This window comes from Duganella levis, from assembly GCF_009857605.1.
Classification (GTDB): domain Bacteria; phylum Pseudomonadota; class Gammaproteobacteria; order Burkholderiales; family Burkholderiaceae_D; genus Rugamonas; species Rugamonas levis.
On sequence record NZ_WWCT01000008.1, the window covers coordinates 1 to 56069 of the forward strand.

Consider the following 56069-nt stretch of genomic DNA (forward strand, 5'->3'; position numbering starts at 1 on the left):
TGGCTGCGGTCCTCGTCTGCCGAGGCGGTCGCACCCGGCAGGCTGATGGCAAACACCTCGGCCGGCGGCGGGGTCGGCTCCGGCGGCGGCTTGGGCAGCGGCGCCGGCTTCACCACCACTGGCGGCGGCGGGCTTGTTTTTGCGGGCTGGGGCGCGCACAATCCACCCGGCGCGTCGCAAAACGGCGTGCTGCACGCACTCAGCACTGCGGCCGCCATGCACAGCAGCGTCAACCTCACACTATTCATCCTACCTACCCCCAATGAGCGACCTCGTATCCAGTTCCATCGCCAACCTGCCCGTCATGGGCGAAATGGCGCACCAGACCTATCCTAGCGCAACCTTGTACGTTGTGGCGACCCCCATAGGCAATGTGACGGATATTAGCCTGCGCGCGCTGCACGTTTTGAGCCTGGTCAATGCTGTGGCATGCGAGGACACGCGCAACACCGCCCAGCTGATGGGCCGCTTCGGCCTGCACAAGCCGTTGATTGCCGCGCATCAGCACAACGAGCGCGAGGCAGCCGAGGTGCTGATCGCCCGTTTGCAGGCCGGCGAGCGCATCGCGCTGGTGTCGGATGCCGGTACGCCGGCCGTGTCCGATCCGGGTGCGCGCATCGTCGATGCGGTGCGGGCGGCGGGCTTGCGCGTGCTGCCGCTGCCGGGGGCGTCGGCGGCGGTGACGGCGTTGTCGGCCAGCGGGCTGGTGAATGACCAGTTTTACTTTGTCGGTTTTCTGCCGGCCAAGGCCAAGCAGCGCGAAAATTTCCTCGGCACGCTGCGGGCGGTAACGGCGACCATGGTGTTTTATGAGGCGCCGCACCGCATCCTGGACTGCGCCAGCGCGCTGGCCTCGGTGTTCGAGCCGACCCGGCAAGTGGTGTTCGCGCGCGAGCTGACCAAGATGTTTGAAGAAATCCACCGCTGCCCGCTGTCCGAGGCGGAAGCATGGATCAAGGCCGATGGCCATCGGGAAAAGGGCGAATTCGTGGTGCTGCTGGAAGGCGCGCCGCCGGCGGATGATGAAAACGACGCCGATGCCGACCGCATCCTGCAAATCCTGCTGGCGGAACTGCCTGTCAAACAAGCAGCTGGGCTGGCTGCGCAAATTACCGGCCGCAAGAAAAATGCCTTGTACGACCGCGCTCTGCAATTAAAGAACGACGACTAGAATTTGCACTTCTTGTCGAAGGCCCACACCAGCGGGGCCAGCAGGCCGAGGCCGGCGCCTTTTTGCAGGCAATCGCCCTTCTTGGCGCTGGCCACGCCTTTTTGCAGCTGGGTCTCATGGTTTTCCGGATACAGCGGATGGTCATCCAACTGCGCCACCGGTAAGCCGGCGCGGGCCGGATCTTTTTCGTTGGCCACTTTGCGGGCGGTTTTCAGCGCCGCGTTCATATCAAACTGTTTTGGCTGCTGCTCAGGATGCAGCGGATCGGGCGCGGGTGGCAGCGTGATGGCTTGCGACTCGGCCGGCGGCGTCTGTGCGGCCACGGCGGGCTGCGGCTCAGCGGTTGTCTGCGTTGGCGTCGGCGCATGGCGAACGCGCGGCGCGGCCTTGGCCACATCCGGCTTGTTGCGCTTTGGTTGCGGCGGCGGTGGCGGTTCGATCCTGGCGACCATCTGCGGCGGCTTGAGCGGTTGCAGCCATACCGTCATGGTCCGCTCCGGCTGTTCGCGCGCCGGCGGATGGGATACACGATAGCCGAACAGCAGCACCAAATGCAGCGCCAGCGACACGGCAATGCCGGCCACCAGGCCGGGACGGCGGCGCAAGCTGGGCTGATCGAATGAAAAAGTGGCACGCATGATTTTTCGATCATAGCATCAAATTTAGTAGGCACTTGACGACCTTCCTGCCAGGCTGTATTATCTTGCTTCTTCGGAGTGTAGCGCAGCCCGGTAGCGCACCTGGTTTGGGACCAGGGGGTCCAAGGTTCGAATCCTTGTACTCCGACCAAAATCTAAAAACCCTGTTTGACGGTAACGTCAGACAGGGTTTTTTCCTATTCGCTCCCGATTTTGGCCCCTTCGTCGCATGCGCCGTTGCGGCGCCGCGCCGCCGGTAGAATGGGCCTTATGAATACGACACCTTTCTACCTCAAACCGGCCGCCATCGAGCACGATCCCACACTGGTGCGCCGCTACTACTGGCAATCGCTGCTGCGCTTGTGGAGCGGCATGGCGATCCTGATTGCCTGCTTCTACGGGCTGCTGATGCTGTGGGTGTTCCCGGCAGCCGTCCATGCCGGCATGCACTTCGGCTGGAACTGGCGCGTTCTGGCGCCCTTGCTGATCCCGTCGCTGATTCCGTCGGCCGGCGTGGCCAGCAGTGTCGGCCGACGCCTGAAGGAGCTGGCCGAAGCCGGCACACCGCTGACCGCCGAGATGTTCAGTTCGCGTCCTCGGCGCGTGCTGCAATCGCCGCTCGATCCGCTCAGCACCTACGACCTGTGCGCCGAGACCGCGTCCGGCCTGGCGCTGGGGATGGCACTGGGTTATCACGGGCCGGCGGTGTTCCGCCATTCGCCGTTCGCCGGCAAGATCGTGCTGGGGCCGTGGCGGCCGCTGTGGCTGGGCCGCAGCACCGAGGTGGTGGTGGCCGGCGATCCGGGCCAGCCGGTCGAGGTGCGCATCCGCCGCCGTTTCGGCATCAACTTCTTCTGCGTGCAGCGTGGCGAGGCACTGCACGCCGTGCAAACCATCGCCACCCACTTGCAGGATCAGCTGGCTCAACGCGACCGCGCGCTGCGCGCCGTCAAGCGCGAGCAGGAACTGGAGCGCGCAGCGCTGCAAGCGCGGCTGACGGCATTGCAGGCGCAGGTCGAACCGCACTTCCTGTTCAACACCCTGGCCAACCTCAAATACCTGATCCGCACCGATGCCGATACCGCGCAGCAGATGCTGGACCACCTGGTCGGCTACCTGCAAAACGCGCTGCCCGACATGCGTTCGGCGTCGTCGACGCTGGAGCGCGAACTGGCGCTGGCGCGCAACTACCTGTCCATCATGCAGATCCGCATGGGCCAGCGGCTGCGCTTCCGCATCGACGCCGAGGAGGCCGCACTGTCCCGCGCCCTGCCGCCGGCGATGCTGATCTCGCTGGTGGAAAACGCCGTCAAGCACGGACTGGAACGCGCCAGCCGGCCGGGCGAAATCATCATCAGCGCCACGCTGCGCGGCAGCGAACTGCGGGTGCAGGTATGCGATGATGGCGTCGGCCTCACCGAGCAGATGGGCCAGGGATTTGGACTGGCCAACATCCACGAACGTTTGCAGCTGCTGTATGGCGAGCGCGCGTCGCTGTCGGTGGCGGCGTCGGAACAAGGCGGCGTGCGGGCCACGCTGATCATCAAGGAGTAAGCATGCCGGTAGCACTGATAGTGGAAGACGAACCGTTGCTGATGGCCGAACTGCGCGACCAGCTGGCGGCGCTATGGCCGGAGCTGACCGTCGTCGGCCACGCGGAAAATGGCGTCGAAGCGGTATCGATGCTGGAAGCGCTGAAGCCGGACGTAGTCTTCCTGGATATCCAGATCCCCGGCCTGACCGGCATTGAAGTGGCGCGGCATGTGGGCGAGCATGCGCAGATCGTCTTCGTCACCGCCTATGCCGAACATGCGGTGCAGGCGTTTGAAGCCGGCGCGGTCGACTACATCGTCAAACCGGTGATGGCGGCGCGGCTGCTGCAAACAGTGAAACGCTTGAAGACGCGCAGCACGGCGCCGGTGCCGGCGGGCGTGTGGCAGCAGCTGGCGCCGGCGCCGGTGCAGCATCTCAAGTGGATCAAAGCGTCGGCCGGCAACACGGTGCGGCTGGTGATGGTGCGCGACGTGCAGTTCTTCCAGTCGGACGGCAAATACACGCGCGTGGTGACATCAGAGGGCGAAGCGCTGATACGCCTGCCGCTGAAAAGCCTGATCGAACAGCTGGACCCGGCGCAGTTCACACAAATTCATCGTGGCGCCATCGTCAACCTGGAAGCGATCGACCGCATCGAGCGCGATGGCACCTCAATGGAAATCCGCCTCAAAGGCCGCACCGACAAGCTGGCCGTCAGCGACGCCTACACGCGCCAGTTCCGGCAGATGTAAACTCCGGGGTCAGGTCCGGCACTTGGACACGAGCTCATGTCCAAGTGCCGGACCTGACCCCGGAGTTTAGCTTGCGCGCTTGGCGGCGATGGCGTTGCCGGCGCGGCTGGCGCCTTTGCGGTTGAGGAATTGCGAGATGAACTGGCCGGCATCCACCACGATATCGAGGTCGATGCCGGTGTCGATGCCCAGCCCCTGCATCATGTACAGCACGTCTTCGGTGGCGACGTTGCCGGTCGCGCCTTTGGCATACGGGCAACCGCCCAGGCCCGAGACCGACGAGTGGTAGATGGCGATGCCCAGTTCCAGGCTGGCGTAGATGTTGGCCAGTGCCTGTCCATAGGTATCGTGGAAGTGGCCCGACAAGCCGTCCACGCGGAATTCGCCGATGGCGCGTTCCATCACCGCCTGCGTCTTGCGCGGCGTGGCCACGCCGATGGTGTCGGCGATGTCGATTTCATCGCAGCCCAGATCGCGCATGCGGCCCACCACGTCGGCCACCGCATCCAGCGGCACATCGCCCTGGTATGGACAGCCGAAGGCGCAGCTGATGCTGCCGCGCAGGCGGATGCCCTGCTCTTTCGCCGCCTTGGCCACACCTTCAAAGCGCGCAATCGATTCGGCGATCGAGCAGTTGATGTTCTTTTGCGAGAAGGCTTCCGACGCCGAACCGAAGATCACCACTTCGTCCGCGCGCGCGGCCAGCGCCGCCTCAAAGCCCACCATGTTGGGCGTCAGCGCGGAGTAGATCACGCCCGGCTTGCGCGTGATGGCGGCCATCACGTCGGCGCTGGTGGCCATCTGCGGCACCCATTTCGGCGATACGAAGGCCGCCGCTTCGATGTTCTGGAACCCGGCGCTGGTGAGACGGTTCACCAGCTCGATCTTGATCTCGGCCGGGACGTTTTCCTTTTCATTTTGCAGGCCGTCACGCGGGCCGACTTCAACGATTTTGACTTGCTTCGGTAAGCTGCTCATTTCAATACCCCAGTGTGCGGTCAACCACGCCGGCGACTGGCTGGCCGGCTTCGGTCTTGCGGATGTTGTCGGCGATCTGCTGCACGCTCTCGCGGCGCAAGGTCAGCGCGGAGATGTGCGGCGTGATGGTGATGCGCGGCTCCTGCCAGAACGGATGCTGCGCCGGCAAGGGCTCGTTGCGGAACACGTCGAGCGTGGCGGCGGCGATGTGGCCGGACTTGATCAGCGTGATCAGGTCCGGTTCCGCAATATGCGCGCCGCGCGCGACGTTGATGATGTACGCGCCTTGCGGCAGCTTGCCCATATTGGTGCGGTCCATGATGTTGCTGGTCTCCGGCGTCAACGGCAGCATGCAGACCAGCACGCGGGTGCCGCGCAGGAAGGTGTCCAGCCCATCGGCGCCGTGGAAGGTCTGCACGCCGGGCACACTCTTTTCAGTGCGGCTCCAGCCGCGCAGCGGGAAGCCGAACGGCGCCAGCGCCTCCAGCACGCGCGCACCCAGCACGCCCATGCCCAATACGCCGATGGAGAAGTCTTCCTTGCGATGCTGCGGCAGCGGCGCCCACTGGCCGGCGCGCGCCTGCGTTTCGTATTCGTCGAAGCGGCGGAAGTAGCGCAGCGCGGCGTGCGTGACGTATTCGGCCATCTGGATCGCCATGCCGGCATCTTCCAGGCGGATGATGGGAATGTGCTGCGGCAGCGCGTCGCCAAACTTCAGCAGCGCGTCGACGCCGGCGCCGGTGACAAAGATGGCTTTGACGGTGGCCAGTTCGGCCAGCATCGCTTCCGGCGGCGACCACACCACGGCGTAGTCGCAGGCCTGGCATTTTTCGCCGGCGTGCCAGATTTCGATTTCTGCATCCGGCAGGTATTTGGCGAAGTCCTTGATCCACGGTTCGGTCTTGCCGTCGGCACGGTGTAGCAGGATGCGCATGGTGGTTCTCCTTTATGCCGCCTTGAAGGCCAGCAGCGGTGCGCCGTCTGCGACCTGGTCGCCGACGTTGTAGAGGATGTCGTCAATCACGCCATCGTGCGGTGCGGCGATGGTGTGTTCCATTTTCATGGCTTCCATGATGACCAGGGCCGTGCCTTTTTTCACTTCCTGTCCCTTGGCGGCGAGGACGGCGACGACTTTGCCGGGCATCGGCGCGGTCAGGCGGCCGCCTTCGGCTTCGGTCTCGCCGGCGTGGGCCATCGGGTCGTTCCAGGTCAGCTGGTAGTGAGCACCGTTGCTGAAGACGTGGAAGGTGTCGCCCTCTCGCAGAACGGCGCCACGCGCGGCTTGATCGCCGGTGCTGAACTGACGGCCGTCAGGTCCGTAGGTGACGCTGATGTCGTAGCTCGCATGCTCGTCGGCGAAGGACAGCTTGCGGGTGTAGGTCTGGTTCATGCGCCAGCCATTGGCCTGGGCCCATGGCTCGGTGCTGTGCGCCTGTTCGGCGTCGAGCAGCGCTTCCGCCGCCAGCGTGAGGGCGCTGTCCGGCGCCGGTTGCGCGGCCGGGAACAGCGTGTCGTGATTGCGTTCAATCAGGCCGGTATCCAGATCGGCGCTGGAGAAGGCTTGCCCTTCCACCAGCCGCTTGAGGAAGGCGATATTGCTGGCCAGGCCGACGATCTGGTACTGCGCCAGCGCTTGCGCCATGCGGGCCAGCGCCTGCTTGCGGTCCGCGCCCCAGACGATCAGCTTTGCGATCATCGGGTCGTAGAACGGCGAGATGGCGTCGCCCTCGCGCACGCCGGAGTCGATGCGCACTGCGGCGGGTGCTGCTGTCACGCCGCCAAGCTCGAACGAGACCGATTCCGGCGTGCCCAGATGGCGCAGCGTGCCGATCGACGGCAGGAAGCCCTTCTCCGGATTTTCGGCGTAGATGCGCGCTTCGATGGCGTGGCCGTTGATGACCAGTTCATGCTGCTGCTTCGGCAGCGGCTCGCCGGCGGCGACGCGCAGCTGCCATTCCACCAGATCGGTCCCGGTAATCATCTCGGTCACCGGATGTTCGACTTGCAGGCGGGTGTTCATCTCCATGAAGTAGAAGGTGCCGTCCTGGTTGGCGATGAACTCCACCGTTCCGGCGCCGACGTAGCCCACGGCGCGTGCCGCAGCTACCGCCGCTTCGCCCATCGCTGCGCGGCGTTCGGCCGGCATGCCGGGCGCCGGCGCTTCTTCCAGCACTTTCTGGTGACGGCGCTGCACCGAGCAATCGCGCTCGAACAAATAGATGCAATTGCCGAGCGTATCGGCAAACACCTGGATTTCAATGTGACGCGGGCGCTGGAGGTATTTCTCCGCCAGTACCTTGTCGTCACCAAAAGAACTGATCGCCTCGCGCTTGCAGGATGCCAGTGCATCCTTGAACTGCGTGGAGTTCTCTACCACGCGCATGCCCTTGCCGCCGCCGCCGGCCGACGCCTTCAACAGCACCGGGTAGCCGATGCTGTCGGCCTGCGTGTGCAGGAAGTCGGCGTCCTGCTGCTCGCCGTGATAGCCGGGCACCAGTGGCACCTTGGCTTTTTCCATCAGCTGCTTGGCGGCGGACTTGGAGCCCATCGCGCGCATGGCCGATGCCGGCGGGCCAATGAACACCAGGCCCGCTTCGGCGCAGGCGTCCGCAAACTCGGCGTTCTCGGACAGGAAGCCGTAGCCAGGGTGGATGGCTTGCGCGCCGGTGGCCTTGGCGGCGGCGATGATCTTGTCGCCGCGCAGATAGCTTTCCTTGGCGGCGGCAGGGCCGATCAGCACTGCTTCGTCGCACACGGCGACGTGCTTGGCGTTGGCGTCCGCTTCCGAATACACGGCCACGGTCTGGATGCCCATGCGGCGCGCGGTAGCGGCCACACGGCAGGCAATTTCACCACGATTGGCGATCAGAATTTTTGTAAACATCGTCTCTCTCTTTGCAGCTTATTTTGTAAATTCGCTGGAAGTTTTTTTATGGTGATGCTGAGTGAAGCTTGCTTTTAGCAGCCGCAGCTCTCTTTTTGTACCGAATCCAGTACGGCGCCACGGGTTTTCAGGCCCAGTTTTTCCAGCAGCGCGCGGTCATCGTTGGCTTCCGGGTTATCGGTGGTCAGCAGCTTGTCGCCGTAGAAGATCGAATTGGCGCCGGCCATGAAGCACATGGCTTGCACGGCTTCGCCCAGTTCGCGGCGGCCGGCCGACAGGCGCACGCGCGCTTTCGGCATGGTGATGCGCGCCACGGCGATGGTGCGGACGAATTCCAGCGGGTCCAGCTTGTCCTGGCCGAACAGCGGCGTGCCTTCCACCTGCACCAGGTGGTTGATCGGCACCGATTCCGGATACGGATTCAGATTCGCCAGTTGGGCGATCAGGCCAGCGCGCTGGTCGCGCGATTCGCCCATGCCGACGATGCCGCCGCAGCAGACCTTCAGGCCCGCTTCGCGCACGTGGCCCAGCGTATCCAGGCGGTCCTGGTATTCGCGGGTGGAGATCACGTTGTCGTAGAACTCAGGCGCGGTGTCCAGATTGTGGTTGTAGTAATCGAGGCCGGCGTCTTTCAGGCGCTGCGCCTGGTGTTCTTCCAGCATGCCCAGCGTGGCGCAGGTTTCCAGGCCCAGGGCTTTCACCGAGCGCACCATCTCTTCGACCTTGTCCATGTCGCGGTCTTTCGGGCTGCGCCAGGCGGCGCCCATGCAGAAGCGGGTGGCGCCGTTGTCCTTGGCCTGTTGGGCCGCATCCAGCACGGTGTCGATGTCGAGGATCTTCTTGGCTTCGACGCCGGTGTCGTAGCGCGCCGCCTGCGGGCAGTAGCCGCAGTCTTCTTCGCAGCCGCCGGTTTTGATCGACAGCAGCGTGGCCAGTTCGACGTCGCCGTCCGGGAAGTTGGCGCGCTGCGTTTGCTGCGCGCGGAACATCAGTTCATTGAACGGCAGTTCGTACAGCGCCAGTACTTCTTCGCGCGGCCAGGTGGTGGCAGCAGGCACGATCGGCGCCGTCGGGCGGTGCAGGGAAACGACTTTCGGTTCCTGGAGGGTAGTTTCAGACATCGGTTTTCCTTCTTCGTTCAAATTGCGGTTTGCAGCGGCCAGTGCGGCAGCTGCGTAAAATCGATATGACCGGCGGCCGCTTCGGCGGTCGGCTGGTCCAGGCGCGGCACGCGGCCCAGCAGCGGCGCAGGAATGCGCTGCGCCAGTGCGGTCACGTTTTCGTCGGCGAAGGCCATGTCGGCCTGGGTTTCATTGGCGACCCAGCCGGCCAGCTTCAGGCCGCGCGACAGGATGGCTTCCACCGTCAGCAGCGCGTGGCTGATGCAGCCGAGGCGCAGGCCCACCACCAGCACCACCGGCAGTTCCAGCTGCTCGGCCAGATCGGCGGTGTCGAATTCGTCGTTCAGCGGCACGATGAAGCCGCCCACGCCTTCCACCACCACTGCGTCCGAGGCGGCGTTGATTTCCACGTAGGCCGCCAGGATCGGCACCGGCGAAATTGTCACGCCTTCCAGCGCGGCGGCGATATGCGGCGCGGCTGGTTCCTTCAGCAGGAAGGGCGTGGTGATCGACTGCGGCAGATGGACATTGCCGGCGGCGGCCAACTGGTCGCAATCGTCGTTATGCCATTTGCCGTCCGCACCGAGTTCCGTGCCGGCAGCCACCGGCTTCATGCCGCAGGCGCGCACGCCGGCTTGCACCAGCGCGTGCAGCATGGCGGAGGAAATCAGCGTCTTGCCGATTTCAGTATCGGTGCCGGTGACGAAGCAGTTGAAGCGCGGCGGCAGGCCGCTGGCTGCCGCTGCCGGTTGCGTTTGAGGAGCGACTGCCAACACGGGATCGTCCAAGCTCATCTCAGGTCCTTTCCAATGCCAATGCATTAAGCGCGGTGATTAAGGTTGCCACTTCCTGGCGGGTATGCCCGGCCGAGAGGGTGACGCGCAAGCGCGCGGTGCCCGGCGCCACGGTCGGCGGACGGATCGCGCCCACCCACAGTCCTTGTTCGTACAGGGCCGCGCCGGCGCGCATGGTTTCAGCATTATCGCCGATCAGGATAGGCTGGATCGCAGTCTTCGAGGGCAGGCGCTGCCAGCGCTCCAGGCGCAGGCCCTCGTCCAATTGTGCCACCAATGCCTGCAGGCTGGCGCGCCGTGCGATGCCTTCGTCGCCTTCCAGCAGATCGAGGCTGGTCAGCAGCGCGTGCGCCAGCGCCGGCGGCGTGGCGGTGGTGAAGATATACGGGCGGGCTTTCTGGATCAGCGTTTCGATCACCGTTTCATGCGCGGCGACGAAGGCGCCACCGACGCCGGCGGCCTTGCCCAGGGTGCCCATGTAGACCAGGTTGGGCGACCGCAGGTTGAAGTGTTCCAGCACGCCGTGGCCTTGCGCGCCGAGCGCGCCGAAGCCGTGGGCGTCGTCCACCACCAGCCAGGCGTCATGCTGTTCGCACAGGGCCAGTAGCTGCGGCAGCGGCGCCAGGTTGCCGTCCATGCTGAACACACTGTCCGTCACTACGACCTTGGTAGCGGCCTTGCTGGCCTTGAGCAGCGCTTCCAGCGCCGGCAGGTCGGCGTGTGGGTAAACCTGCGTTTTGGCGCGGGACAGCCGGGCGCCGTCGATCAGCGAGGCGTGATTCAGTTCTTCCGAAAAGATCTCGGCTTGCTTGTCGCCGGCGGTGAGGCCGGTGATGACGGCCAGGTTGGCCATGTAGCCGGTGCAGAAGCTGATGGTGCGCGGCGCTTCCAGATGGTCGCCGACGAATTGCACCAGGCGTTCTTCCAGCATGGCGTGGGCGCGGATATGGCCGCTGATCAGGTGCGAGGCGCCGCTGCCAACGCCGTAGATCGCCGCGCCTTCCTGCAGCGCGAGCTTGATCTTGCGGTGGTTGGCCAGGCCAAGGTAGTCGTTGCTGCAGAAGGCCAGCAGTTCGCGGCCTTCCACGCGCACGCGCGGGCCGCATGGCGAGTCGACCGTACGGCGCTTGCGGATCAGCTGCTGGTCGTCCAGCGTTTGCAGCTGCTGCTTGAGTTGATTCAGCAGTTCCATCGTCAGCCCGCCATGACCTGGTTGAACACGGCCAGCGTGTTGGCGGCCAGGCCGTCGATTTCCTCGTCGCTGAGGATATACGGCGGCATCATGTAGACGGTGGAGCCGATGGGACGCATCAGCAGTTCGTGTTCGGTGGCGCTGGCGAAGAAGCGGCGCGAGAAGTCCTTCGGCGCGTCGATGGCGTCGAAGGCCCAGATCATGCCGCGCTGGCGGAAGTTGCGTACCTGTTCGTGCTGCGCCAGCGGTTGCAGTGCGGCGGTCAGGCGTGCGGCCTTGATCTTGTTGGTGTTCAGTACATCGTCTTCTTCGAAGATTTGCAGCGTCGCCAATGCGGCGCGGCAGGCCAGCGGGTTGCCGGTGTACGAGTGCGAGTGCAGGAAACCGCGCGTGACGTCGTTGCTGTAGAACGCCTGGTAGATTTCATCGCGCGTCATCACCAGCGACAACGGCAGGTAGCCGCCGCTGATGCCTTTCGACAGGCACAGGAAGTCCGGCCACACATTCGCCTGTTCGCAGGCGAAGAAGGTGCCGGTGCGGCCGCAGCCGACGGCGATTTCGTCGAGGATCAGGTGGACGTTGTGCTTGTCGCACAGCGCGCGCACCAGTTGGAGATACAGCGGATCGTGCATCGCCATGCCGGTGGCGCATTGCACCAGCGGCTCGATGATGATGGCGGCGATCTTGTCGGCGCGTTCGGTGAACAGGCGTTCGACATCGGCGGCGGCGCGGCGGGCGACGTCCTGCGCCGTCTCGCCGTCGGCGGCCTGGCGCGCATCCGGCGACATCACGGTTTGCGAAGCGCGCAGCAGCGGGCCATAGGCGTCCTTGAACAGCGCAACGTCGGTGACGGCCAGTGCGCCGATGGTCTCGCCGTGGTAGCTGCCCTTGAGGCAGACGAATTCCTGCTTGTCCGCGTGGCCGTTGTTGCGCCACGAGTGGAAGCTCATCTTGAGCGCGATTTCAACTGCGGAAGCGCCGTCGCTGGCGTAGAAGCTGTGGCCCAGCACATGGCCGGTCAGCGCCGACAGTTTTTCCGACAGCTCGATCACCGGTTCGTGCGTGAAGCCGGCCAGCATGGCGTGTTCCAGCGTATCCAGCTGGTCCTTCAGCGCGGCGTTGATGCGCGGGTTGGCGTGGCCGAACAGGTTCACCCACCAGGAGCTGATGGCGTCCAGGTAGCGGCGGCCTTCATGGTCGTACAGCCACGCGCCCTTGCCGCGGCTGACCGGGATCAAGGGAATGGTTTCGTGATGCTGCATCTGGGTGCAAGGATGCCATACGCTGCGCAAGCTGCGTGCTACCCAGTCGCTTTGTTTATTCAATTCCAAAACTGCTCCTATCGCGTCATTCCCGCGCAGGCGGGAATCCATGCTGAGGACGCGCTCACACTCAGCATGGATCCCCGCCTGCGCGGGGACGACGAAGTTAACTAATCAACCAGGCGGGCTTGCGCTTCTCCAGAAACGACGCCACGCCTTCGCGCCCCTGGTCGGAGGCGCGGATTTGCGCGATGCGTTCGGCGGTATCGGCCAGCAGCGCATCGTTGACGGGTTGCCCGGCCACGTCGCGCACCAGCACTTTGGCTTGCTGCACGGCGTTCGGGCTGTTATTGATCAACGCCTTGACGATCTCCGTCACCTTGGCGTCGAGCGTCTCCGTACTCACTACTTCGTGGGCGAAGCCGATGCGCAGCGCTTCCTGCGCGCCGAAACGTTCGGCGGTCAGGAAGTAGCGGCGCGAGGCATTCTCGCCCATGGCCTTGATCACATACGGCGAAATCGTCGCCGGGATCAGGCCCAGTTTCACTTCGCTCAGGCAGAAATTCGCTTCTTCCACCGCGACGATGATGTCACATGCGGCCACCAGGCCCATGCCGCCGGCGTAGCAGTCACCCTGCACCTTGGCCACCACCGGTTTCGGACACAGGTAAATGGTGCGCAGCATTTCCGCCAGTTGCAGCGCGTCGGCGTGGTTTTCGGCGTGCGTGTAGCCCGCCATTTTTTTCATCCAGTTCAGGTCCGCGCCGGCGCAGAAGGCCGGACCGTTCGCCGCCAGCACGATCGCGCGCAGGTCGGCATCTTCACCGAGTTCGCTGAAAGCCTGCTTAATTTCGGCGATGGTGGTTTCGTTGAAGGCGTTGCGCACGTCCGGCCGGTTCAGCGTTACCGTGGCGACGCGGTCTTCGCGCGTGATGGTCAAGGTTTCAAAGGCCATGCTCAATCCTTGGTTTTAACTTCGGTCGGCATGCCGACGGATTTCAGGAAGCGTTCCGTGTCCGGCCACCAGACCGATACGCCGTCCGGGCTGGCGCTCATGCCATGCGCGTCTTTTTTGAACGGGCCATACGCCACCAGCTGCGCCTTGCCGCCGGAGCTGGTGTAGGCCTGGTACATCTCGGACGCCAGCTGCGGGCCGAAGTGGGTGTCGTTGGCGCCGTAGAACCAGATGCTCGGCACCTTGGTGGTCGCACCCCATTGCTTGAAGGCGTCCACCAGTGCGCCTTGCCAGTCGCAGTGCGAGCGGCTGTTGACGCCACCGGCAAAGTTGATGATGCCGCGCACGCCGTGGATCTCATGGCTGCCGGCGGCGATGGCGGTCAGGCCACCGTGCGACTGGCCGGCGAGGATGACGTGATCCTGATCCGCCCATGGCTGCTTCATCACATACTGCATGGCGAAGAACAGCGAGTTGGCTTGCTGCTCGCCGTTGTCCTTGGCCTCGCAGTGCGAGTTGACGTAAGTGCCGCCCGATCCCGCAAAACCCATGCGCATCGGGATCACCACCGCGTAGCCGCGCTTGACGAATTCCTGGCTGATGACCGGGAAGGTGGCCCGCTTCTGCAAATGCGCGTCGCCGCCGTCTTTGCCGTGATTCATGAACAGCACCGGGAACGGACCGGCTCCCGGCGGCTTGTAGATGGTGGTTTGCAGCGTGATCTGCGCGCCGCCGATGTTGGCGGGAACCGCCACTACCTGTTCAGGCAATATCATCATGGTCACATCCGGAAGACACCGAATTTGGTGTCTTCAATTTCCGCGTTCATCGCGGCGGACAGGCCGAGGCCCAGCACCATGCGCGTATCGGCGGGATCGATCACGCCATCGTCCCACAGGCGCGCGGTGGCGTAGTAAGGGTGGCCCTGATGCTCGTATTGTTCCTTGATCGGCTGCTTGAAGGCGGCTTCCTCTTCCGCCGACCACGCGCCGCCTTTGCCTTCGATGCCGTCGCGCTTCACGGTGGCCAGCACAGATGCCGCCTGGTCGCCGCCCATCACCGAGATGCGGGCGTTAGGCCACATCCACATGAAGCGCGGCGAGAAGGCGCGGCCGCACATGCCGTAGTTGCCGGCGCCGAAGCTGCCGCCGATGATGACGGTGAACTTGGGTACCGCCGCTGTCGCCACTGCCGTCACCATCTTGGCGCCGTTGCGGGCGATGCCTTCGTTTTCGTATTTGCGACCGACCATGAAGCCGGTGATATTTTGCAGGAACACCAGCGGGATCTTGCGCTGTGCGCACAGCTCGATGAAGTGTGCGCCTTTCAGCGCCGATTCGGAGAACAGGATGCCGTTGTTGGCGATGATGCCGACCTTCATGCCGAAGATGTGGGCGAAGCCGCACACCAGCGTGGTGCCGTAGCGCGCCTTGAATTCATCGAACTCGCTGCCGTCGACGATGCGGGCGATGACTTCGCGCACGTCGAACGGCTTGCGGGTGTCGACCGGGATCACGCCATACAGCTCCGATGCGGCGTAGGAAGGCTCTACGGCCTCACGTAACGCGCCCTGCTGCGGCTTGGTGCGGTTCAGATTCGAGACAATGGTGCGCGCCAGCGACAGCGCATGCAAATCGTTCTGCGCCAGATGGTCGGCCACGCCGGACAGGCGCGTGTGCACATCGCCGCCGCCCAGGTCTTCCGCCGTCACTACTTCGCCGGTGGCGGCCTTCACCAGCGGCGGGCCGCCGAGGAAGATGGTGCCCTGTTCCTTGACGATGATCGATTCGTCGCTCATCGCCGGCACGTAGGCGCCGCCAGCGGTGCAGGAACCCATCACCACCGCGATCTGCGGAATGCCCTTGGCCGACAGGTTGGCCTGGTTGTAGAAGATGCGGCCGAAGTGATCGCGGTCAGGGAAGACGTCATCCTGGTTCGGCAGGTTGGCGCCGCCGGAGTCCACCAGGTAGATGCACGGCAGGTTGTTCTGGTCGGCGATTTCCTGCGCGCGCAGGTGCTTCTTGACCGTCATCGGGTAATAGGTGCCGCCCTTGACGGTGGCGTCGTTACAGACGATCACGCATTCCTGGCCGGCCACGCGGCCGATGCCGGTGATGATGCCGGCCGATGGCGCGGCGTTGTCGTACATGGCGTAGGCGGCCATCTGCGACAGTTCGAGGAAAGGCGTGCCGGGATCGAGCAGCATCTGCACGCGGTCGCGCGGCAGCAGTTTGCCTCGCGCCACATGCTTGGCCGACGCCGCTTCGCCGCCGCCGAGCGCGATGTTGGCGACCTTGTCGCGCAAATCGTCGACGACGGCCTGCATGGCGGCGGCGTTGGCCTTGAAATCCTCGCTACGAGGGTTGAGCTTGCTTTCGATGTGCGGCATGGCTTTTCCTTTGTCTGTCTATTCTGGAAAACTACCGTCAACGTAAAACCAGCGCAGGTCTCCTCCTTCTGCCGGTTCGCGTACAAAGTTGCTGATCTCGTGCAGGCGCTGGGCCCGGCCATTGATCTTGAACCGGGCGACGAATTCCACCGTATCCCGGGTGAGGTCGGCTTCATTTGCTTTACGTTGACGTAAACGTAAAGCAGATTTTACCTCAAGTCCCAGCCATTGCACCTTTTCCTCGTCGCTCATGATGGGCTCGGTTGGACGGGTGCTGGCGTGCCACGTGGCCAGCAGGTAGGGCTCGTTGCGCTGGCCGTAGGCGGTATAGCGCGAGCGCATCAGGGCCTCGGCGCTGGGCGCGATGGCGGTCCCGGCGATGTACGGGCCGCAGCAGGTGGCGAGCGACGGGCCGCCGCAGGGGCAGCTGGCAGGCGCGGTGGACTTCTTGGACATGGTCGGAAACAGTCTCGGCTGGTGGTGCAAACCCCGCATTATCCGCCAAATATGCGCATTCCGCCGGGTCCGGAGTTACGCTACTTGTAGAAATATTGTTGCTTCACACCGCACGCGGCGCACACCGTTTTCCGCATCGCTATTACACTAGCGGAGTGAGGAGAATTGAATGAGCCAGACCAGTTTTGAATTCAAGGCGGATGCCAACGACAGTTCGCCGTTGTACATGCAAATTGCCCGCAAATTGAGCGACGATGTGCTCAATGGCCGCTACCAGGTGGATCAGGCGCTGCCGTCGGAACGCACTTTGTCGGAACTGTTAAACGTTTCGCGGGTCACCGCGCGCAAGGCAATCGACCAGCTGGTGGACCAGGGACTGGTGGTGCGCCGTCGCGGCTCCGGCAACTATATTGCGCCGCGCATCGAACAGCCGCTGTCCAACCTCACCAGTTTTTCGGAACAGTTGCAGCAGCGCGGCCACATTCCCGGTTCGCGCTGGCTCAAGCGCGCCATCGTCGCGCCGACGCCGGAAGAGCAGCTGAGCCTGGGGCTGTCGCCGTATTCCAAGGTGGCGCGGCTGGAACGGTTGCGGCTGGCCGATGACGTGGTGATGGCGTACGAGGTGTCGGTGTTGCCGCAAACGGTGCTGAACGACCCGAATGCGGTCGGCAACTCGCTTTACCAGTATCTGGACAGCATCAACAAATCGCCGGCTCGGGCCTTGCAGCACATCCGCGCGATGAATGCGTCGGCCGACCTGGCGGCGCAGCTGGGCGTGCCGGAGGGCCAGGCGCTGCTGTACATCACCCGGATTGCCTATCTGGAAACCGGCGAGGCGATGGAGCTGACCCATTCGTATTGCCATAGCGATCACTACGATTTCGTCGCGGAGATGCGCCGCGCTACTTAAATCCCATGCTCAAGACCGAGACGCCGAGTACGCAGCATCCCCAGTTGGACCTCTACCCGGTGGAGGCCCTGGTCGATGCCTTGGTCGACGACCAGGCGCTGGCGGCGCAGGCGGTGAAGGCGGCTGCGGCCAGCATCAGCGCGGCGGTGACGGCGATGACGCCGCGCGTGGCGGCCGGTGGACGGCTGGTATATGTCGGCGCGGGCACCTCGGGGCGGCTGGGGATTCTGGACAGCGTGGAACTGTCGCCGACCTTTTCCTGGTCGCCGGAGCGGGCCATGGCGCTGCTGGCCGGCGGCCTGGGTGCGATGTTCCAGGCGGTCGAAGGGGCGGAAGATGACCGCAACAAGGGTGCGTCCGACCTGCGCCTGCTCTATCCCAACTACAACGATGTGATTTTGCTGGTGGCGGCGTCCGGTACCACGCCGTACGTGCTGGGCGCGTTGCAGGCGGCGCGCACGGTGGGCGCGCTGACGGTCGGCATCGCCAACAATCCTGGCACGCCGCTGCTGGGTGGGGCCGACATCGGCATCTGCCTCGATACCGGCCCGGAAGTGATCTCCGGCAGCACCCGGCTCAAGGCCGGCACGGCGCAAAAGATCGCGCTGAACACATTGTCGAGCGCGCTGATGGTGCGCTTGCATAAAGTCTACGGCAATCTGATGGTCGACCTGCATCCGACCAACGTCAAGCTGGTGGAGCGCGCCATCCACCTGACCATGCACGCCACCGGCGCCACCGAAGCCGCCGCGCGCGCAGCGCTGGAGCAAAGCCACTTCCACGTCAAAACCGCCATCGTCGTACTACTGAAACACCTCCCTGCCGACCAGGCACAAGCCCTGCTGGACGCCACCGACGGCAACCTCCGCACCGCACTAGACTAAAACCCGGGGTCAGGTCCGGCACTTGGACACGAGCACAGCCTTAGCGAAGACTAGGGCTGTGCTCGTGTCCAAGTGCCGGACCTGACCCCGGATTACGGATTAGACGCGATACTGGGTGTTGATGATGTAGATCTCGAAAATCATCGAGGCGGTGGCGATCAGCATGGCGTTTGCCGCCAAGAGTTTGCCGAGGCCGCTGATGCCGGGCTGCTTTCGTAGCTTGTTGCGCCAGGCGCGGAAGCCAAGGTAGATCGTCACGGGACCCAGGATGAACGGCGTGATCATCAGAAATAGCAGCGGGTAGGACAGCAGGATCAGCAAATACGTCAGCAGGTACATGATTTGGTTGCGTTCTGTGGAAGGTAACCGTATCGTACCTGCGATGAAAATAACCAGTCGCAACGCAAATCCCTGGGCCTGGGTGCCCAGCGTGTCCTTCAGCCAGGGCGTGCCCTACGTCGCGGTCATGCTGCTGTCGACCGTCATGTACAAAAACCTCGGCATCTCGAATGCCGATCTGGCGTTTTATACCGCCTGGCTGTACCTGCCGTGGGTGGTCAAGCCGCTGTGGTCGCCGATTGTGGAGATGTTCGGCACCAAGCGCCGCTGGACGGTGCTGATGCAGCTGGTCGGCGGCGCCGGGCTGGCGGCGGTGGCGCTCACGCTGCACGCGCCCGATTTCTTCCGCTGGACGCTGCTGATCTTCTGGCTGATGGCGTTCTCGTCCGCCACGCACGATATCGCTTCCGATGGTTTCTACATGCTCGGCTTGCCGACCCAGCGTCAGCAGGCCGCTTTCGTTGGCGTGCGCAGCGCGTTCTACAAGCTGGCGATGATCAGCGGGCAAGGCGGTCTGGTGTATCTCGCCGGCCAGCTGATGAAAGCCACCGGCGATCCGGTGCACGCCTGGTCGGTGGTGTTTGCGTTGATGGCGGTGCTGTTTCTGGCCTTGTGCGGCTATCACCAGCTGATGTTGCCGCGTCCAAGTGACGATCGCCGCCACACGGCCGGCGGCGCGCTGTGGCAGGATTTTGTCCACACGTTCCGCAGCTTTTTCCAGAAGCAGGAGATCGGCGTTACGCTTGGCTTCCTGCTGCTGTATCGCCTCGGCGAAGCGCAGTTGCTGAAGATGGCCGCGCCGTTCCTGCTCGATCCGCGCGCCAAGGGCGGTCTCGGCCTCAGCACGTCGGATTTCGGCCTGGTCTACGGCACCATCGGCGTGTGCGCGCTGGTGCTGGGCGGGCTGGCCGGCGGGGTGGTGGTGTCGCGTTTCGGCCTCAAGCGCGCACTGATGCCGATGGTGGTCGTCATGCACGTGCCGGACCTGGTGTTTGTGTATCTGGCCACGGCCTTGCCGGGTAATCTGGCGCTGGTGTCGCTGTGCCTGGCGGTGGAGCAGTTCGGCTACGGTTTCGGCTTTGCCGCCTTCATGCTGTACATGGTGCTGGTGGCCGATGGCGAACATAAAACCGCCCACTATGCGCTGTGCACCGGCTTCATGGCCCTCGGCATGATGTTGCCGGGCATGGTCAGCGGCTGGATCCAGCAGCAGCTGGGTTATCAACAGTTCTTCATCTGGGCGTGTATTTCGACTTTGCCGGCGTTTGTGCTGGCCGCACGGGTGCGCATCCCGGCCGAATTTGGCCGGCAATAGCCATTACAATACGGTCTCAACTGATGCGGAGAGTGGTTTTGGTTTTTAATGCGAAGAAGCGGCTGACTTTGTCGGCTGGCGTGGCGGCTGGTCTGGCGGCGCTGCTTGATGGATGTTCCAGTACGCCGACTGCGCCCGTGCCAGAAGCTGGCGTGACGACGTCTGCCCGTCCCGCAGTACCGGCCCCAGCCGGATCGTTGCCGGCACCGGGACCGGCGGTGGCTTTCGATCCCACTATGCCGCCGGCGGCGCCGCGTGAGTTCCGCGCGGCCTGGGTGTCCACCGTCGCCAATATCGACTGGCCAAGCCGCAGCAACCTGACCATGGCCAAGCAGCAAACCGAAGCCCTCGCCATTCTGGACCGCGCGCGGGCGCTGAATCTGAACGCCATCGTGCTGCAAGTGCGGCCGAGCGCCGATGCGATTTATCCGTCCGAGCTGGAACCGTGGTCGGAATTCCTCACCGGCCAGCAGGGACGCGCGCCGGCGCAGCCGTGGGATCCGCTGCAATTCTGGATCGAACAGGCGCACGCGCGCGGGCTGGAACTGCATGCGTGGTTCAATCCCTACCGCGCGCGTCACGCCACTGCCAAGTCGCCGCTGGCCGCCAACCATATCGGCCGCAGGCTGCCGGAGGTGATCAAGCCTTACGGCCGCTATCTGTGGATGGACCCGGGCGAAGCGGCCGCCTCGCAGCACACGCTGGACGTGGTGCTGGACGTGGTGCGCCGCTACGATATCGACGGCGTGCATATCGACGATTACTTCTATCCGTATCCGATCGATACGCCGAATGCGGCCGGGCCGGAAGGCGTGGCGCTGGACGCCAGCACCAGCAGCGGCGGCAAGCAGGAACTGGAATTCCCGGACCAGCTGTCATGGCAGCGTTACCTGCTGTCCGGCGGCACGCTGGACCGCGCGCACTGGCGCCGCCAGAACGTCAACTCGCTGATCGAAGCGATGTACCTCGGCATCCACAAGGAGAAGTCGTGGGTACGCTTCGGCATCAGCCCCTTTGGCATCGGCCGGCCGGACCGTCGTCCCGCCGGCATCGTCGGTTTCAGCCAGTACGACAAACTGTATGCGGACGCGGAAATGTGGCTGGCCAACGGCTGGCTCGACTACCTTGCGCCGCAGCTGTATTGGCCGGTGGCGCAGGCGCCGCAGGCGTTCGATGTGCTGCTCGATTACTGGCTGGCGCAGAACACGCACGCGCGCCATGTGTGGCCTGGCCTGTACACCAGCCGCATCGACAACAGCGCCAAGGCGTTCGCGCCGGAGGAAATCGTCAAACAGATCGGCGTCACGCGCAGCCGCAGCGGCGTGCGCGGCCACCTGCACTTCTCGATTGCGGCGCTGATGGAGAACCGCAAGGGCATCAGCGATCAACTGAGAACGCAGGCGTATCAAACCGCCGCGCTGACGCCGCCCACGCCGTGGCTGGGCAACGATGCGCCGGCCGTGCCGCAAGCGGCCGCGCGGCGTGACAGCAATGGCGTGGCGGTCAAGTTGTCCGCCGGCGCCGGCAAGCCGGTGGCGCATTATGCGATCTGGTCGCGCTACGGCAATGAGTGGCGCTTTGCGGTAGCGCCGGCATCGCGTCCGGTGCTGCTGCTGGCCGACGACGCGGCGGGTGCGGCGGCGCAGTCGGTGGTGGTCAGCGCGGTCGACCGCCTGGGGAATGAAAGCGAACGGATACAGGTCTACACACGGAGCTGATGATGAGCGATCTCGGTCTGGGCATCGATGCAGGTGGCACGCAAACCCGTTGGGCCCTGGCCGATGCGGCGGGGGCGATTGTGGCCGAGGGCAGCGTGGGCGGCATGTCGGCCACGCAGATGAACAGCACCGCCGGCCGCGATGCGGTGCGCGGCATCTTCGCCATGCTGGCGACGCAGGTGCGGGCCTCCGGCCAGCCGCTGCGCGCGTGCGCCGGCCTGACCGGCTTTGACGGCGCCAGCACGCAGGTGACGCAGTTGCTGGCGGAGGCGCTGAAGATCGCGCCGGCCGCCATCAGCATGCGCAACGACGTGGAGATCGCGTATCTGGACAACTTTGCGCCGGGCGAGGGCTATCTGGTGTACGCCGGCACCGGCTCCATCGCCGCGTGGATCGACGCCGGCGGCCAGTTCCACCGCGCCGGTGGACGAGGCGTGACGCTGGATGACGGCGGCGGCGGATTCTGGATCGCACGCGAGGCCATGCGGCATATCTGGCGGCTGGAAGATGAGCAGCCGGGCGCGTGGCAGCAGTCGGCTATGGCGCGCGCGGTGTTCGACCAGATCGGTGGCAGCGACTGGGCCTTGTCGCGCCAGTTCATCTACGGCCAGGATCGCGGCGCCATCGGCAGCCTGGCGCTGGCCGTCGCCGCCAGCGCGGATGCCGATCCGGTGGCGCGGTCGATCCTGGAAAACGCCGGCCGCGAATTGGCGCGCATTGCGCTGGCGCTGGTGGGCCGCTACGGCGCGCGTCCGATCACGCTGGGCGGACGGGCGGCGCAGCTGCATCCGCTGATCGCGCAAAGCATGCGCGCCGCGCTGCCAGCTACCTTGTCGCTGACGCAGCGTCACACGCTGGCGCACCACGCTGCGGCGCGGATTGCTCTACACTCCCCTGATTGAATCGATAGCCGAGAGACGCCATGAAGATAGTTCCCCTGCTTGCCCTGACCGCGCTGGTCGCCGGTTGCGCCACGGTGCCGCCGCCCGGACCTCGGCTGGACCATACGCTGACAGCGCGCGCGCAGAGCGAACGTATCAAGTACATCATCGTGCATTACACGGTGAGCGACACGCCGCGTTCGATCAAGACGCTGACCACCGCCGACGTCAGCGCGCACTACCTGCTGACCGATACCGATCCGCCGTTCTTCTACACGCTGGTGGATGAATCGCGCCAGGCCAACCACGCGGGCTACAGCAGCTGGAAGATCTACAACCAGCTCAATTCCGCCTCGATCGGCATCGAGATTGTCAATCCGGGCTTCAAGGAGACGCCGGAGGGTCGCGTGTATGCGCCATTCAAGCAGTCACAAATCGACCAGTTGATTTTGCTGTTGAAGGATATCGTCAAGCGCCACAACATCGCGCCGGGGAATATCCTCGGCCACAACGATATCGCGCCGCAGCGCAAGCAGGACCCGGGGCCGCTGTTCCCGTGGAAGCAGCTGGCCGATGCCGGCCTGATTCCGTGGCCGGAAGCCAGTCGCGTGGCGGCGCGCCTGCCGGGCTTCCAGGAGCAGCTGCCGGAAGTGGCCTGGTTCCAGCGCAAGCTGGCCGACCATGGCTACGCCGTGCCGCAAACCGGCGAACTGGATCAGGCCACGCGCAACGTCATCTCGGTATTCCAGACCAAATACCGCCCGGCGCTGTACGACGGCACGCCCGACGCGGAAACCGCCGCCATTCTCGATGTGCTGACCAGTCCTGTGCCTACCTTGCCTAACTTGCCTGCGCCATCCACCGCGCCGGCAGCGGATGGCGGCCAATAACCTCAGTCCTTGAGCGCGTTCAGGATCGCATAAGCGGCCTTGACGCGGTCGGCGATCGGGTAGTTCTTGTTCGCCAAAATGACGATGCCGATTTTCTTCGCCGGGATAAAGGCGATGTAGGCGCCGAAGCCGTTGGTGGCGCCGGTCTTGTTGTACCAGACGTTGTCGGATGGCGGCTTGGGTGGCGTCAGCAGCGTGGCCGGATTGGCTTCGCGGCTCATCTTGCTGGAGTTCCCATCCTGTAGCGTGTCCAGCGACACCGGCATCGCATAGCGTTCCCAACCCAGTCCCTGCACCATGCCGCCGACGCGGTAGTAGCCGATGTGCGTGCCTTCGATGGCGCTGCGCAGCGTGGCGTCCAGGTGACTCGGATCGATATTCGCCTGCACGTAGCGGATCAGGTCCGAGGTGCTGGAGCGCACGCCGTAGGTCTGGCCCGAGAACAGCTCCTGTCCCATGCGGACTGGCTTGTTCTCCTGGTTGTAGCCCCAGGCGTAATTGGGCATCGCGCTTGGCGGCATGCGCAGGTAGGTATGGGTCATGCCCAGCTTGGGCAGGATCTGCTTTTCCAGCACGTCGGCCGGATTGGCTTTCAGCGACAGGCCGGCCAGGTGGCCGAACATGCCGAGGCTGGGATTCGAATACACGCGCACCTGGCCCGGCGCGGCGCTCGGCTTGAAGTGGCCGAAGTAGGTCAGCATGCCTTGTTCATCGTCGCTCACGTCGTCCGGGAACTGCAACGGCAGGCCGCCGGCGGTGTAGGTGCCGAAGTTGAGTACCGTGGCTTTGTCGAGCGGCGTGCCTTTCAGCTTGGGCACGTAGCGGCCGGGATGATCGTCCAGCGACAGCTTGCCCTGCACCAGCGCATACGACGCCATGGTGGCGGTGAAGGTCTTGCTGACCGAGCCCAGTTCAAACAGAGTGTGTTCGCTGACCGGCGTGCCGCTTTCCTTCGACGCCACGCCGTAGCTGAAGAAAGCCGGCTTGCCGTCGATGGTGATGGCGACGGCGATGCCCGCCACGTCGTGCTCTTTCATGATCGGCTTGATGGCCTGATCGACTACGGTTTGCAGGTCGGCAGCGCCGGCGACGGGTATGCAGCAGCCTGCTGCGATGGCAAATGCCATGCGGCTCAGTGTAGACAAGATGTCTCCTTGGGTGGGTGGTGGGTTAAAGCGTGTCGAGTTGGGTGGCGACGTTGCGCAGGAAGGCGTCGCGGATGCGCGGGCCGGCGAAGACGTCCTGTCGGTGGTCCAGCGTCATGTTGGCGAAGACGATGGTGCGGCTGCCCTTGGTGGCCCAGCCAACGTACCAGCCGTACTGGCGGTCGTCGTCGCTGTTGATCAGAGGCGGTGAGCCGGTGCCGGTTTTGCCGTAGATGGTCCAGCCGTTGGCCAGCGTTTGCGGATGCAGGATGCGCGATGTCATGTCGTAGGCTTTGGCGGAAATCGGCAACTGGCGGTTGACGATCTTGCGCAGGAAGGCGACCTGCTCGTCGGGCGAAATCGTCAGCGAGGATTCTACCCACGACTGGGTCAGGCCATTATGCTTGCCTGCGTCGCCGGAGACGTCCTGGTTGCCGTAGCCGAAGCCTCTGACGTAGCGTCGCAGCTTGTCTTCGCCCAGCCGCGTGGTGACCTGCTGCGCGTACCACAGGTTGGAGTATTTGATCCAGCTGGAAGGATCGGTGTCGATGCGCCAGTCGGCGTGGTCCCAGGTGCGATAGCTTGGCTGGTACTTGATGACCGGCGTGTGTTCGTCGGCCAGGATGCCGCTGTCGTAGCCCATCAGCGCGACCACGATGTTGAAGGTGGAGGCGGGCGTGGCGCGTTCGCCGCATTGGCCGTCGCGGCGTAGCGACTGGCCGGTGGCGGCGTCCACCAGCGCGGTGCAGGACAGCAGGCTGGCGCTTTGCGATGCCAGCGATGGTTGCAGCGCCAGACTGGTCGCCAGCACGGCGGCCAGTGCGGCCAGCGTGGCGATGCGGGTCCATGGTCCTCGCAGGGCTTTGGCGGGTGTGCGTATCAAGGCGATGCGGTCGGCCAGCGTATCGGGCGTGACATGGCCGAAGGCGAGTGCGGTAGCGATGGGCGTTTGCTGGAGTTTCAGTTGCGCGATCAGCGCGGCGGCGTAGGCTTTGCGTTGCGCTTGCGGGCGGCCTTGCAGCACGTCGCGGTCGCAGCCCAGTTCCTGTGCCCATGACAGCTGGTTGCGCAGCAGGCGCATGAAGGGATTAAACCAGAGCAGCGTTTGCAGCACGATGCCGGCGCTGGCCCATTGCAGGTCGTGGCGGCGCCAGTGCGTCAGTTCGTGTTCGACGATCATCTGGCGCTGGTCTTCATCAAAACCGCGCAGATGCAACGGCAGCAGCAGGCGTGGACGCAGCAGGCCGAATAGCATAGGCGAGATCGGCGCGTCGATTTCGATGGTGTGGACTGGTGCGGCGTTGGTGCGGTTGCCGGCGGAGGCCAGTGCGTCCAGCGTGCGGCGGGTGCGCAGTAGCTGGATCATCGTGTAGCCCAGGCCCAGTGCGTACAGCAGCAGCCAGCCTTGGGTGGTGTAGGTGAGGAGGGTTTGCGGCGAGATGGTGGTCGGCGCGTCTTTGGCGGCGGTGGCGGGTGCGGTGGTGCTGGCGTCGGCGCGCGCGGCAGGCGCTGGCATGGCGTAGTTTTCGATATCGATCGGCGGCAGCATGCGCAGGCGTTCGCTTTGCGGCAGCAGGATCAGCAGGAAGGCCGCGACGACGGTGCACTGGCCCAGCAGCCACACGGAGCGCTGCGCAGCGATGGCGGGCAGCCAGCGGCGGCACAAGGTCGTCACCGCCCACACGCCGAGACCGGCGGCCACGCAGCCGGCGCTGGCCAGCGCAAAGCGCAGGGCTAGCGGCTCCAGACCGGTAAAAATAGCGAAGATAGACACGTGCGACTCCATGTGCGACTGTTGCCATCATTATGCGACAGTTGTCGCAATGAGGTCAAGCGGCATCGCCAACTGTGCCCTGCCACTCGCCCGCGCTGCGGCGGAAGGGCGGCGGGGGGCTGGTGTTTTAGCGGTCGACGGTGGCCATGCGCTCATCGTTATAGCGCAGGCCGGCGATGTGTTCCAGCGCGCCTTCCAGCGTGGCGATTTCGGCGGTGCTGAGGACCACGTCGGCAGCGGCGGCGTTCTGCTCCAGGTTGGCGCGACGGCGCGTGCCCGGAATCGGCACGATATCGTCACACTGTTGCAGCACCCAGGCCAGCGCAACCTGGCCCGGCGCCAGACCGCGCGCGGCGGCCAGTTCGCGCACCGTTTGCGCCGCCTGCATATTGGCATCGAAGTTCGCGCCTTGCATGCGTGGGTCCTGATGGCGGAAATCGGTCGGCGGATATTCCTCCGCCCGCTTGGCGGTGCCGGCCAGGAAGCCGCGTCCCAGTGGGCTGAACGGCACCAGGCCGATACCCAGCTCGCGCAGTACCGGAATGATGTCCGCCTCCAGATTGCGCTCCCACAGCGAATACTCGCTTTGCAGCGCGCTGATCGGATGCACCGCATGGGCACGACGGATATTCGCCACGCCGGCCTCGGACAGGCCCAAGTAGCGCACCTTTCCCTCTTTCACCAGTTCACCCATGACGCCGACCACATCCTCGATCGGCACCTTGGGATCGATGCGGTGCTGGTACAGCAGATCGATGTAGTCGGTACCCAGGCGGCGCAGCGAACCCTCAACCGCCACGCGGATGTGCGCCGGATCGCTGGTCACGGCATGGCGCACGCCGTCACGGATATCGAAGCCGAACTTGGTCGCCAGGATCACCTCGCTGCGCCGGTCCTTGAAGGCGCGGCCCAGCAGCTCCTCATTGTGATACGGCCCGTACACCTCGGCCGTATCGAAAAAATTAATTCCCAGCTCAATCGCCCGGTGCAGCGTGGCGATCGACTCGCCCTCATCCGCCGCTCCATACACATTGCTCATGCCCATGCAGCCCAGCCCCTCGGCCGAGACGGTTAATCCTTGCTTACCTAACTGACGTTGTTTCATGCGGTACTCCTGATTAGTTGCCGGAACGGGCGACCCAGTCGACCAATTCGTCCAGCACGGCGCGGCCGGCGCCGTTGGCGACGTGGGCGTCGTTGAGAATGGCGACCACGATGCAGGGCTGGTTGTTGGCGTCCTGCACGTAGCCGGCGATGGCGATCATGCCGGTCAGGCTACCAGTTTTCAGGCGCGCGCGCTGCGCGGCCGGGCTTTCCTTCAAGCGGCGGCGCATGGTGCCGTCGGTGGCGGCGACCGGCAGGCTGGCGAGAAATTCCGGCATCCACAGGCTTTTCAGGCCGGCTTGCAGCAGGGCCGCCAGTTGCGCCGGCGTGGCGCGTTCGCTGCGCGACAGGCCGGAGCCGTTGTCGAGGATCAGGCCGTTGCCGTCGATGTTGTGCTGCTGCAGCCAGGCGCGGATCGCGGTTTCAGCGCGCATCGAGGTGCTGGCGCCGCCGGCGTCCGGTGGCAGCGGTTTGCTGCCCAGTTGCGGATCGGCTTCCAGGCTGCCCAGGCTGAGGAAGATGGTGCGGGCCAGCGTGTTGTCGGATTGTTTGTTGGTGTCGCGGACGATTTCCGGCAGCGTGCGGGAGACGTGCTCGGCCAGAAGGCGGGTGGTCGCTACCGGTGCAGGGGTGGCGTCGGCCGGCGCAACGGGGATGGCGGCCTCGCGCACTTCGCCGCTCAACGAGCCGCCCAGCTTGCTCCATTCGGCTAGCAGCAGCCGCGCCAGGAAGTCCTGGCTGTCCAGCACGTTGATGCTGGTGGATTTGGTGCAGTCTTTCGGAAAGCTGCCGTGCAGCACCACTTCGATGCGGTCGCCTTTGCGCGAATAGTCCGGCGTGCGCCAGCCGTTTTCCCAGCTTGCGCAGGCGGCATCGGTCAGTTTCATCTCCGAGCGGATGCTGACTTTTTCCATTTCCGGCAGCATCACCAGCGACAGTTTGTTGCCGGTGGAGCGCATTTCCACTTTCAGCAGGTTGGTGTTGATCAGCGCCGCGTTCGGGATGACGTTGTAGTAGGCCCAGGGATATTCGTCAAACGGCGGCTGCCCCGCATCCGGCCGCGATGGCGTGAACAGCAGGCGGTCGATGATGATGTCACCCTTGATGCGGCGGATGCCCTGGTTGCGCAGCGCTTGCAGCATGTGGCCCAGCACGTCTTCGTTAAAGTCGGCATCGGCGCCGCCGCGCAGGATCAGGTCGCCTTGCAGGACGCCGTTGACGACTTCAGCGCTGCTGCGCAATTCGGTGCGGCCGCGGAATACTGGTCCCAGCTGCTCCAGCGCCGTCAGCGTGGTGAACAGCTTCATGGTGGAGCCGGGCTGCATGCTTTGCTGCGGGTTGTGCGACACCAGCACGGTATCGCCGCGCATGACGATGATGCCGGCCGCTTCGGGCGGAATATTTGACGACTGCATCAGCCGCGCCACCGGCTCCGGCAGATCCGCAGCGTGGGCAGCGCCGGCCGCGATCAGCGCGGCAACCAGCAGACGGCGTAACAATTTAGTGGAAGAAAACATAGGAAATCGCAATCGCAGCAAGCACGCCGGCGAAGTCGGCGATCAGGCCGCAGGAGATCGCGTAGCGCGTCTTGCGGATGCCGACCGAGCCGAAATACAGCGCGACGATGTAGAAAGTGGTGTCAGCCGAGCCCTGGAACACGCAGGCCAGGCGGCCGACAAAGGAATCGACGCCATAGGTTTGCATGGTGTCGATCATCATGGCCTTGGCGGCGCTGCCGCTCAACGGCTTCATCAGCGCGGTCGGCAGCGCCGAGACGAAGTCGGTGTTGACGCCGAGGTGGCCGAACAGCCAGCTGAAGCCCTGCACCACAAAGCCCAGCAGGCCGGCATTGCGGATCACGCTGATCGCCACCAGCATGCCGACCAGATACGGAATCACGGTCAGCGAGGTCTGGATGCCACCCTTGGCGCCTTCGATAAAGGCCTCGTAGACGTTGACCTTCTTGCGCAGCGCGCCGATGATGAAGCCGCCGATCACGGCCATCAGCACGAAGTTGCTGAAGACTTTGGAGAAGGTTTCAATCTCCGGCTTGGTCAAATAATTGGTGAAGTACCAGACCAGCCCGACGATGAAGGCGGTGATGCCGCCCAGCCAGCCCACCACCACGCGGTTGAACAGGTTGATGCGCTGGCGGATGGAGACGGCGATGATGCCGGTCATGGTCGCCACATAGGTCGCCACCATGCAGGGGATAAAGATGTCGGACGGATCAGCCGCGCCGAGAATTGAGCGCTGCGCCATGATGGCCAGCGGAATCAAGGTCAAGCCCGAGGTGTGCAGCACCAGGAACATGATTTGCGCGTCGGTCGGTTCGTCCTTGTTGGGGTTGAGCGTTTGCAGGCTTTCCATCGCCTTCAAGCCGAACGGGGTGGCGGCGTTGTCCAGGCCCAGCAGGTTGGCCGAGAAGTTCATCACCATGTGGCCGGTGGCCGGGTGGTTGGACGGCACGCCGGGAAAGATGCGCGAGAAGAACGGTGCGATCAGCTTGGCCAGCAGGTCGATGGCGCCGGCTTTTTCGCCGATGTTCATGATGCCCAGCCACAGCGTCATCACGCCGGCCAGCGGCAGGGCGATGTCCATCACGCCGGTGCGGGCCGAGTCAAAGGTGCCGTCGATGATGCGCTTGAAGATTTCCGTGTCGCCCAGGAACAGGAACTGCGCCAACGCGGCCAGAAATCCCACCAGGAAGAAGCCAGACCAGATGTAGTTGAGCGACATTTTTCGTGTATGCAGTGGGCAATTTGCAAAGTATAGCGGGTAAGCAAGCGCAAAAAGTTATAAGCTGCCGCTTTACCGTGCGAGGAATCATGGGAAGGATGCTGAAAACTTGTGCAGCCGCCGTGCTGGCGCTGGCCATCACGGTCGCTGGCCATGCCGAGCCCGCGCCGAAAGTGCTGCACGCCTTCCTCAGCACCGGCGAAACCGCGCTCGACCCTGCCGTGGCCTCCGACGTAGCCAGCCTGAGCCTGCTGGAAAACCTGTTCGACCCGCTGCTGCGCTACGATTACCTGGCCCGTCCCGTCAAACTGATCCCCAACACGGCCGCCGCCATGCCGGAGCTGAGCGACGGCGGCAAGACTTATACTTTCCATCTGCGCCAGGACGTCTACTTCACGCCGGATGCCGCTTTTCATGGCGCGCACCGGCAGGCCACCGCCGACGATTACGTCTACAGCCTCAAGCGCCTGTACGATCCGGCGCTGAAATCGCCGTGGCTGTATCTGTTCGACGGCGTGGCCGGCATCGAGGCGGTGGACAAGTTCACGCTGCGCATCCGCCTGAAAGCGCCCGACCCCAACTTCCTGTTCTATCTGGCGATGCCGGCCACGTCCGTGGTGGCGCGCGAAGTGGTGCAGGCTTACGGCGCGCAAGCCGGCAACCATCCCATCGGCACCGGCCCATTCAAGATCGGCAGCTGGAAGCGTAGCGACCAGATCGTGCTGCTGGCCAACCGCGACTTTCGTCCGACCGAATTCCAGGGACAGCGCCTGCCCATCCTCGACCGCATCGATATCAAGATCGTCGAGGAATACCAGTCGCGCGTGCTGGGCTTCCTGAATGGCGAATTTGATTTCCTGGAGCAGGTGCCGGAGTCGATGAAGGAAATGGTGCTGACCGCTGACAACCAGTTGCAGCCCGAGCTGGCCCGCAAAGGCATCGTGCTGGCGCCGTTTCCGGTACTGCAAACGTATTACATGTGGATGAACATGGACGATCCGCTAATCGGCGGCTATAGCAAGGAGAAGGTGGCGCTGCGGCGCGCCATCGCGCTCGGCTACAACAGCGCCGAAGACATCGCGCAAATGAAGAAAGGCCTGGCGCTGCCGGCCGTGACGCCACTGCCGCCCAATGTACTGGGCAACGATCCCGACTACCGCAGCCCGGTCGCCTACGATCCGGCGTTGGCCAATGCGCTGCTGGACCGCTACGGCTACCGCAAGGGCAAGAGCGGCTATCGCATGCAGCCGGACGGCAAGCCGCTGACGCTGGTGATGCACAGCGAAGCCTCTACCGTCGGCCGCCTGCGCGACGAGCTGTGGCGCAAGAACCTCAACGCGATCGGCCTCAACGTCACCTTCAAGAGCGACAAGAAAACCGAAATCATCAAGGCTTCGCGCCTGGGTTCGGTGATGATGTTTGAGACCAACTGGGTGGCCGACTTCCCCGATGGCGATAATTTCTACCAGCTGCTGTACGGTCCCAACGCCGGCCGCGCCAACTACGCGCGCTTCAACCTGCCTGCCTACAATCAACGCTACGAGCAAGCCCGCTTGATGGGGGAATCGCCGCAGCGCACCGCGTTGTATGATGAACTGGCGCAACTCATCCACGCCTACACGCCGTGGGTGTTGCTGACGCATCCTATCTCCGCCGACCTGCAACAGCCGTGGCTGAAAAATTACCGTCGCCACCCGGTGGAGTTCACCAACTGGCGCTATCTGGACGTAGACGCACATACCGCGCACTGAGCGGTGCCTACAATGACAAGATGAACTTACTCAACCGCCGGGCGCTGGCCTATGTTGCCGGTCATCCCATGGATTTCACGGTGCAATGCCTGAAAGGCTTCCGCGCCAACCAAGGCCTGCTGCTGGCGGGCGCGGTGGCGTATTACTCGCTGCTGTCGATCCTGCCGCTGCTGATGCTGGCGGTGGTGGCGCTGTCGCACATCATTGCGCAGGATGAACTGCTGGCGGCGGTCGGCCGCTATCTGAACTGGCTGGTGCCGGGGCAGGCGCAGCCGATCGTGGCCGAGGTGGCGCATTTCCTGGAACATCGCGACCTGGTCGGTGGCGTGCTGGTGGTCACCATGCTGTTCTTCAGTTCGCTAGCCTTCACGGTGCTGGAAAACGCCATGTGCGTGATCTTCAAGCACCGGGTGGAGATACGGCGGCGGCATTTCCTGATTTCGGCGGTAATGCCCTACTGCTACATCCTGTCGCTGGGCGCCGGCATGCTGCTGGTGACGCTGGTGGCCGGCAGCTTGCAGGTGCTGGGCCAGGAGAGTGTGCAGCTGTTCGGCTATAGCTGGTCGCTGAATGGTGTGTCGGGCGTGCTGCTGTATCTGCTGGGGCTGGCGGGCGAGGTGCTGGTGCTGTCGTCGATTTACCTGGTGATGCCGGTGGGCCGGCTGTCGCTGTCGCATGCGCTGATCGGCGGCGTGACGGCGGCGCTGTTGTGGGAAATCGCCCGCCGCATCCTGGTGTGGTACTTCTCCACGCTGTCGCAGGTGAACGTGGTGTATGGCTCGATGACCACCGCCATCATCGTCATGTTCAGCCTGGAGATCGGCGCCACCCTGCTGCTGTTCGGTGCGCAGGTGATTTCCGAGTTTGAACGGGCCGGCCGCGAAGCGCCGAAGCAGGCGCCCAAGCCGCTGGTCACCGAAACTATTTCAAAATAAATTTGTGCGTTGCACAAAAACTGTGGTACACTTTGTTTGTGGTTGAGGTTTGCCCAGCAAACAGTCCCACATCCGGCCGATGCGCCGCGCCCAGAGTTGTGTAAGTTCGATGGCGCAGGTGACGCAGAAACCGGAGTTGTAATCCCGAAGACATTAGTCGATTTACACGTTAGGGGCACTATGCAGATAGCATGGGCGCCTGAGACGCCGACTCACTTGGCAGATAGCCCTGGAGACCGGTACGATTGAAGCATAGGTAATACATTGGAACGAAGCCTGCAGAGATGTGGGCTTTTTTTTCGTCCGCATTTTTGTGCGTCCTTTGCGTTCGCCCAAACGCGCCAGGCAGCGTCGGCCTATTCTGGAGTGCGGATGGGAGGAGCACGATGGAATTCGCTTTTACGCTCAGATACCGGCTGGCCACCCAGGATCACGATTACGACGAATTATCAGCGCAACTGGCCGCCGGCGGCTGTGAGGATGCGCTGCTGAGTTTCAACCGCGCCGGCAATCTGGTCTTGGACTTCCGCCGTCCGGCCGACAGCGCCGCTGCCGCCCTCTCCAGCGCGATCGCCGACGTGCAGCGCGCGCTTCCCGCCTCCGAATTGATCGACATCCGCTCCGGCTTCGTCTCCAATTAATTTTGCGATTCATTTCGATATTATTTGAAATGTGGAATCAATTGCGCTAGCATAGGCCGCATGGATACCAAACAAACCCTGGCCGCGCTGGCGGCTCTGGCGCAAGAGAGCCGCCTGGCCGTGTTCCGCCTGCTGGTGCAGACCGGGCCGGCTGGCCTGGCCGCCAGCAAAATCGGCGAGCAACTGGCGATTGCGCCGTCTTCCCTGTCGTTTCATTTGAAAGAGCTGGCGCATGCCGGCCTGATCTCGTCGCGCCAGGACGGGCGCTTTGTGATCTACTCGGCGGATACCGGCGCCATGAATGAACTGATCGGATTTTTAACTGAAAACTGCTGCGGTGGCGGCTCCTGCTAACGATGAATATACTTTTTCTGTGTACCGGTAACTCCTGCCGCTCGTTGTTGAGCGAAGCAGTCTTCAATCATCTGGCTCCCGAGGGCTGGCGGGCGCTCAGCGCCGGCAGCCAGCCGACCGGCCAGCTGAATCCGCGCGCGGTGGCGCTGTTACAGCGCAAAGGCATCTCCACCGAAGGCTATTACAGCAAATCGTGGGATGCGCTGCCGGTGACGCCGGATGCGGTGATCACCGTGTGCGGCAGCGCGGCCGGCGAAACTTGCCCGGCCTATCTCGGTCCGGTGCTGCGCGCGCATTGGGGCGTGGAAGATCCGAGCCATCTGGTGGGCAGCGATGAAGAAATCGAGGCGGCCTTCGAGGAGACTTACCGCATCCTCCGAGCGCGCATTGAGGCGTTTCTGGCCGCGCCGACGCTGTCGCAAGCAGCACTGGACCGCATTGGCACGCTCGGTGCCGCATGCTGAGCGCCATCCTGATTTTCATCGCCACGCTGGTGCTGGTGATCTGGCAGCCGCGTGGGCTGGGTATCGGCTGGAGCGCGTCGCTGGGGGCATTGGTGGCGCTGCTGGCGGGCGTGATCCACGTCAGCGACATTCCGGTGGTTTGGCACATCATCTGGAACGCCACCGCTACCTTTGTGGCCATCATCATCACCAGCCTGTTGCTGGACAAGGCCGGCTTCTTCGAATGGGCGGCGCTGCACGTGGCGCGCTGGGGTGGCGGCAGCGGCAAGCGGCTGTTCGTCATGCTGGTGCTGCTGGGCGCCGCTGTCTCCGGGCTGTTTGCCAATGACGGCGCGGCGCTGATCCTGACGCCGATCGTGATCGCCATCCTGCTGGAGCTGCGCTTTTCGGCCAAGGCCACGCTGGCGTTTGTGATGGCGGCCGGCTTCATCGCCGATACGGCCAGCTTGCCGCTGGTGGTGTCGAACCTGGTCAACATCGTCTCGGCCGATTACTTCCACATCAGCTTCGCGCGTTATGCGGCGGTGATGGTGCCGGTGAACTTCGTCGCGGTGGCGGCCACGCTGGCGGCGCTGATGTGGTTCTTCCGCCGCGATATCCCGGCCGATTACGATGTGAAGCAGATCAAGAACCCGGCGCTGGCGATCCACGACCGCGCCACCTTCATCGCCGGCTGGTGGGTACTGGGCCTGCTGCTGATTGGCTTCTTCGTCATCGAGCCGATGGGCGTGCCGATCAGCGTGGTGGCGGCGGTAGGATCGGCGGTGCTGCTGGTGGTGGCGTCGCGCGGCCATCGCATCTCCACGCGCGAAGTGCTGCTGCATGCGCCGTGGCAGATCGTGATCTTCTCGCTGGGGATGTATCTGGTGGTGTACGGCTTGCGCAACGCCGGGCTGACGGCCTACCTGACAACGGCGCTGGACTGGTGCGGCCAGCATGGCGTGTGGGGCGCTGCGCTGGGCACCGGCTTCCTGACGGCGATTCTGTCGTCTATCATGAACAACCTGCCGACGGTGCTGATTGGCGCCTTGTCGGTGGATGCGTCGTCGGCGCAGGGCGTGGTGCGCGAAGCGATGATTTATGCGAACGTGATCGGCAGCGATCTCGGTCCGAAGATCACGCCGATCGGCAGCCTGGCCACGCTGCTTTGGCTGCACGTGCTGGCCAACAAAGGCACGCGCATCACGTGGGGTTACTACTTCCGCGTCGGCGCGTGTCTGACCTTGCCGGTGTTGTTTGTCACCTTGGCGGCATTGGCCGTCCGTCTGGAGATGTTTTGAAACCTAAAAAGTGGATTGCCGTTGTCCTGAGTATCCTGGCCGCGCCGCTGGCGTTCCTGTATGTCGGCGCGCCGCGCTGGGCGTTGCTCAGTTTTGTGGCGGGGCTGGTGGTGGGCACCGCCGGCTTCCTGGTGCCCGGTCATCAGTCGCCGCTGTTGTTTGGCCTGGTCTCGGTGGCGTTGACGGTGCTGTGGATTTGGCGCGCCTACCGCTTTGCCGGCGAGCGCACATTTGATGAACAGCGGCCATGGCATTCGCGCTGGTATGGGCTGGTTGGCGTGGCGGTGGCGGCATCCATCGTCATGGTGTCGCTGCGCGTATTTTTGTATGAGCCGTTCAAGATCCCTTCCTCGGCGATGATTCCCGCGCTGCCGGTCGGCGCCAATGTGATGGTGCAGAAGTGGGGCTTCGGCTACTACGGCAGCATGGGACACCGGCTCGGTCATGGCGCAATTTGGGCGCCGCTGGAGCGTGGCGATATTCTGGTATTCGATTTTCCGGTCGATCCGAGCCAGTCCTACATCAAGCGCGTGGTTGGTCTGCCCGGCGACAAAATCGTCTACCGCGACAAGCATGTGCTGGTGAATGGCGTGGATGGTCGCGGCCAGGAACTGAAGGATTATCTGGACGACGAGCGGCTGATGTACCTGAAGCGCTATCGCGAAAAATTCGGTCAGCAAGAGCATGACATTCTTTTGCGTGAGCAGGCGCCGGCGCGGGTGCCGCGCGGCGACCTGGCGCTGCCGAAAGAATGCACGGACGATGGCGAGACGCTGAGCTGCACGGTGCCGGCAGCGAGCTATTTCGTCATGGGCGATAATCGGGACAACAGTATGGACAGCCGTTTCTGGGGCTTTGTGCCTGCCAGTGCGGTGATTGGCAAGGTGGTGTACGTCGCTATGCCGCGCAATTAAGGAGCAGGGATTGGATCAGCATATCAAGCCGGTGGAGCTGGCGAAGGCATATCGTTTATTGAATCACGGGCCGACGGTGCTGGTGTCGGCCAGCCATGGCGGGGTGCAGAATGTGATGTCGGCGGCGTGGTCTTGCGCGCTGGATTTTGCGCCGCCGAAGGTGACCGTGGTGCTGGACAAGGCCACTGCCACGCGTCCGCTGGTGGAGCAGAGCGGCTACTTCGTGCTGCAGGTGCCGAACATGGCGCAGCTGCAGCTGACCTACGATGTCGGCCACACCAGCGCCGTCGATACGCCGGACAAGCTGGCCAAGGCCGACGTGCAGCTGTTCAAGGTTGAAGGCTACGATGTGCCGCTGGTCGTTGGTTCATCGGCATGGCTGATCTGCAAAGTGCTGCCGGAGCCGCGCAATGAACAGGTCTACGATCTGTTCATCGGCGAAGTGGTGGCTGCATATGCGGACGACCGCGTATTCCAGAATGGCCACTGGGCGTTCGAAAACGCCGATCCGCAGTGGCGCAGCCTGCACTACATCGCCGGCGGCAATTTCTACGCCATCGGCGAAGCGGTGGTGGCAGATGTCACAGGAGCAAAATAGCCACCGTCATTCCCGCGTACGCGGGAATCCATAGAACATATGCGCTAAGTCAAAGCTAGCTACACCCAACAACACAACCATTTTTCTCACTGACTTGAAGGATGAGAGAAAAATGGACAAGATCAGCTATGTTTATATGATGGCCAGCGGTATGTATGGCACGCTATACCTCGGAGTGACATCAAATCTCATTCGCCGGGTTTACGAGCATCGTGAGGGTTTTGTCGATGGATTCACCAAAAAATATAACGTCAAGCAGTTGGTTTGGTTCGAACAGCACACAGATATCTACGCTGCCATTACTCGAGAAAAGCAGATCAAGAAATGGCGGCGTGATTGGAAGATTGAGCTGATACAGAAAACAAATCCCTTATGGCGGGATTTGTTTTTGGATATCTGTGTTTGAAGCGGGTTATGGATTCCCGCCTACGCGGGAATGACGAGGGTTAGAGCGCGCGGGCGATCAGGATTTTCTGGATGTCGCTGGTGCCTTCGTAGATCTGGCATACGCGGGCGTCGCGGTAGATGCGTTCTACCGGGAAGTCGCTGACGTAGCCGTAGCCGCCGTGGATCTGGATGGCGTCGGAGCACACCTTCTCCGCCATTTCGGAGGCGAACAGCTTGGCCATGGCGGCTTCCTTCAGGCAGGGCAGGCCGGCGTCTTTCATCGATGCGGCGTGCAGGATCAACTGGCGCGCGGCTTCGATCTGCATCGCCATTTCCGCCAGTTTGAATTGCACCGATTGGTGTTCGAAGATCGGCTTGCCGAAGCTTTCGCGTTCACGCGCGTAACGCAGCGCGGCTTCGTAGGCGGAACGCGCCATGCCGACCGATTGCGAGGCGATGCCGATGCGGCCTCCCTCCAGTCCGGACAAGGCGATCTTGTAGCCCTGGCCTTCTTCGCCGATCAGATTCTCGGCCGGGATGCGGCAGTTTTCAAACACGATTTGCGCGGTGTCGGACGAGTGCTGGCCCATCTTCTGCTCGATGCCGGCGACGATATAGCCCGGCGTGGACGTCGGCACCCAGAAGGCGCTGATGCCTTTCTTGCCGGCGTTCTTGTCGGTGACGGCCATGACGATGGCGACGTCCGCGTGCTTGCCGCTGGTGATGAATTGTTTGACGCCGTTCAGCACATAGTGGTCGCCATCACGCGTGGCAGTGGTGCGCAGGGCGGCGGCGTCGCTGCCGGTGTGCGGTTCGGTGAGGCAGAAGGCGCCGAGCATGTCGCCTTGCGCCAGGGGCCGCAGCCACTGTTTTTTTTGCCGGGCGTTGGCGTACATCATGCCGATGCTGCATACCGGGCAGTTGTTGACCGAGATGATAGTGGAGGTGCCGCCGTCACCGGCGGCGATTTCTTCCAGCACCAGGGCCAGCGAGACGTAATCCATGCCGGCGCCGCCCAGTTCTTCCGGCACCGCGACACCGAAGGCGCCCAGCGCCGCCAGCTCCTTCAGTTCTTCCTTGGGGAAGTGGTGTTCCTTGTCCCAGCGGGCGGCGTTGGGGACGAGACGGTCCTGTGCGAAGGTGCGCAAGGCGTCGCGGATCATTTCATGTTCCTGGCTCAGTATCATTGCGTGTCTCGTTTTTTTTTACCAGCCGATGGTGTGGCCGGCGTAGTCGCGGTACACCGCCTGTTCGGATGCAGGCAGCGCCGCCAGCGTGGCGCGAATGCCGGTTGCGCTCTGCTCCACCGTGATGTCGGCGCCGGCGCCGCCCATGTCGGTCTGTACCCAGCCCGGATGGAAGGCCACGCAAGTCGCGCCCTGTTTGCCGAACACCAGCGCGGTGTCGATCAGCACGGAATTCAGCGCAGCCTTGCTGGCGCGGTACAGCGATCCCGAAGGCGAGGTGCGCTCGCTCAACGATCCCTTACGGGAGGACAGCACCGCCAGCTTGCCGTCGCCGCGCGACGCGCACACCAGCGGCGCCAACACCGGCAGCAAACGCATCGCCGCCAGCACATTGGTGTGCATCACCGCATCAAAGTCCGCCTGCGCCGGAAAGCCGTCGTGACGCGGGCCGTACACGCCCGCGTTCAGGATGGCGACATCCAATTCTTCACCATCCAGCTTCCAGCCAATGCCGGCCACCGCTTCCAAGTTGGTCACATCCAGCTTGTGCGGCTCGGCGCCCAGCGCCGCCAGCGCGTCGCAGTCTTCCTGCTTGCGCGCCGTGGCGATCACGCGCCAGCCGTCGTTGCGGTATTGCTTGACCAGCTCCAGCCCGATGCCGCGCGAGGCGCCGATAATCAGTGCCGTCGCCATTTACACCAGCTCCACTGCCATCGCAGTCGCTTCGCCGCCGCCGATGCACAGCGCCGCCACGCCTTTTTTGCCGCCGGTGCGTTTCAAGGCGCCCAGCAGCGTGACGATGATGCGCGCGCCGGAAGCGCCGATCGGGTGGCCCAGCGCGCAGGCGCCGCCGTGGATGTTGACCTTGTCGTGCGGGATGTCCAGATCGTGCATGGCCGCCATCGGCACGGCGGCGAAGGCTTCGTTAATCTCGAACAGGTCGACGTCCTTGGTGCTCCAGCCGATTTTCTTGTACAGCTTTTCGATGGCGCCGATCGGTGCGGTGGTGAACCAGTTCGGTTCCTGCGCAAAGGTGGCGTGGCCGTGGATGCGGGCGATTGGCGTCAGGCCCAGTTCCTTGGCTTTCGATTCGCGCATCATCACCAGCGCGGCGGCGCCGTCGTTGATCGACGACGACGAGGCAGCGGTAATGGTGCCGTCCTTCTTGAAGGCGGCGCGCAGCGTCGGGATCTTTTCGACCTTGGCTTTCAGCGGGCCTTCGTCCTTGTCGATGACGGTGTCGCCGGCGCGCGAGGTCACGGTGACCGGCGCGATTTCCCACTTGAAGTAGCCTTCGCTGGTGGCGACTTGCGCGCGCTTCACCGATTCGATGGCGAAGTTGTCCTGCGCCTCGCGCGTGAATGCATACTTGGCCGAGCAGTCTTCGGCAAAGGTGCCCATCGAGCGACCTTCGCCGGTTTTCTCGTTGCGCGAGTAAGCGTCTTCCAGGCCGTCGTACATCATGTGATCGAACAGCATGCCGTGGCCAATGCGGTAGCCGCCGCGCGCCTTCGGCACCAGGTAGGGCGCGTTGGTCATCGACTCCATGCCGCCGGCGATCACCACGTCGGCGCTGCCGGCGATCAGCTGGTCGTGCGCGAAGATCGCGGCCTGCATGGCCGAACCGCACATCTTGGACAGCGTGACGGCGCCGGTGGACGTTGGCAGGCCGGCTTTCAACAGCGCCTGGCGCGCTGGCGCCTGGCCCTGGCCCGCCATCAGGCAGTTGCCGAAGTAGACGTGTTCCACCAGCTTGCCGTCGATGCCGGAGCGCTCGACGGCGGCCTGGATGGCGACGGCGCCCAGGTCGTGCGCGGCCTTGGCCGAGAAGTCGCCCTGGAAGGCGCCCATGGGGGTGCGGGCTGCGCCCACGATGACGATAGGATCATTCATGTTCAAATCTCCATTAACGGGTTTCGGCGAACAGCTCGCGGCCGATCAGCATGCGGCGAATCTCGCTGGTGCCGGCGCCGATTTCATACAGCTTGGCGTCGCGCCACAGGCGGCCGACGGGATATTCGTTGATGTAGCCATTGCCGCCCAGCGTCTGGATCGCTTCGCCGGCCATCCAGGTGGCCTTCTCGGCGCTGTACAGGATGGCGCCGGCGGCGTCCTTGCGCAGGTTGCGGATCTGCTCCGGCGAGGTGGCGCGGTCGCAGGCCTGGCCGACCGCGTACACATAGGCCTTGGACGCCATCATGGTCGAGTACATATCGGCGATTTTGCCCTGCATCAGCTGGAACTCGCCGATCGCCTGGCCGAACTGCTTGCGGTCGTGGATGTAAGGCACCACCACGTCCATGCAGGCCTGCATGATGCCCAGCGGTCCGCCGGACAGCACGGTGCGTTCGAAGTCGAGGCCGGACATCAGCACGTTGACGCCCTTGCCCAGGCCGCCCAGCACGTTCTCGGCCGGCACTTCACAATCTTCAAACACCAGCTCGCCGGTGTGGGAGCCGCGCATGCCCAGCTTGTCGAGCTTCTGCGCGATCGAGAAGCCCTTGAAGCCTTTTTCGATCAGGAAGGTGGTCATGCCTTTCGGGCCGGCTTCCAGGTCGTTCTTGGCGTAGACCACCAGCACGTCGGCGTCGGGGCCGTTGGTGATCCACATCTTGGTGCCGTTCAGCACCCAGCGGTCGCCCTTGAACTCGGCGCGCAGCTTCATGCTGACCACGTCGGAACCGGCGTTCGGCTCGGACATGGCGAGCGCGCCGATGTATTCGCCGGAAATCAGCTTGGGCAGGTATTTTTGTTTTTGTTCTTCGGTGCCGTTGCGCTTGATCTGGTTGACGCACAGATTCGAGTGGGCGCCGTAGGACAGGCCGACCGAGGCCGAGGCGCGCGAGATTTCCTCCATCGCCACGATGTGGGCCAGGTAGCCCATGTTGGCGCCGCCGTACTCTTCCGGCACGGTGATGCCGAGCACGCCCAGCTCGCCCATCTTGCGCCACAGGTCCATGGGGAACTGGTCGCTGCGGTCGATTTCGGCCGCGCGCGGGGCGATCTCGGCGGCGGCGAATTGCTGCACGGCCTCGCGCAGCGCGGCGATATCCTCGCCATGGTCAAAGGTCAGGCCTGGGAGATGGAGCATGTCTTCCTCTATTCTGTTTTGGGTCCGGAGCGGCCATGATACGCCGATGTGACGTTAACGTAAACGTCAAGCACCCAACCCGGGGTCAGTTCTGCCAAATGTACATGGGCTCGTGTGCATTTGGCAGAACTGACCCCGAATTGGGTTAAGTGACGGCGTGGGCTTCCAGCATGCGCTTGCATTCGTCCTCGTGGGCCTGGATCTCGGCCAGCGACATTTCGATGTCTTCGCGCTGCTGTTCCAGCGTTTCGCGGTGCTGCGCCAGCACGGTCAGGAAGCGGTGCATCTGCGCCGCTGAATCCTTGGGCGTCTCGTACATGTCGACCAGGCTCTTGATTTCGGCCAGCGACAGGCCGAGGCGCTTGCCGCGCAGAGTCAGCTTGAGGCGGGTGCGGTCGCGCGGCGTGTAGACGCGGTTGCGGCCGCCCGCGCCCTCACGCGACGGGCTCAGCAGGCCCTGGTCTTCGTAAAAGCGGATTGCACGCGCAGTGATGTCGAATTCACGCGCCAGTTCGGTAATGGTGTAGGTGGACATGGGTGGTCTAAGTAGTTTCCGTTTACGTTAACGGCAAAGTGATTGTAGCGCGAAAAACACCGTTCCCGCATCAAGCAGCGGACTCAGCGTGACCGCCAGCATGCGGAATGGTATCGTGCGACGTGAAAGGCAGCGCGGCAGGATGATATTCATCCGCGCTTCTGGACCGAATAAAATTCGCCTGGTTATTCCACTGACGTTGGTACTGGCAGAGGATGAAATGTTAATTATAAAATCCCATAAAGTCACAATCGAGGCTGTTCTCGAAGAGACTGACTTTCATGAAGCAACGTGAAATAGTGTCAATATGAATTCCTCTAATGAACGCGAAAGCTTTAGCCAGCGACTCCAACAGGCTCTCAAGAACGCCCATTATTCGCCCGACAGCCCGACCCGGCTGGCGCGCGAATTCAATATTCGTTTCGATGGTCGACCGATTACCGTGCACGCCGCCCGTAAATGGCTGGTTGGCGAGGCTATTCCCACGCAGGAGAAGCTGCGCATGATCGCCCAATGGCTGGGCGTGCCCGCCGAGTGGTTGCGCTTTGGCGGCCCGGAGGAAGGCGCACCAAACGGCGACAACGGCGCCAACCTGTCGCGCTTCGAGTCGGCCGACGTCAAGCTGATCGCCGATTTGCAGCGTCTGGACGAGCATCATCGCCAGATTGCGCGGGAATTTATCCGGATGCTGGTGCGTGTCAACTACCAAAAGTAGTTATTTTTACGTATTACTACGGAAATAGGGGAGCCGGCGGCAAGGCCGCCTGTTCCTCACAAACATGAAACAAGTTTCACAATCGGCCGGTTTTTGTTCGGGCGTGGCGAAACGCTTTTTATTTTCGCTACGTTTGCGAATTGTCATGGTTGCGACACGGATTTAAGGCACAATAGGGCAGTACCTATTTTTTGGGGAGTCATGCTTTGAGCCGTCTTATGAAAAGCAACTACAGCAATGTCGCACAGCTGAAAGATTTAATGACCGCCCCACCGATGACCGCCGAACAGCATGCCGAGGTGATGCGCAAACGCATCGCCCATCGTCGCATGGTGGAAGAAGCGCGGGAATTGAAGCGTGCCAGCAGTTCGAACTACGATATTCGCTGAACCAGCGCGGAAGCGCTAACGCTCTTAGATGTCGCCGGCGGCCTGTCCCTTAAGACCGGCCCAGCGCGGCGCCAACGCATGTTCAATGCCGAATAAATCGATCACCCGGGCCACCGTGTGGTCGACCATCTCCTCAATGCTCTGCGGGTTGTGATAGAAGCTCGGCAGCGGCGGGAAGATGATGCCGCCCATTTCCGTGACCGCCGTCATGTTGCGCAAGTGCGCCAGATTGAACGGGGTCTCCCTCACCATCAGCACCAGCCGGCGGCGCTCCTTGAGCACCACGTCAGCCGCGCGCGCGATCAGATTGTCGGACAGGCCATGGGCCACCGACGCCAGGGTTTTCATCGAGCAGGGAGCGATAATCATGCCGTCGCTCTGGAACGAGCCGCTGGCGATCGAGGCGCCGACGTCGCGCACCTTGTGCACCACATGGGCCAGGGATTCAACCTCGCGCCGCTGCAAGCCAGTTTCCTGGTGCAGCGTGAGGACGGCGGCTTCGGAGACGATCAGATGCGTCTCGACGCCATCAAGGTGTTGCAAATGCTGTAGCAGACGCACGCCATACACCGCGCCGGTGGCGCCGGTGATGGCAATGACGATCCGCTTGGGCCGATCAGGCATCCAGCAGGGCCTTCAGCTCGCCCGACTCAAACATCTCGTTCATGATGTCCGAACCGCCGACAAATTCACCCTTCACGTACAGCTGAGGGATGGTTGGCCAGTTCGAGTAGTCCTTGATGCCCTGACGGACTTCCGGATCTTCCAGCACGTTGACGGTAGCAATGTTCTCGACGCCGCAGGCTTTCAGGATCTGGATGGCACGGCCGGAGAAGCCGCATTGTGGGAACTGGGCGGTGCCCTTCATGAACAGCACCACCGGGGTGTTGGTCACGGTTTCTTTGATCCAGGTTTGTACGTCGCTCATAGCTGCCTCGGTGAATTAAATATCGGATGCCGACATTTTATAAGAAATGTGCCTCTGGCGTGTTGACGTCCAAAAAAATCCATGTATTATGTATATCGGGACTCGATATAGCGAAAGGCGATACAGAGATGGATATTAACTACAGTAAATACCTGCCCCTATCGGAAGCGACCTTTTACGTGATGCTGGCGTTGACCCAGCCCATGCACGGCTACGCCATCATGCAGAAGGTGGACAGCATGAGCGCCGGCAGCGTCACGCTGGGGCCGGGTACCTTGTACGGGGTGTTCGGCACGCTGGAAAAACAGGCACTGATCGTCAAGGTGGCGGAAGAGGAGCGGCGCAAGGTCTATGCGCTGACGGAACTGGGCAAGGTGGTGTTGGCGGAGCAGGTGCGCCGGCTGGAAATCATGCTGAGCAATGCGCGGGCATTGCAGCACGCAGCTTAATTTTAAGGAGCAGTTATGGGCAAGCTGGTACGGAAATTCAAGATCTGGTACGTGTGGCAGGATGAAGAACATCAGCAGTGGCTGCAGGAGATGGCGGCGCAAGGCCTGCATTTGCGCAGTACCAACGTGTGCTGTGTCCACACGTTCGAGCGCGGTGCGCCGGCCGATGTGGCGTATCGCTGGGATGTGCGCTACTTCGGCCCGAAGGCGGAATACAAGCAGCTGTTCCAGGATGCCGGCTGGGAACTGGTGACGTCGACGGTGGGCTGGCATTGCTGGCGCAAGGCGCGCGCGGCCGGCGCCAGCACCGAGATTTTCACCCAGCGCGCCGACAACGCCGCCAAGTACCTGCGCGTAATCCGTCTGTTTGCGCTGATTGTGGCGGCCGAGGCGCTGGCGTACTGGCTGATTCCGGCCCGGCAGGAATACGCTGAAGACCTGGCGTGGGGCATGTTCGTCGGTACCGCCGTGGTCGGCTTGATCTCGCTGGCCAAGCTGTCGAAGCGCATGAAGGACGTCCAGGGCGCCTGAGCAGCGCCCCGGATTGAGCGGCCGGCTTAGCCGCGCAGCTTGGCGAAGGCGGCGGCCATGCTGCCGCTGGCTGCCGGTTCGCGGGTCTGCTGCTTCTGTTGCTGGCCCATGGCGCGGCGGTCATTGCGGTCGCCGCGCTGCTGCGGCTGCGAACCGGCTTGCGGCGCGCTGTCGGACAGGCGCATGGTCAGGGCGATGCGCTTGCGCTTCTCGTCCACTTCCAGCACTTTGACCTTGACCACCTGGCCGGCTTTCACCACCGTGTGCGGATCCTTGACGAAGGTGTTGGACAGCGCCGAGATGTGCACCAGGCCGTCCTGGTGCACGCCGATGTCGACAAACGCGCCAAAGGCGGCGACGTTGGTCACCACCCCTTCCAGGATCATGTCCGGACGCAGGTCGCGAATTTCCTCCACGCCTTCCTTGAAGGTGGCGGTGGTGAATTCCGGACGCGGATCGCGGCCCGGCTTTTCCAGCTCCTTCAGGATATCGGTGATGGTCGGCACGCCGAATTTCTCGTCGGCATACTTGGCCGGCTGCAAGCGCTTGATCAGTGCGCTGTCGCCGATGACGGCCTTGATGTCCTTCTGGATATCGCCGAGGATTTTTTCCACCAGCGGATACGATTCCGGGTGCACCGCCGAGGCGTCCAGCGGATTGTCGCCGCCCATCACGCGCAGGAAGCCGGCGGCCTGCTCAAACGTTTTGTCGCCCAGGCGCGGCACCGATTTCAGCGCGGCGCGCGAGGTGAACGCGCCTTTGACGTCGCGGTAGCTGACAATCGCCGTCGCCACCGACGACGACAGGCCGGACACGCGCGCCAGCAGCGGCGCCGAGGCGGTGTTGACGTCGACGCCGACCGCATTCACGCAATCCTCGACCACCGCGTCCAGGGTGCGCGCCAGCTGCGTTTGTGAAACATCGTGCTGGTACTGGCCGACGCCGATCGATTTCGGATCGATCTTGACCAGTTCGGCCAGCGGATCTTGCAGGCGGCGGGCGATCGATACCGCGCCGCGCAGCGACACATCCATGTCCGGCAGCTCACGCGACGCGTATTCCGAGGCGGAATACACCGACGCGCCCGCTTCGGAGACGACGATCTTGTTCATTTTCTGCTCAGGGAAGCGTTTGAGCAGGTCTTGCGCCAGCTTGTCGGTCTCGCGCGAGGCGGTGCCGTTGCCGATCGAAATCAGCGACACATTGTGCTTGGCGGCCAGTTTGCCCAGCGTGTGCAGCGAGCCTTCCCAGTCGTTCTTCGGCTGGTGGGGATAAATGACGGCGGTATCGACCACCTTGCCGGTGGCGTCCACCACGGCCACTTTAACGCCGGTGCGCAGGCCCGGGTCCAGGCCCATGGTGGCGCGCTGGCCGGCCGGGGCCGCCAGCAGCAAGGCTTTCAAGTTGGTAGCGAAGACGGTGATGGCGTCCAGCTCGGATTTCTCGCGCAGCGCGCCCATCAGTTCGGTTTCGAGGTGCATGAAGCTTTTCACGCGCCAGGTCCAGCGGGCGGTGTCCGACAGCCATTTGTCGGCCGGACGGCCGCTGCTCTTGATGCCGAAACGGGCGGCGATGCGGCTTTCGCACGGATTGTGCGGGGCGTCCCACTTTGGTTTTTCCGGTTCGGAATCGAGCCGCAGGGTGACGTCCAGCATGCCTTCGCGGCGGCCGCGCATCAACGCCAGGGCGCGGTGCGATGGCACCGACGACAGGTTTTCGGTGTAATCGAAGTAGTCGGCGAACTTTTCACCTTCTTCTTGCTTACCTTCAATAACCTTGGATTCGACGATGCCATGCTCTTGGACATATTCACGCAGCGACTGAAGCAGGGTAGCATCTTCGGCAAAGCGTTCCATCAGGATCTGACGGGCGCCGTCCAGCGCGGCCTTGGTGTCGGCCACGCCCGGATTGTTGCCGTCGGTGGTGGTGAAGGCCTCGCGCAGGAAATTGGCGGCTTCAGTCTCCGGATTCAGCTCGGGATTGCCCAGCAGGCCGTCGGCCAGCGGCGCCAGACCGGCCTCGATGGCGATTTGGGCCTTGGTGCGGCGTTTTTGCTTATAGGGAAGATATAAGTCTTCGAGGCGGGTCTTGTCTTCTGCGTGCATGACAGCATCTAATAAGACCGGTGTCATTTTGTTTTGCTCGGTGATCGAGGCGATGATGCTGGCGCGGCGGTCTTCCAGCTCGCGCAGGTAACGCAGGCGCTCTTCGAGCAGGCGCAATTGGACGTCATCCAGGCCACCGGTGACTTCCTTGCGGTAACGAGCGATGAAGGGCACGGTGGCGCCTTCGTCCAACAGGGCGACGGCGGCAATTACCTGGGCTGGTTTGGCCGCCAGTTCGAGGGCGAGACGTTGTTCAATGGAAGGCAACATGGTGAAGAATCCTAGACAGACAAGCCCGGAATAATACGACATCAGCACGAAGTTTCCATGCTTTTGCCATGGGAACGTGGGCAAGCCCACTTTGGCAGACAGGTTTTTAGCAAGAATACGTAAACACGAACGCGTCAATGGCGGATAATATTGCCTGTTGCCGTTTTTGAACCATCTTTGAACAACAATGCGACCTATGGATTTTACCCGCGACGACGCCCCTGCCGCCCCTGCTGCTCCAGCACCGGCCCCAACGCGCCCTGCGCCGCCCGCGAATCAATTGTCGTACGCTGTCGCCACCTGGCTGCAGCGTGTGGATGCGGCAGCGCACCCCAAAGCCAAGCTGGCGCCGCCGCCGGTCGATAACGACCCCAAGCAAACCCAATACAAGCTGATTTACGTGCTGGCGCCCACCAGCGGCGGCCGCCATGTGGCGCTGTGCCTGTACAAGGCGCGCCTGCGGCCGAACGGCGACGTGGCGGCGGCCAGCCCGGTCAGCGAAGTGTTCTCGCTGCTGTCGACCCCGCCGACTTTCATGACGCCGAACGACGAAGACTTGATCCGTTTCTTCGTCGCCATGCGCAGCGGTCAGAATTCGCAAACCGGCTCGGCCACCGAACCGCGCGGCAAGATCGGCGCGGCGCTGCTGAATATGCTGGCCGAGCAGGACAAATTGCTGTGGGCCAATTCGTGGGCCGACGTCGGCAACGGCCTGGTGTATCCGCTGAAAGGTGGCGTGTTGCGCGAGGCCAACCTGGCCTGGCGCGAAGAAGGCAAGGGCTTGCGGCTCGGCTGGCAGGTGGCGCCGCCGCCGGGCGCCAAGCACGTCGGCGCGGACCAGGTCGACTACATGCTGCCGACCGATCCGCCGTGGTACATCGATAACCTGTCGTGCGGCGTGCTGCAATTGAACCAGGGCGGCGCCACGATTCCGCTGGCCGACCTGCAAGCGCTGGTGGCGCAGGCGCCGCTGCTGACCAATAACGACAAGATGCGGGTCTCGCAACTGCTGCTGGCGCACGGCCTGCAAGGGCTGATGCCGCTGCCGCAACCGTTGCCGCAGCGCATGCGCGACGACGTCAAGCCGCGTCCGGTGCTGACGCTGGAAGCGGCAATGCTGGCCGACGGCTCGCTGCAGCGCTGGCATGATTTCGCCGTGCTGTCCTACGACTACGACGGCGAACGGGTGTCGTTCGATCCGTCGCAGCGTGTGGTCCGCCAAAAGGGAGAGGTCACCGAGATCATCCAGCGCGATAACGAGGCCGAGCAGGCCGCGCTGGCGCTGCTGACCGAACGTCATTTCATCGCGCCGACCACGCTGCCGCTGAGCAGCCTGAAGGGCGCAGTGTTGCTGCCGAGCCAGGCCGAGTGGATACGCTTCGCCCGCGAGGGCATCGCCGCGCTGAAGGAAGCCGGCTGGAAAATCGAGAAAACCGCCAAATACCGCTACGACACGGTGGAAGTCGGCGACTGGTACGCCGACGTGGTGGAAGATCCGGCCGACGGCGGCCATGCCTGGTTCGATCTGGAACTGGGCATCATGGTCAACCAGGAGCGGGTGCCGCTGCTGCCGGTGCTGGTGCAACTGATCCGCAACGCCCCCAACGATTTCAATCCGAAAGTCATCGCGCAGCATGGCGCCGAAGACCAGATGCTGGCCACGCTGGCGGACGGTTCGCGCGTCGCGCTGCCGTGGGGCCGCGTGCGGCCTATCCTGAATACGCTCGGTGAGTTGTATTTCAGCGACAAAATCAAGAATTCGGTGCACATGGCCACGCTGGATGCAGCCCGCCTGGACGAGCTGGCCCGCAACCTGGACCTGCAATGGACCGGCGGCGAGGAATTGCGCGACATGGGCGCCCGCCTCAACCAGTTCGGTTCGGTGACGCGGGTCGCCACCCCGGCCGGCCTGCAAGCCACGCTGCGTGACTATCAAACCGATGGTCTGTCGTGGATGCAGTTCCTGCGCGAATACGGCTTCGCCGGCATCCTGGCCGATGACATGGGCCTGGGCAAGACGGTGCAAACGCTGGCACACATTCTGGTCGAGAAGGAAGCCGGCCGTCTGACGGCGCCGGCGCTGGTCATCGCCCCTACCAGCCTGATGGGCAACTGGCAGGAAGAAGCGGCGCGCTTTGCGCCCGGCCTGAAGGTGCTGCTGCTGCAAGGCAAGGACCGCATGGGCCAGTTCGACCAGATCGAAGAAGCCGACCTGGTGCTGACCACCTATGCGCTGCTGCCGCGCGACGAGGAAAAACTGCGCGAGCACGATTTCCACCTGGTGATCCTGGACGAATCGCACTACATCAAGAATACCCGCTCCAAGGCGGCCCAGAGCGCCGGCCTGCTGCGCGCCCGTCACCGGCTGTGCCTGTCCGGCACGCCGCTGGAGAATCACCTGGGCGAGCTGTGGTCGCAATTCCACTTCCTGCTGCCCGGCCTGCTGGGCGACGAGAAGGGCTTCAACTCCGTGTTCCGCCATCCGATCGAGCGTGCCGACGATCCGCTGCGGCGCGCGCTGCTGAACCGCCGCATCAAGCCGTTCCTGCTGCGCCGGACCAAGGACAACGTGGCCAAGGAACTGCCGCCGAAGACCGAGATGGTGCGCAAGGTCGAACTGACCGGCGCCCAGCGCGACCTGTACGAAACCGTGCGCCTTGCCATGGACCAGAAAGTGCGCGACGAAATCGACCGCAAGGGTGTGGCGCGCAGCCAGATCGTGATTCTGGAAGCGCTGCTCAAGCTGCGCCAGGTCTGCTGCGATCCGCGCCTGGTCAAGTCCACCACCAAGAAACAGCAGGCGGCCGGGTCGGCCAAGCTGATCGATCTGATGCAGATGATCGAAGACTTGCTGGAAGAAAAGCGCAAGATCCTGGTGTTCTCGCAGTTCACCAGCATGCTGGAGCTGATCCAGGAAGAGCTGGAAGCGCGCGACATTCCGTACGCGCTGCTGACCGGCGAGACCAAGGACCGCAGCGCGCAAGTGGCCGCCTTCCAGCAGGGCGCGGTGCCGATCTTCCTGATTTCGCTGAAAGCCGGCGGCGTCGGCCTCAACCTGACGGCGGCCGATACGGTTATCCACTATGATCCATGGTGGAACCCGGCGGCGGAAAATCAGGCCACCGACCGCGCCTGGCGTATCGGCCAGGACAAACCGGTGTTCGTGTACAAGCTGATCGCCAAAGGCACGCTGGAAGAAAAGATCCAGGTCTTGCAACAGAAGAAATCGGACCTGGCGCAATCGATCCTGGCCGAAGGCGAATCGCAGAAGATGGCCTTGACCCAGGAAGACCTGCAACAGATCTTCGCACCCTTGGTGGAGTAAATCATGACGCAGACGCTAGCGGAACTCCAGGCGGCACTACAGCAGTCGCAAGCAAATGAGGCCCGCTACCGGCTGCTACTGGAACACAGCAGCGAGATCAGCTGGATGGCCGACTGCGCCACGCTCCAGTTGACCTGGCTGAGCCCGGCGGCCGAACGGCAGTTCGGCTACACGCTGGAAACCGCCAGGACGCTGGCCCACGGCCTGCTGAAGGACTTGCAGGCGCGGCTGGCGCGCTACGCCGACGGCGATTTGAGCCGTCGTCGCTTGCTGCGTGAAACCGAGTTGGCGCACGCCGACGGCCACCAGGTGCCGGTGGAAATCGAATCGACGCTGATCCTCGACGGGCACGGCGTGCCGGCCACCGTGGTCGGCGTGGTGCGCGACCTCAGCGCCCGGCGCGAGCTGGCGGCGCAGCAGAAAAAGTTTGCCTCCATGCTGTCGCACGAATTCCGCACGCCGCTGTCGACCATCGACGGCGCCGTGCAGCGGCTGGAAATGACCGGCGCCCACCACGACGAAGGCACGCGCAAGCGCTACCGCAAGATCCAGACCGCAGTCGACCGCATGCTGGCGATGCTGGACGAATACCTGTCGCCGGACCGCATGGCCAGCATCGGCCGCGAGCGCCAGCCCAACGAAGTCAATCCCGCCACCCTGCTGCAAACCGCCGCCGAACAGGCCCAGCGACGCCGCAAACAGGTCACGGTGCGGACCGAAGGCTTGCCGCAATGGATGCGTTGCGACCCGTCCGGCATGCGTTTATGTCTGGAAATGTTGTTGGACAATGCAATAAAGTACACAGAGGATAATATTCCGATAGAATTGGTGGGGAGAATTGCAACGGAAGGTGGCGTCGAGCTGCTGGTGCGCGATCATGGCGCCGGCATACCGGAGGCGGATTTGCCCAAGGTGTTCGACAAAGCGTTCCGGGGTAGCAATGCCGCCAGTGTGGCGGGATCGGGCCTGGGCCTGTATATGGCGCGTTCCATTGTTGATGTGCACGGTGGTACTGTTACTGCGAGAAATGTTTCTGAAAGCGGCACGGAATTTCGGATTTGGCTGCCCATCGCGGCCAATGCCGGGAAAAGCCTTGCGCGGGCTGGGGCCAGCAGTGATAATTCCCCAGACGCAAGCTGATTGTCCCAAGTCTTGGGCACAATTGCTCAACAATTGAACGAAGTGGCGCATCAATGACGCAAATACTCATCGTGGAAGACAATCTGGACTACGCCGAGGAGATGGCCGAGTTCCTGACTGAGCTTGAACACGAAGTGCACATCACCAACAACGCCAGCGACATGTGGTCGGCTTTGAGCCAGGGCAACGTTGGCGTGGTCGTGCTGGACCTGGGCCTGCCGGACGAGGATGGCTTCAACGTCATCCCACGCATGCGCCAGCTGTATCCGCAGATCGGCTTGCTGGTGTTGACCGGCCGGGTGGCGTTCGACAACCGCATCCTGGGCCTGCGCCTGGGCGCGGACCACTACCTGACCAAGCCTATCAAATTCCCGGAACTGGCGGCGCACATTGAAGCGCTCGACCGTCGCGTCGGCCCGCAGGAGACGATTCCGCTGCCGAGCAAGTGGACGCTGAAAGTAAGCGCTCGCCAACTTGAGCTGCAAGGCATGGCGATCACGCTGACCGAGAAGGAATGCAATTTCCTGCACCTGCTGACCATCAATACCCGGCCGGTGCCGCGCCAGGTCATCGTGGCCGGTATCGGCGGCGATGATCCGGATGCCGGTCGCCGCGTCGACATGCTGGTGTATCGCCTGCGCAAGAAAGCTCGTACCGGCCTCGGCCAGGACTTGCCGCTGCGCAGCGCCTACGGCGAAGGCTACAGCCTGTCGGCCAGTTTCAACCTGTCTTAAATAGGGACAGAGTCAGGCAACAAGGGTAGAATCGCATTTCGATCTCCCCTTTTTTGTTATCTGTATGGCTCGCCTGCCCCGCTTAATCGTCCCGAATCAGCCCCACCACGTCATCCAGACCGGTCTCAACAACCAGGATGTGTTCCTCGACGCCGAAGACTATCAAACCTTTCTCGGATGGCTGCGCACCGCCGCCAAGACTTACAAAGTCGCCATCCACGCCTATTGTTTGATGCCGAATCACCTGCATTTGCTGCTGACGCCGTCCGACGACAACGGTCTGGGCCAGATGATGCAGTGGGTCGGCCGCTATTACGTGCCCTATTTCAATCAAAAATATGTCCGCAGTGGAACTTTGTGGAACGGAAGATACAAAACTTCGCTGATCGATGCCGACGCCTACTTTATGTTGTGCAGCCGTTATATCGAGTTCAACCCGGTGCGCAACGGCCTGGTGGCGCGCGCCGAGGATTATCCGTGGTCCAGCTACTGCCACCACGCCGGCATCCGCCCGGACGGACTGGTCACTGACCACGCCAAGGTCTGGGAACTGGGCAACACGCCATTCCAGCGCGAGGCGGCCTACAGCGCACTGTCAGAGCCGGCCTTGAGCGCCGACGAAATCACTTTAATCAGCAATGCGCTGCTCAAAGGCTGGCCGCTGGGCTCGCCACAGTTCCAGACCGCCCTGCAAAAGAAGATGAAACGCCAGGTATTGCCGGCAAAACGCGGCCGGCCATTCAAAATAAAGCCTTCCGCCGAATAGGGCTTCACTCTGTCCCCATTTAAATAAATAAGCTTCTGAGGAAAATTTAATCTGACTCCGACCCTAATTGTTATGCTTGAGGTTTACGCTGCGTTGCACTAATCTTGTCTCTCAAGCCAATCAGTTTTGGAGTTTAGCCATGGAAGCACAAGGTCTGTACGATCCGTCCAACGAACATGACGCCTGCGGCGTCGGTTTCGTCGCCCACATCAAGGGCAATAAGAGTCACTCGATTGTGGAACAGGGTCTGCTGATCTTGAAGAACCTCGATCACCGGGGCGCGGTGGGTGCGGACCCGCTGATGGGCGACGGCGCCGGCATCCTGATCCAGATTCCGGACCAGTACTACCGTGACGAAATGGCCAAGCAAGGCGTGGAACTGCCACCGCCAGGCGAATACGGCGTCGGCATGGTGTTCCTGCCGAAGGAAAACGCGTCGCGCATCGCCTGCGAACAGGAAATCGAACGCGCCGTGCGCGCCGAAGGCCAGGTCGTGCTGGGCTGGCGCAACGTGCCGGTCGATACCGACATGCCGATGTCGCCGACCGTGCGCGCCAAAGAGCCGGTGATCCGCCAGATCTTCATCGGCCGTGGCGCCGACATCATGGTGACCGACGCGCTGGAACGCAAACTGTACGTGATCCGCAAATCGTCCGGCCACGCCATCCAGGCGCTGAAACTGATCCACGGCAAAGAATTCTTCGTGGCCTCGCTGTCGGCCCGTACCATCGTCTACAAAGGCCTGCTGCTGGCCGACCAGGTCGGTGTCTACTATAAAGACCTGCAAGACGCGCGCTGCATCTCGGCGCTGGCGCTGGTGCACCAGCGTTTCTCGACCAACACCTTCCCGGAATGGCCGCTGGCCCACCCGTACCGCCTGATCGCCCACAACGGCGAGATCAACACCGTCAAAGGCAACTTCAACTGGATGCGCGCGCGCGAAGGCGTGATGAAGTCGGCCGTGCTGGGCGACGACCTGCAAAAGCTGTTCCCGCTGATCTACGAAGGCCAGTCGGACACCGCCTGCTTCGATAACGCGCTGGAACTGCTGTTGATGGCGGGCTATCCGCTGGCCCAGGCAATGATGATGATGATCCCGGAAGCCTGGGAAAATCACGGCACGATGGACGACAATCGCCGCGCGTTCTACGAATATCACGCCGCCATGATGGAACCATGGGACGGCCCGGCCGCCATGGCGTTCACCGACGGCCGCTACATCGGCGGCACGCTGGACCGCAACGGTTTGCGTCCAGCCCGCTACATCGTGACTGACGACGACCTGGTGGTGATGGCGTCGGAATCCGGCGTGCTGCCGATTCCTGAGTCGAAAATTATCCAGAAATGGCGTCTGCAACCAGGCAAGATGTTCCTGATCGACCTGGAAGCCGGCCGCATCGTCGACGATAAAGAGCTGAAAGACACCTACGCCAACGCCAAGCCGTACAAGGCCTGGATCAACGCGGTGCGCATCAAGCTCAACGAAATCAAGCTGAGCGAAAGCCAGCTGGCGCACAACCGCGCCAAGGACAAGCAGGCGCCGGGCGAAAAAGCCGTGCCGTCGCTGCTGGACCGCCAGCAAGCGTTCGGCTACACCCAGGAAGACCTGAAATTCCTGATGGCGCCGATGGCTGCCGCCGGCGAAGAAGCCACCGGCTCGATGGGCAACGACTCGCCGCTGGCCGTCATGTCCAACAAGCTCAAGCCGCTGTATTCCTACTTCAAGCAGCTGTTCGCCCAGGTGACCAACCCGCCGATCGACCCGATCCGCGAAGCGATGGTGATGTCGCTGGTGTCGTTCATCGGTCCCAAGCCTAACCTGCTGGACACCAACAACGTCAACCCGCCGATGCGCCTGGAAGTGTCGCAGCCTATCCTGGGCTTCGACGACATGGAGCGTCTGCGCAACATCACCCTGCATACCGGCGGCAAGTTCAAGGCTTACGAGCTGAACATCTGCTACCCGCTGGCCTGGGGCAAGGAAGGCGTTGAAGCCTGCCTGGCGTCGCTGTGCGCGGAAGCCGTGGATGCGGTCAAGTCCGGCCACAACATCCTGATCGTGTCGGACCGTTCGATCGGCCCGGACCGCGTTGCGATTCCTGCACTGCTGGCCACCTCGACCATTCACCAGCACCTGGTGTCGAAAGGCCTGCGCGCCTCGACCGGCCTGGTGGTGGAAACCGGCTCGGCCCGCGAGACCCACCACTTCGCCCTGCTGGCCGGCTACGGCGCGGAAGCGATCCACCCGTACCTGGCGATGGAAACCCTGGCCGAAATGGCGGCCGGCATGCCGGGCGATATGTCGGCGGAGAAAGCCGTCTACAACTTCACCAAGGCGGTCGGCAAAGGCCTGATGAAGGTCATGTCCAAAATGGGCATCTCGACCTATATGTCGTACTGCGGCGCGCAGATCTTCGAGGCTGTCGGCCTCAATAAATCGCTGGTCGACAAATACTTCAAGGGTACCTCGTCCAACGTGGAAGGCATCGGCGTGTTTGAAGTGGCGGAAGAAGCGCTGCGCCTGCACAACCTGGCCTTCGGCGACGATCCGGTGCTGGCCAACCACCTGGACGCCGGCGGCGAGTACGCCTTCCGCGTGCGTGGTGAAGACCACCTGTGGACGCCGGACGCGATCGCCAAGCTGCAACACTCGACCCGCGCCAACAATTTCTCCAGCTATAAAGAGTACGCGCAGATCATCAACGACCAGAGCAAGCGTCACCTGACCTTGCGCGGCCTGTTCGAGTTCAAGATCG

General features: G+C 63.1%; 54 protein-coding genes, 1 tRNA gene and 1 pseudogene (1 of these 56 running past the window's edge). 28 read left to right on the forward strand and 28 right to left on the reverse strand.

Features of this window, described 5'->3' with window-relative positions:
• A pseudogene (locus tag GTP69_RS31335) lies at nt 1-248 on the reverse strand (penicillin-binding protein activator); the annotation flags it as partial.
• Between the two features lie 14 nt (nt 249-262).
• Here GTP69_RS31335 and rsmI point away from each other — a divergent pair.
• Nucleotides 263-1171, forward strand: coding sequence for a 16S rRNA (cytidine(1402)-2'-O)-methyltransferase (gene rsmI / locus GTP69_RS11815; RefSeq protein ID WP_161055096.1), 909 nt, complete (start codon nt 263-265; stop codon nt 1169-1171).
• Here the strand turns inward: rsmI and GTP69_RS11820 are convergent.
• Nucleotides 1168-1809, reverse strand: coding sequence for a hypothetical protein (locus tag GTP69_RS11820; RefSeq protein ID WP_161055097.1), 642 nt, complete (start codon nt 1807-1809; stop codon nt 1168-1170). The genes rsmI and GTP69_RS11820 overlap by 4 nt on opposite strands.
• A 74-nt stretch (nt 1810-1883) precedes the next feature.
• Here GTP69_RS11820 and GTP69_RS11825 point away from each other — a divergent pair.
• The 3 genes from GTP69_RS11825 (at nt 1884) to GTP69_RS11835 (ending at nt 4094) form a co-directional block, all read left to right on the forward strand.
• A tRNA-Pro gene (locus GTP69_RS11825) sits at nt 1884-1960 on the forward strand.
• A 119-nt stretch (nt 1961-2079) separates the two neighbouring features.
• A complete protein-coding gene (locus GTP69_RS11830; RefSeq protein WP_161055098.1) occupies nt 2080-3363 on the forward strand; it encodes a sensor histidine kinase in 1284 nt (427 codons plus the stop codon).
• Between the two features lie 2 nt (nt 3364-3365).
• Nucleotides 3366-4094, forward strand: a complete 729-nt coding sequence (locus tag GTP69_RS11835) for a LytR/AlgR family response regulator transcription factor (RefSeq protein ID WP_161055099.1) — start codon at nt 3366-3368, stop codon at nt 4092-4094.
• Between the two features lie 66 nt (nt 4095-4160).
• Here GTP69_RS11835 and GTP69_RS11840 read toward each other — a convergent pair whose 3' ends face one another.
• From GTP69_RS11840 to GTP69_RS11890, 11 genes are all read right to left on the reverse strand, one after another.
• Nucleotides 4161-5072 carry a hydroxymethylglutaryl-CoA lyase gene (locus tag GTP69_RS11840; protein WP_161055100.1) on the reverse strand — a complete coding sequence of 304 codons (912 nt, stop codon included), beginning with the start codon at nt 5070-5072 and terminating at the stop codon, nt 4161-4163.
• A 1-nt stretch (nt 5073) separates the two neighbouring features.
• Nucleotides 5074-6006 (reverse strand): 2-hydroxyacid dehydrogenase, encoded by a 933-nt coding sequence (locus GTP69_RS11845; protein WP_161055101.1) that lies wholly within the window; start codon nt 6004-6006, stop codon nt 5074-5076.
• A 12-nt stretch (nt 6007-6018) separates the two neighbouring features.
• On the reverse strand, nt 6019-7956 hold the full coding sequence (locus tag GTP69_RS11850) for an acetyl/propionyl/methylcrotonyl-CoA carboxylase subunit alpha (protein WP_161055102.1): 1938 nt from the start codon (nt 7954-7956) through the stop codon (nt 6019-6021).
• Nucleotides 7957-8030: 74 nt separating this feature from the next.
• Nucleotides 8031-9077 carry a biotin synthase BioB gene (gene bioB, locus GTP69_RS11855; RefSeq protein WP_161043113.1) on the reverse strand — a complete coding sequence of 349 codons (1047 nt, stop codon included), beginning with the start codon at nt 9075-9077 and terminating at the stop codon, nt 8031-8033.
• Nucleotides 9078-9094: 17 nt separating this feature from the next.
• Nucleotides 9095-9871 (reverse strand): dethiobiotin synthase, encoded by a 777-nt coding sequence (gene bioD / locus GTP69_RS11860; protein WP_161055103.1) that lies wholly within the window; start codon nt 9869-9871, stop codon nt 9095-9097.
• A 1-nt stretch (nt 9872) separates the two neighbouring features.
• The gene (bioF, locus tag GTP69_RS11865) at nt 9873-11063 is read right to left on the reverse strand and encodes an 8-amino-7-oxononanoate synthase (protein WP_161055104.1); all 1191 of its coding nucleotides are present in this window, start codon (nt 11061-11063) and stop codon (nt 9873-9875) included.
• 2 nt (nt 11064-11065) lie between these two features.
• Nucleotides 11066-12394, reverse strand: a complete 1329-nt coding sequence (gene bioA, locus GTP69_RS11870) for an adenosylmethionine--8-amino-7-oxononanoate transaminase (RefSeq protein WP_161055105.1) — start codon at nt 12392-12394, stop codon at nt 11066-11068.
• Nucleotides 12395-12491: 97 nt separating this feature from the next.
• A complete protein-coding gene (locus tag GTP69_RS11875) occupies nt 12492-13280 on the reverse strand; it encodes an enoyl-CoA hydratase/isomerase family protein (protein ID WP_161055106.1) in 789 nt (262 codons plus the stop codon).
• A 2-nt stretch (nt 13281-13282) separates the two neighbouring features.
• Nucleotides 13283-14059 carry a dienelactone hydrolase family protein gene (locus GTP69_RS11880; protein ID WP_161055107.1) on the reverse strand — a complete coding sequence of 259 codons (777 nt, stop codon included), beginning with the start codon at nt 14057-14059 and terminating at the stop codon, nt 13283-13285.
• A 2-nt stretch (nt 14060-14061) separates the two neighbouring features.
• The gene (locus GTP69_RS11885; RefSeq protein WP_161055108.1) at nt 14062-15669 is read right to left on the reverse strand and encodes a carboxyl transferase domain-containing protein; all 1608 of its coding nucleotides are present in this window, start codon (nt 15667-15669) and stop codon (nt 14062-14064) included.
• Nucleotides 15670-15687: 18 nt separating this feature from the next.
• Nucleotides 15688-16125, reverse strand: coding sequence for a YchJ family protein (locus tag GTP69_RS11890; protein WP_161055109.1), 438 nt, complete (start codon nt 16123-16125; stop codon nt 15688-15690).
• Between the two features lie 169 nt (nt 16126-16294).
• Between GTP69_RS11890 and GTP69_RS11895 the strand changes: the two genes are divergently transcribed.
• On the forward strand, nt 16295-17035 hold the full coding sequence (locus tag GTP69_RS11895; protein ID WP_110845935.1) for a GntR family transcriptional regulator: 741 nt from the start codon (nt 16295-16297) through the stop codon (nt 17033-17035).
• Nucleotides 17036-17040: 5 nt separating this feature from the next.
• Entirely contained in the window at nt 17041-17919 is an 879-nt protein-coding gene (gene murQ, locus GTP69_RS11900) for an N-acetylmuramic acid 6-phosphate etherase (protein WP_161055110.1), read from the forward strand.
• Between the two features lie 99 nt (nt 17920-18018).
• On the opposite strand, the gene GTP69_RS11905 is transcribed toward murQ, so the two are convergent.
• Complete coding sequence (locus tag GTP69_RS11905; protein ID WP_161055111.1) at nt 18019-18258, reverse strand: hypothetical protein; 240 nt, start codon at nt 18256-18258, stop codon at nt 18019-18021.
• Between the two features lie 43 nt (nt 18259-18301).
• Here GTP69_RS11905 and GTP69_RS11910 point away from each other — a divergent pair, with 43 nt between their 5' ends.
• Genes GTP69_RS11910 through GTP69_RS11925 form a run of 4 tightly spaced genes read left to right on the forward strand, consistent with a single transcriptional unit; the run spans nt 18302 to nt 23062 of the window.
• The gene (locus tag GTP69_RS11910) at nt 18302-19573 is read left to right on the forward strand and encodes an MFS transporter (RefSeq protein WP_161055112.1); all 1272 of its coding nucleotides are present in this window, start codon (nt 18302-18304) and stop codon (nt 19571-19573) included.
• Between the two features lie 23 nt (nt 19574-19596).
• Nucleotides 19597-21291: a glycoside hydrolase family 10-like protein gene (locus GTP69_RS11915; protein WP_202424393.1), complete on the forward strand. Its 1695-nt coding sequence runs from the start codon at nt 19597-19599 to the stop codon at nt 21289-21291.
• Nucleotides 21292-21293: 2 nt separating this feature from the next.
• A complete protein-coding gene (locus GTP69_RS11920) occupies nt 21294-22193 on the forward strand; it encodes an N-acetylglucosamine kinase (protein ID WP_161055246.1) in 900 nt (299 codons plus the stop codon).
• Nucleotides 22194-22213: 20 nt separating this feature from the next.
• The gene (locus GTP69_RS11925; protein WP_161055114.1) at nt 22214-23062 is read left to right on the forward strand and encodes an N-acetylmuramoyl-L-alanine amidase; all 849 of its coding nucleotides are present in this window, start codon (nt 22214-22216) and stop codon (nt 23060-23062) included.
• 2 nt (nt 23063-23064) lie between these two features.
• Here the strand turns inward: GTP69_RS11925 and ampC are convergent, their stop codons facing one another.
• The 5 genes from ampC to GTP69_RS11950 all read right to left on the reverse strand — a co-directional run bounded on the left by ampC (nt 23065) and on the right by GTP69_RS11950 (nt 29824).
• Nucleotides 23065-24189, reverse strand: coding sequence for a class C beta-lactamase (gene ampC, locus GTP69_RS11930; RefSeq protein WP_161055247.1), 1125 nt, complete (start codon nt 24187-24189; stop codon nt 23065-23067).
• A gap of 43 nt (nt 24190-24232) precedes the next feature.
• Complete coding sequence (blaOXA, locus tag GTP69_RS11935) at nt 24233-25981, reverse strand: class D beta-lactamase (RefSeq protein ID WP_371867911.1); 1749 nt, start codon at nt 25979-25981, stop codon at nt 24233-24235.
• Nucleotides 25982-26108: 127 nt separating this feature from the next.
• A complete protein-coding gene (locus tag GTP69_RS11940; RefSeq protein ID WP_161055116.1) occupies nt 26109-27086 on the reverse strand; it encodes an aldo/keto reductase in 978 nt (325 codons plus the stop codon).
• A 13-nt stretch (nt 27087-27099) separates the two neighbouring features.
• Complete coding sequence (gene dacB / locus GTP69_RS11945) at nt 27100-28602, reverse strand: D-alanyl-D-alanine carboxypeptidase/D-alanyl-D-alanine endopeptidase (RefSeq protein ID WP_229260912.1); 1503 nt, start codon at nt 28600-28602, stop codon at nt 27100-27102.
• The gene (locus GTP69_RS11950) at nt 28586-29824 is read right to left on the reverse strand and encodes a spore maturation protein (protein WP_161055117.1); all 1239 of its coding nucleotides are present in this window, start codon (nt 29822-29824) and stop codon (nt 28586-28588) included. The genes dacB and GTP69_RS11950 overlap by 17 nt, the downstream gene beginning before the upstream one ends.
• 98 nt (nt 29825-29922) lie before the next feature.
• Between GTP69_RS11950 and GTP69_RS11955 the strand changes: the two genes are divergently transcribed.
• The 9 genes from GTP69_RS11955 to GTP69_RS11995 all read left to right on the forward strand — a co-directional run bounded on the left by GTP69_RS11955 (nt 29923) and on the right by GTP69_RS11995 (nt 37167).
• Nucleotides 29923-31575, forward strand: a complete 1653-nt coding sequence (locus tag GTP69_RS11955; protein WP_229260913.1) for an ABC transporter substrate-binding protein — start codon at nt 29923-29925, stop codon at nt 31573-31575.
• A 20-nt stretch (nt 31576-31595) separates the two neighbouring features.
• A complete protein-coding gene (locus GTP69_RS11960; RefSeq protein WP_161055119.1) occupies nt 31596-32510 on the forward strand; it encodes a YihY/virulence factor BrkB family protein in 915 nt (304 codons plus the stop codon).
• A gap of 386 nt (nt 32511-32896) precedes the next feature.
• On the forward strand, nt 32897-33151 hold the full coding sequence (locus tag GTP69_RS11965) for a hypothetical protein (RefSeq protein ID WP_161055120.1): 255 nt from the start codon (nt 32897-32899) through the stop codon (nt 33149-33151).
• A gap of 60 nt (nt 33152-33211) precedes the next feature.
• The gene (locus GTP69_RS11970) at nt 33212-33505 is read left to right on the forward strand and encodes an ArsR/SmtB family transcription factor (RefSeq protein WP_161055121.1); all 294 of its coding nucleotides are present in this window, start codon (nt 33212-33214) and stop codon (nt 33503-33505) included.
• 2 nt (nt 33506-33507) lie between these two features.
• Nucleotides 33508-33969 (forward strand): arsenate reductase ArsC, encoded by a 462-nt coding sequence (locus GTP69_RS11975; protein WP_161055122.1) that lies wholly within the window; start codon nt 33508-33510, stop codon nt 33967-33969.
• Complete coding sequence (locus GTP69_RS11980) at nt 33963-35249, forward strand: arsenic transporter (RefSeq protein ID WP_161055123.1); 1287 nt, start codon at nt 33963-33965, stop codon at nt 35247-35249. The genes GTP69_RS11975 and GTP69_RS11980 overlap by 7 nt, the downstream gene beginning before the upstream one ends.
• Entirely contained in the window at nt 35246-36163 is a 918-nt protein-coding gene (gene lepB, locus GTP69_RS11985; protein ID WP_161055124.1) for a signal peptidase I, read from the forward strand. Before GTP69_RS11980 ends, lepB begins: the two co-directional genes overlap by 4 nt.
• 10 nt (nt 36164-36173) lie before the next feature.
• A complete protein-coding gene (locus GTP69_RS11990; RefSeq protein ID WP_161055125.1) occupies nt 36174-36761 on the forward strand; it encodes a flavin reductase family protein in 588 nt (195 codons plus the stop codon).
• 112 nt (nt 36762-36873) lie between these two features.
• Entirely contained in the window at nt 36874-37167 is a 294-nt protein-coding gene (locus GTP69_RS11995) for a GIY-YIG nuclease family protein (RefSeq protein ID WP_161055126.1), read from the forward strand.
• A gap of 40 nt (nt 37168-37207) precedes the next feature.
• Here the strand turns inward: GTP69_RS11995 and GTP69_RS12000 are convergent, their stop codons facing one another.
• From GTP69_RS12000 to GTP69_RS31600, 6 genes are all read right to left on the reverse strand, one after another.
• Nucleotides 37208-38335, reverse strand: a complete 1128-nt coding sequence (locus GTP69_RS12000; protein ID WP_161055127.1) for an acyl-CoA dehydrogenase family protein — start codon at nt 38333-38335, stop codon at nt 37208-37210.
• 18 nt (nt 38336-38353) lie between these two features.
• Nucleotides 38354-39028 (reverse strand): SDR family oxidoreductase, encoded by a 675-nt coding sequence (locus GTP69_RS12005; RefSeq protein ID WP_161055128.1) that lies wholly within the window; start codon nt 39026-39028, stop codon nt 38354-38356.
• The gene (locus GTP69_RS12010; RefSeq protein WP_161055129.1) at nt 39029-40228 is read right to left on the reverse strand and encodes an acetyl-CoA C-acyltransferase; all 1200 of its coding nucleotides are present in this window, start codon (nt 40226-40228) and stop codon (nt 39029-39031) included.
• A 13-nt stretch (nt 40229-40241) separates the two neighbouring features.
• Nucleotides 40242-41426: an isovaleryl-CoA dehydrogenase gene (locus tag GTP69_RS12015; protein ID WP_161055130.1), complete on the reverse strand. Its 1185-nt coding sequence runs from the start codon at nt 41424-41426 to the stop codon at nt 40242-40244.
• Between the two features lie 145 nt (nt 41427-41571).
• Complete coding sequence (locus GTP69_RS12020; protein ID WP_110845911.1) at nt 41572-41961, reverse strand: MerR family transcriptional regulator; 390 nt, start codon at nt 41959-41961, stop codon at nt 41572-41574.
• A gap of 27 nt (nt 41962-41988) precedes the next feature.
• Complete coding sequence (locus tag GTP69_RS31600) at nt 41989-42114, reverse strand: hypothetical protein (RefSeq protein ID WP_255458372.1); 126 nt, start codon at nt 42112-42114, stop codon at nt 41989-41991.
• Nucleotides 42115-42268: 154 nt separating this feature from the next.
• On the opposite strand from GTP69_RS31600, the gene GTP69_RS12025 reads away from it, so the two are divergent.
• Both GTP69_RS12025 and GTP69_RS31070 read left to right on the forward strand, forming a co-directional pair.
• Nucleotides 42269-42676, forward strand: coding sequence for a hypothetical protein (locus tag GTP69_RS12025; RefSeq protein ID WP_110845910.1), 408 nt, complete (start codon nt 42269-42271; stop codon nt 42674-42676).
• Between the two features lie 218 nt (nt 42677-42894).
• Nucleotides 42895-43065, forward strand: a complete 171-nt coding sequence (locus GTP69_RS31070) for a hypothetical protein (RefSeq protein WP_169112204.1) — start codon at nt 42895-42897, stop codon at nt 43063-43065.
• Between the two features lie 24 nt (nt 43066-43089).
• Here GTP69_RS31070 and GTP69_RS12030 read toward each other — a convergent pair whose 3' ends face one another.
• Both GTP69_RS12030 and grxD read right to left on the reverse strand, forming a co-directional pair.
• Nucleotides 43090-43689, reverse strand: a complete 600-nt coding sequence (locus tag GTP69_RS12030; protein ID WP_161055131.1) for a UbiX family flavin prenyltransferase — start codon at nt 43687-43689, stop codon at nt 43090-43092.
• On the reverse strand, nt 43682-43993 hold the full coding sequence (gene grxD, locus GTP69_RS12035) for a Grx4 family monothiol glutaredoxin (protein WP_110845908.1): 312 nt from the start codon (nt 43991-43993) through the stop codon (nt 43682-43684). The genes GTP69_RS12030 and grxD overlap by 8 nt, the downstream gene beginning before the upstream one ends.
• A 128-nt stretch (nt 43994-44121) precedes the next feature.
• Between grxD and GTP69_RS12040 the strand changes: the two genes are divergently transcribed.
• Together GTP69_RS12040 and GTP69_RS12045 are read left to right on the forward strand one after the other, a co-directional pair.
• Nucleotides 44122-44442 (forward strand): PadR family transcriptional regulator, encoded by a 321-nt coding sequence (locus GTP69_RS12040; protein WP_161055132.1) that lies wholly within the window; start codon nt 44122-44124, stop codon nt 44440-44442.
• Between the two features lie 15 nt (nt 44443-44457).
• On the forward strand, nt 44458-44973 hold the full coding sequence (locus GTP69_RS12045; protein ID WP_161055133.1) for a DUF2812 domain-containing protein: 516 nt from the start codon (nt 44458-44460) through the stop codon (nt 44971-44973).
• Nucleotides 44974-44999: 26 nt separating this feature from the next.
• On the opposite strand, the gene GTP69_RS12050 is transcribed toward GTP69_RS12045, so the two are convergent.
• Nucleotides 45000-47348: a Tex family protein gene (locus GTP69_RS12050; protein ID WP_161055134.1), complete on the reverse strand. Its 2349-nt coding sequence runs from the start codon at nt 47346-47348 to the stop codon at nt 45000-45002.
• A 196-nt stretch (nt 47349-47544) separates the two neighbouring features.
• Here GTP69_RS12050 and GTP69_RS12055 point away from each other — a divergent pair, with 196 nt between their 5' ends.
• The 5 genes from GTP69_RS12055 to GTP69_RS12075 form a co-directional block, all read left to right on the forward strand.
• Entirely contained in the window at nt 47545-50673 is a 3129-nt protein-coding gene (locus GTP69_RS12055) for a DEAD/DEAH box helicase (protein ID WP_161055135.1), read from the forward strand.
• A 3-nt stretch (nt 50674-50676) separates the two neighbouring features.
• Nucleotides 50677-51813 carry a PAS domain-containing sensor histidine kinase gene (locus tag GTP69_RS12060; protein WP_161055136.1) on the forward strand — a complete coding sequence of 379 codons (1137 nt, stop codon included), beginning with the start codon at nt 50677-50679 and terminating at the stop codon, nt 51811-51813.
• 53 nt (nt 51814-51866) lie between these two features.
• Nucleotides 51867-52547 carry a response regulator transcription factor gene (locus tag GTP69_RS12065; RefSeq protein ID WP_110845902.1) on the forward strand — a complete coding sequence of 227 codons (681 nt, stop codon included), beginning with the start codon at nt 51867-51869 and terminating at the stop codon, nt 52545-52547.
• 64 nt (nt 52548-52611) lie between these two features.
• Nucleotides 52612-53313 (forward strand): transposase, encoded by a 702-nt coding sequence (locus tag GTP69_RS12070; protein ID WP_161055137.1) that lies wholly within the window; start codon nt 52612-52614, stop codon nt 53311-53313.
• A 139-nt stretch (nt 53314-53452) separates the two neighbouring features.
• A protein-coding gene (locus GTP69_RS12075) for a glutamate synthase-related protein (protein WP_161055138.1) crosses the window boundary here: on the forward strand, nt 53453-56069 show its 5' portion. 2108 nt of this gene lie beyond the right edge of the window; 2617 of the gene's 4725 nt are visible here — the first part of the coding sequence; it begins with the start codon at nt 53453-53455; its stop codon lies beyond the right edge, outside the window.

What these genes read in the sequence shown, in the direction of transcription:
- rsmI (WP_161055096.1), top strand. Translation starts at nt 263, where the DNA reads ATGAGCGACCTCGTATCCAGTTCCATCGCCAACCTGCCCGTCATGGGC.
- GTP69_RS11820 (WP_161055097.1), bottom strand. Translation starts at nt 1,809, where the DNA reads ATGCGTGCCACTTTTTCATTCGATCAGCCCAGCTTGCGCCGCCGTCCC.
- GTP69_RS11830 (WP_161055098.1), top strand. Translation starts at nt 2,080, where the DNA reads ATGAATACGACACCTTTCTACCTCAAACCGGCCGCCATCGAGCACGAT.
- GTP69_RS11835 (WP_161055099.1), top strand. Translation starts at nt 3,366, where the DNA reads ATGCCGGTAGCACTGATAGTGGAAGACGAACCGTTGCTGATGGCCGAA.
- GTP69_RS11840 (WP_161055100.1), bottom strand. Translation starts at nt 5,072, where the DNA reads ATGAGCAGCTTACCGAAGCAAGTCAAAATCGTTGAAGTCGGCCCGCGT.
- GTP69_RS11845 (WP_161055101.1), bottom strand. Translation starts at nt 6,006, where the DNA reads ATGCGCATCCTGCTACACCGTGCCGACGGCAAGACCGAACCGTGGATC.
- GTP69_RS11850 (WP_161055102.1), bottom strand. Translation starts at nt 7,956, where the DNA reads ATGTTTACAAAAATTCTGATCGCCAATCGTGGTGAAATTGCCTGCCGT.
- bioB (WP_161043113.1), bottom strand. Translation starts at nt 9,077, where the DNA reads ATGTCTGAAACTACCCTCCAGGAACCGAAAGTCGTTTCCCTGCACCGC.
- bioD (WP_161055103.1), bottom strand. Translation starts at nt 9,871, where the DNA reads ATGAGCTTGGACGATCCCGTGTTGGCAGTCGCTCCTCAAACGCAACCG.
- bioF (WP_161055104.1), bottom strand. Translation starts at nt 11,063, where the DNA reads ATGGAACTGCTGAATCAACTCAAGCAGCAGCTGCAAACGCTGGACGAC.
- GTP69_RS11875 (WP_161055106.1), bottom strand. Translation starts at nt 13,280, where the DNA reads ATGGCCTTTGAAACCTTGACCATCACGCGCGAAGACCGCGTCGCCACG.
- GTP69_RS11880 (WP_161055107.1), bottom strand. Translation starts at nt 14,059, where the DNA reads ATGATGATATTGCCTGAACAGGTAGTGGCGGTTCCCGCCAACATCGGC.
- GTP69_RS11885 (WP_161055108.1), bottom strand. Translation starts at nt 15,669, where the DNA reads ATGCCGCACATCGAAAGCAAGCTCAACCCTCGTAGCGAGGATTTCAAG.
- GTP69_RS11890 (WP_161055109.1), bottom strand. Translation starts at nt 16,125, where the DNA reads ATGTCCAAGAAGTCCACCGCGCCTGCCAGCTGCCCCTGCGGCGGCCCG.
- GTP69_RS11895 (WP_110845935.1), top strand. Translation starts at nt 16,295, where the DNA reads ATGAGCCAGACCAGTTTTGAATTCAAGGCGGATGCCAACGACAGTTCG.
- murQ (WP_161055110.1), top strand. Translation starts at nt 17,041, where the DNA reads ATGCTCAAGACCGAGACGCCGAGTACGCAGCATCCCCAGTTGGACCTC.
- GTP69_RS11905 (WP_161055111.1), bottom strand. Translation starts at nt 18,258, where the DNA reads ATGTACCTGCTGACGTATTTGCTGATCCTGCTGTCCTACCCGCTGCTA.
- GTP69_RS11910 (WP_161055112.1), top strand. Translation starts at nt 18,302, where the DNA reads ATGAAAATAACCAGTCGCAACGCAAATCCCTGGGCCTGGGTGCCCAGC.
- GTP69_RS11915 (WP_202424393.1), top strand. Translation starts at nt 19,597, where the DNA reads ATGCGGAGAGTGGTTTTGGTTTTTAATGCGAAGAAGCGGCTGACTTTG.
- GTP69_RS11920 (WP_161055246.1), top strand. Translation starts at nt 21,294, where the DNA reads ATGAGCGATCTCGGTCTGGGCATCGATGCAGGTGGCACGCAAACCCGT.
- GTP69_RS11925 (WP_161055114.1), top strand. Translation starts at nt 22,214, where the DNA reads ATGAAGATAGTTCCCCTGCTTGCCCTGACCGCGCTGGTCGCCGGTTGC.
- ampC (WP_161055247.1), bottom strand. Translation starts at nt 24,189, where the DNA reads ATGGCATTTGCCATCGCAGCAGGCTGCTGCATACCCGTCGCCGGCGCT.
- GTP69_RS11940 (WP_161055116.1), bottom strand. Translation starts at nt 27,086, where the DNA reads ATGAAACAACGTCAGTTAGGTAAGCAAGGATTAACCGTCTCGGCCGAG.
- dacB (WP_229260912.1), bottom strand. Translation starts at nt 28,602, where the DNA reads ATGTTTTCTTCCACTAAATTGTTACGCCGTCTGCTGGTTGCCGCGCTG.
- GTP69_RS11950 (WP_161055117.1), bottom strand. Translation starts at nt 29,824, where the DNA reads ATGTCGCTCAACTACATCTGGTCTGGCTTCTTCCTGGTGGGATTTCTG.
- GTP69_RS11955 (WP_229260913.1), top strand. Translation starts at nt 29,923, where the DNA reads ATGCTGAAAACTTGTGCAGCCGCCGTGCTGGCGCTGGCCATCACGGTC.
- GTP69_RS11960 (WP_161055119.1), top strand. Translation starts at nt 31,596, where the DNA reads ATGAACTTACTCAACCGCCGGGCGCTGGCCTATGTTGCCGGTCATCCC.
- GTP69_RS11965 (WP_161055120.1), top strand. Translation starts at nt 32,897, where the DNA reads ATGGAATTCGCTTTTACGCTCAGATACCGGCTGGCCACCCAGGATCAC.
- GTP69_RS11970 (WP_161055121.1), top strand. Translation starts at nt 33,212, where the DNA reads ATGGATACCAAACAAACCCTGGCCGCGCTGGCGGCTCTGGCGCAAGAG.
- GTP69_RS11975 (WP_161055122.1), top strand. Translation starts at nt 33,508, where the DNA reads ATGAATATACTTTTTCTGTGTACCGGTAACTCCTGCCGCTCGTTGTTG.
- GTP69_RS11980 (WP_161055123.1), top strand. Translation starts at nt 33,963, where the DNA reads ATGCTGAGCGCCATCCTGATTTTCATCGCCACGCTGGTGCTGGTGATC.
- GTP69_RS11995 (WP_161055126.1), top strand. Translation starts at nt 36,874, where the DNA reads ATGGACAAGATCAGCTATGTTTATATGATGGCCAGCGGTATGTATGGC.
- GTP69_RS12000 (WP_161055127.1), bottom strand. Translation starts at nt 38,335, where the DNA reads ATGATACTGAGCCAGGAACATGAAATGATCCGCGACGCCTTGCGCACC.
- GTP69_RS12005 (WP_161055128.1), bottom strand. Translation starts at nt 39,028, where the DNA reads ATGGCGACGGCACTGATTATCGGCGCCTCGCGCGGCATCGGGCTGGAG.
- GTP69_RS12010 (WP_161055129.1), bottom strand. Translation starts at nt 40,228, where the DNA reads ATGAATGATCCTATCGTCATCGTGGGCGCAGCCCGCACCCCCATGGGC.
- GTP69_RS12015 (WP_161055130.1), bottom strand. Translation starts at nt 41,426, where the DNA reads ATGCTCCATCTCCCAGGCCTGACCTTTGACCATGGCGAGGATATCGCC.
- GTP69_RS12020 (WP_110845911.1), bottom strand. Translation starts at nt 41,961, where the DNA reads ATGTCCACCTACACCATTACCGAACTGGCGCGTGAATTCGACATCACT.
- GTP69_RS31600 (WP_255458372.1), bottom strand. Translation starts at nt 42,114, where the DNA reads ATGAATATCATCCTGCCGCGCTGCCTTTCACGTCGCACGATACCATTC.
- GTP69_RS12025 (WP_110845910.1), top strand. Translation starts at nt 42,269, where the DNA reads ATGAATTCCTCTAATGAACGCGAAAGCTTTAGCCAGCGACTCCAACAG.
- GTP69_RS31070 (WP_169112204.1), top strand. Translation starts at nt 42,895, where the DNA reads ATGAAAAGCAACTACAGCAATGTCGCACAGCTGAAAGATTTAATGACC.
- GTP69_RS12030 (WP_161055131.1), bottom strand. Translation starts at nt 43,689, where the DNA reads ATGCCTGATCGGCCCAAGCGGATCGTCATTGCCATCACCGGCGCCACC.
- grxD (WP_110845908.1), bottom strand. Translation starts at nt 43,993, where the DNA reads ATGAGCGACGTACAAACCTGGATCAAAGAAACCGTGACCAACACCCCG.
- GTP69_RS12040 (WP_161055132.1), top strand. Translation starts at nt 44,122, where the DNA reads ATGGATATTAACTACAGTAAATACCTGCCCCTATCGGAAGCGACCTTT.
- GTP69_RS12045 (WP_161055133.1), top strand. Translation starts at nt 44,458, where the DNA reads ATGGGCAAGCTGGTACGGAAATTCAAGATCTGGTACGTGTGGCAGGAT.
- GTP69_RS12050 (WP_161055134.1), bottom strand. Translation starts at nt 47,348, where the DNA reads ATGTTGCCTTCCATTGAACAACGTCTCGCCCTCGAACTGGCGGCCAAA.
- GTP69_RS12055 (WP_161055135.1), top strand. Translation starts at nt 47,545, where the DNA reads ATGGATTTTACCCGCGACGACGCCCCTGCCGCCCCTGCTGCTCCAGCA.
- GTP69_RS12060 (WP_161055136.1), top strand. Translation starts at nt 50,677, where the DNA reads ATGACGCAGACGCTAGCGGAACTCCAGGCGGCACTACAGCAGTCGCAA.
- GTP69_RS12065 (WP_110845902.1), top strand. Translation starts at nt 51,867, where the DNA reads ATGACGCAAATACTCATCGTGGAAGACAATCTGGACTACGCCGAGGAG.
- GTP69_RS12070 (WP_161055137.1), top strand. Translation starts at nt 52,612, where the DNA reads ATGGCTCGCCTGCCCCGCTTAATCGTCCCGAATCAGCCCCACCACGTC.